The sequence below is a fragment of the Rhizobium sp. SVR5-9E genome (assembly GCF_056755095.1).
This window is the reverse complement of the sequence record NZ_JBNDHS010000030.1, coordinates 1-55,971: the sequence shown is the minus strand read 5'-3', so window position 1 is coordinate 55,971 and position 55,971 is coordinate 1. Positions and strand designations below refer to the sequence as shown.

55 protein-coding genes and 1 tRNA gene (1 of these 56 only partly in view) are annotated in these 55,971 nt (G+C 60.7%); 28 read left to right on the top strand and 28 right to left on the bottom strand.

Annotated elements, in window-relative coordinates; genetic code table 11:
* The 4 genes from ACPYOJ_RS15835 to ACPYOJ_RS15820 form a co-directional block, all read right to left on the bottom strand.
* Positions 1-1,305, bottom strand: the 5' portion of a protein-coding gene (locus ACPYOJ_RS15835) for a DEAD/DEAH box helicase (protein ID WP_481417109.1). 594 nt of this gene lie to the left of the window's left edge; the window shows 1,305 of its 1,899 coding nt (coding positions 1-1,305); it begins with the start codon at positions 1,303-1,305; its stop codon lies off the left edge, out of view.
* Between the two features lie 106 nt (positions 1,306-1,411).
* Complete coding sequence (locus ACPYOJ_RS15830) at positions 1,412-3,271, bottom strand: CHASE2 domain-containing protein (protein ID WP_481417108.1); 1,860 nt, start codon at positions 3,269-3,271, stop codon at positions 1,412-1,414.
* Between the two features lie 6 nt (positions 3,272-3,277).
* Positions 3,278-3,811: a FecR domain-containing protein gene (locus ACPYOJ_RS15825; protein ID WP_481417107.1), complete on the bottom strand. Its 534-nt coding sequence runs from the start codon at positions 3,809-3,811 to the stop codon at positions 3,278-3,280.
* A 119-nt stretch (positions 3,812-3,930) separates the two neighbouring features.
* Positions 3,931-5,076: a citrate synthase gene (locus ACPYOJ_RS15820; RefSeq protein ID WP_481417106.1), complete on the bottom strand. Its 1,146-nt coding sequence runs from the start codon at positions 5,074-5,076 to the stop codon at positions 3,931-3,933.
* A gap of 84 nt (positions 5,077-5,160) precedes the next feature.
* On the opposite strand from ACPYOJ_RS15820, the gene ACPYOJ_RS15815 reads away from it, so the two are divergent.
* On the top strand, positions 5,161-6,243 hold the full coding sequence (locus ACPYOJ_RS15815) for a citrate synthase/methylcitrate synthase (RefSeq protein WP_481417105.1): 1,083 nt from the start codon (positions 5,161-5,163) through the stop codon (positions 6,241-6,243).
* A gap of 51 nt (positions 6,244-6,294) precedes the next feature.
* Here the strand turns inward: ACPYOJ_RS15815 and ACPYOJ_RS15810 are convergent, their stop codons facing one another.
* The 4 genes from ACPYOJ_RS15810 to ACPYOJ_RS15795 all read right to left on the bottom strand — a co-directional run bounded on the left by ACPYOJ_RS15810 (position 6,295) and on the right by ACPYOJ_RS15795 (position 10,445).
* Positions 6,295-7,923 (bottom strand): CTP synthase, encoded by a 1,629-nt coding sequence (locus ACPYOJ_RS15810; RefSeq protein ID WP_481417104.1) that lies wholly within the window; start codon positions 7,921-7,923, stop codon positions 6,295-6,297.
* Positions 7,924-8,064: 141 nt separating this feature from the next.
* Positions 8,065-8,550, bottom strand: coding sequence for a preprotein translocase subunit SecG (secG, locus tag ACPYOJ_RS15805; protein ID WP_481417103.1), 486 nt, complete (start codon positions 8,548-8,550; stop codon positions 8,065-8,067).
* Positions 8,551-8,657: 107 nt separating this feature from the next.
* A complete protein-coding gene (gene tpiA / locus ACPYOJ_RS15800; RefSeq protein WP_481417102.1) occupies positions 8,658-9,428 on the bottom strand; it encodes a triose-phosphate isomerase in 771 nt (256 codons plus the stop codon).
* A gap of 132 nt (positions 9,429-9,560) precedes the next feature.
* The gene (locus ACPYOJ_RS15795) at positions 9,561-10,445 is read right to left on the bottom strand and encodes an alpha/beta hydrolase (RefSeq protein WP_481417101.1); all 885 of its coding nucleotides are present in this window, start codon (positions 10,443-10,445) and stop codon (positions 9,561-9,563) included.
* A gap of 214 nt (positions 10,446-10,659) precedes the next feature.
* Between ACPYOJ_RS15795 and parE the strand changes: the two genes are divergently transcribed.
* Together parE and ACPYOJ_RS15785 are read left to right on the top strand one after the other, a co-directional pair.
* Positions 10,660-12,720, top strand: coding sequence for a DNA topoisomerase IV subunit B (gene parE / locus ACPYOJ_RS15790; protein ID WP_481417100.1), 2,061 nt, complete (start codon positions 10,660-10,662; stop codon positions 12,718-12,720).
* 153 nt (positions 12,721-12,873) lie between these two features.
* On the top strand, positions 12,874-14,013 hold the full coding sequence (locus ACPYOJ_RS15785; protein WP_481417099.1) for an esterase-like activity of phytase family protein: 1,140 nt from the start codon (positions 12,874-12,876) through the stop codon (positions 14,011-14,013).
* A gap of 16 nt (positions 14,014-14,029) precedes the next feature.
* On the opposite strand, the gene ACPYOJ_RS15780 is transcribed toward ACPYOJ_RS15785, so the two are convergent.
* Positions 14,030-14,485: an OsmC family protein gene (locus ACPYOJ_RS15780; RefSeq protein WP_481417098.1), complete on the bottom strand. Its 456-nt coding sequence runs from the start codon at positions 14,483-14,485 to the stop codon at positions 14,030-14,032.
* Positions 14,486-14,719: 234 nt separating this feature from the next.
* Here ACPYOJ_RS15780 and ACPYOJ_RS15775 point away from each other — a divergent pair, with 234 nt between their 5' ends.
* Entirely contained in the window at positions 14,720-15,913 is a 1,194-nt protein-coding gene (locus tag ACPYOJ_RS15775) for an AI-2E family transporter (RefSeq protein WP_481417097.1), read from the top strand.
* Here ACPYOJ_RS15775 and ACPYOJ_RS15770 read toward each other — a convergent pair whose 3' ends face one another.
* The 4 genes from ACPYOJ_RS15770 to ACPYOJ_RS15755 form a co-directional block, all read right to left on the bottom strand.
* On the bottom strand, positions 15,914-16,372 hold the full coding sequence (locus ACPYOJ_RS15770; protein WP_481417096.1) for a GNAT family N-acetyltransferase: 459 nt from the start codon (positions 16,370-16,372) through the stop codon (positions 15,914-15,916).
* Between the two features lie 17 nt (positions 16,373-16,389).
* Complete coding sequence (locus tag ACPYOJ_RS15765; RefSeq protein ID WP_481417095.1) at positions 16,390-17,529, bottom strand: DUF2336 domain-containing protein; 1,140 nt, start codon at positions 17,527-17,529, stop codon at positions 16,390-16,392.
* A 92-nt stretch (positions 17,530-17,621) separates the two neighbouring features.
* On the bottom strand, positions 17,622-18,245 hold the full coding sequence (locus ACPYOJ_RS15760) for a flavin reductase family protein (protein ID WP_481417094.1): 624 nt from the start codon (positions 18,243-18,245) through the stop codon (positions 17,622-17,624).
* Complete coding sequence (locus tag ACPYOJ_RS15755; protein WP_481417093.1) at positions 18,245-18,829, bottom strand: nitroreductase family protein; 585 nt, start codon at positions 18,827-18,829, stop codon at positions 18,245-18,247. The genes ACPYOJ_RS15760 and ACPYOJ_RS15755 overlap by 1 nt, the downstream gene beginning before the upstream one ends.
* A gap of 113 nt (positions 18,830-18,942) precedes the next feature.
* Here ACPYOJ_RS15755 and ACPYOJ_RS15750 point away from each other — a divergent pair, with 113 nt between their 5' ends.
* Positions 18,943-20,028, top strand: a complete 1,086-nt coding sequence (locus ACPYOJ_RS15750) for a hypothetical protein (protein WP_481417092.1) — start codon at positions 18,943-18,945, stop codon at positions 20,026-20,028.
* Positions 20,029-20,031: 3 nt separating this feature from the next.
* Here the strand turns inward: ACPYOJ_RS15750 and ACPYOJ_RS15745 are convergent, their stop codons facing one another.
* The 5 genes from ACPYOJ_RS15745 to ACPYOJ_RS15725 form a co-directional block, all read right to left on the bottom strand.
* Complete coding sequence (locus ACPYOJ_RS15745) at positions 20,032-20,859, bottom strand: lysophospholipid acyltransferase family protein (protein ID WP_481417117.1); 828 nt, start codon at positions 20,857-20,859, stop codon at positions 20,032-20,034.
* Positions 20,860-20,926: 67 nt separating this feature from the next.
* Positions 20,927-22,930, bottom strand: coding sequence for a threonine--tRNA ligase (gene thrS, locus ACPYOJ_RS15740; RefSeq protein WP_481417091.1), 2,004 nt, complete (start codon positions 22,928-22,930; stop codon positions 20,927-20,929).
* A 123-nt stretch (positions 22,931-23,053) separates the two neighbouring features.
* Positions 23,054-23,581, bottom strand: a complete 528-nt coding sequence (locus tag ACPYOJ_RS15735) for a DUF1697 domain-containing protein (RefSeq protein WP_481417116.1) — start codon at positions 23,579-23,581, stop codon at positions 23,054-23,056.
* Between the two features lie 19 nt (positions 23,582-23,600).
* Positions 23,601-23,999 carry a membrane protein insertion efficiency factor YidD gene (yidD, locus tag ACPYOJ_RS15730; protein WP_481417090.1) on the bottom strand — a complete coding sequence of 133 codons (399 nt, stop codon included), beginning with the start codon at positions 23,997-23,999 and terminating at the stop codon, positions 23,601-23,603.
* Between the two features lie 12 nt (positions 24,000-24,011).
* Complete coding sequence (locus tag ACPYOJ_RS15725) at positions 24,012-24,458, bottom strand: iron-sulfur cluster assembly scaffold protein (RefSeq protein ID WP_481417089.1); 447 nt, start codon at positions 24,456-24,458, stop codon at positions 24,012-24,014.
* A 305-nt stretch (positions 24,459-24,763) separates the two neighbouring features.
* Between ACPYOJ_RS15725 and folE the strand changes: the two genes are divergently transcribed.
* The 3 genes from folE to ACPYOJ_RS15710 all read left to right on the top strand — a co-directional run bounded on the left by folE (position 24,764) and on the right by ACPYOJ_RS15710 (position 26,939).
* Positions 24,764-25,378, top strand: a complete 615-nt coding sequence (gene folE / locus ACPYOJ_RS15720; RefSeq protein ID WP_168831230.1) for a GTP cyclohydrolase I FolE — start codon at positions 24,764-24,766, stop codon at positions 25,376-25,378.
* A 27-nt stretch (positions 25,379-25,405) separates the two neighbouring features.
* Positions 25,406-25,855 (top strand): phosphoribosyl-AMP cyclohydrolase, encoded by a 450-nt coding sequence (gene hisI, locus ACPYOJ_RS15715; RefSeq protein ID WP_481417088.1) that lies wholly within the window; start codon positions 25,406-25,408, stop codon positions 25,853-25,855.
* A gap of 115 nt (positions 25,856-25,970) precedes the next feature.
* Positions 25,971-26,939 carry a patatin-like phospholipase family protein gene (locus ACPYOJ_RS15710; protein ID WP_481417087.1) on the top strand — a complete coding sequence of 323 codons (969 nt, stop codon included), beginning with the start codon at positions 25,971-25,973 and terminating at the stop codon, positions 26,937-26,939.
* Positions 26,940-26,963: 24 nt separating this feature from the next.
* Here ACPYOJ_RS15710 and ACPYOJ_RS15705 read toward each other — a convergent pair whose 3' ends face one another.
* Positions 26,964-27,398: a CBS domain-containing protein gene (locus tag ACPYOJ_RS15705; protein WP_481417086.1), complete on the bottom strand. Its 435-nt coding sequence runs from the start codon at positions 27,396-27,398 to the stop codon at positions 26,964-26,966.
* Between the two features lie 104 nt (positions 27,399-27,502).
* Positions 27,503-28,273: a rhomboid family intramembrane serine protease gene (locus tag ACPYOJ_RS15700; RefSeq protein ID WP_481417085.1), complete on the bottom strand. Its 771-nt coding sequence runs from the start codon at positions 28,271-28,273 to the stop codon at positions 27,503-27,505.
* 295 nt (positions 28,274-28,568) lie between these two features.
* Between ACPYOJ_RS15700 and ACPYOJ_RS15695 the strand changes: the two genes are divergently transcribed.
* The 6 genes from ACPYOJ_RS15695 to ACPYOJ_RS15670 all read left to right on the top strand — a co-directional run bounded on the left by ACPYOJ_RS15695 (position 28,569) and on the right by ACPYOJ_RS15670 (position 34,168).
* Entirely contained in the window at positions 28,569-29,183 is a 615-nt protein-coding gene (locus ACPYOJ_RS15695) for a PAS domain-containing protein (RefSeq protein WP_481417115.1), read from the top strand.
* A 122-nt stretch (positions 29,184-29,305) separates the two neighbouring features.
* Positions 29,306-29,917 carry a PilZ domain-containing protein gene (locus ACPYOJ_RS15690; protein WP_481417084.1) on the top strand — a complete coding sequence of 204 codons (612 nt, stop codon included), beginning with the start codon at positions 29,306-29,308 and terminating at the stop codon, positions 29,915-29,917.
* Positions 29,918-30,574: 657 nt separating this feature from the next.
* Complete coding sequence (locus ACPYOJ_RS15685) at positions 30,575-31,174, top strand: transglutaminase-like cysteine peptidase (RefSeq protein WP_481417083.1); 600 nt, start codon at positions 30,575-30,577, stop codon at positions 31,172-31,174.
* Between the two features lie 229 nt (positions 31,175-31,403).
* The gene (locus tag ACPYOJ_RS15680) at positions 31,404-32,156 is read left to right on the top strand and encodes a hypothetical protein (protein WP_481417082.1); all 753 of its coding nucleotides are present in this window, start codon (positions 31,404-31,406) and stop codon (positions 32,154-32,156) included.
* A gap of 135 nt (positions 32,157-32,291) precedes the next feature.
* Entirely contained in the window at positions 32,292-33,785 is a 1,494-nt protein-coding gene (locus ACPYOJ_RS15675) for an SPOR domain-containing protein (protein WP_481417114.1), read from the top strand.
* A 110-nt stretch (positions 33,786-33,895) separates the two neighbouring features.
* On the top strand, positions 33,896-34,168 hold the full coding sequence (locus ACPYOJ_RS15670) for a hypothetical protein (RefSeq protein ID WP_168831221.1): 273 nt from the start codon (positions 33,896-33,898) through the stop codon (positions 34,166-34,168).
* 2 nt (positions 34,169-34,170) lie between these two features.
* Here the strand turns inward: ACPYOJ_RS15670 and ACPYOJ_RS15665 are convergent, their stop codons facing one another.
* Both ACPYOJ_RS15665 and ACPYOJ_RS15660 read right to left on the bottom strand, forming a co-directional pair.
* On the bottom strand, positions 34,171-34,608 hold the full coding sequence (locus ACPYOJ_RS15665; protein ID WP_481417113.1) for a DUF1489 family protein: 438 nt from the start codon (positions 34,606-34,608) through the stop codon (positions 34,171-34,173).
* 62 nt (positions 34,609-34,670) lie between these two features.
* On the bottom strand, positions 34,671-36,077 hold the full coding sequence (locus ACPYOJ_RS15660) for an L-serine ammonia-lyase (RefSeq protein WP_481417081.1): 1,407 nt from the start codon (positions 36,075-36,077) through the stop codon (positions 34,671-34,673).
* 179 nt (positions 36,078-36,256) lie between these two features.
* Between ACPYOJ_RS15660 and ACPYOJ_RS15655 the strand changes: the two genes are divergently transcribed.
* Together ACPYOJ_RS15655 and ACPYOJ_RS15650 are read left to right on the top strand one after the other, a co-directional pair.
* Positions 36,257-37,024 carry a DUF599 domain-containing protein gene (locus tag ACPYOJ_RS15655; RefSeq protein WP_481417080.1) on the top strand — a complete coding sequence of 256 codons (768 nt, stop codon included), beginning with the start codon at positions 36,257-36,259 and terminating at the stop codon, positions 37,022-37,024.
* Positions 37,024-38,010 carry a heparan-alpha-glucosaminide N-acetyltransferase gene (locus tag ACPYOJ_RS15650; RefSeq protein ID WP_481417079.1) on the top strand — a complete coding sequence of 329 codons (987 nt, stop codon included), beginning with the start codon at positions 37,024-37,026 and terminating at the stop codon, positions 38,008-38,010. Before ACPYOJ_RS15655 ends, ACPYOJ_RS15650 begins: the two co-directional genes overlap by 1 nt.
* Position 38,011: 1 nt before the next feature.
* On the opposite strand, the gene ACPYOJ_RS15645 is transcribed toward ACPYOJ_RS15650, so the two are convergent.
* Together ACPYOJ_RS15645 and mgtE are read right to left on the bottom strand one after the other, a co-directional pair.
* Entirely contained in the window at positions 38,012-38,404 is a 393-nt protein-coding gene (locus tag ACPYOJ_RS15645; RefSeq protein WP_168831217.1) for a MerR family transcriptional regulator, read from the bottom strand.
* A gap of 64 nt (positions 38,405-38,468) precedes the next feature.
* Complete coding sequence (mgtE, locus tag ACPYOJ_RS15640) at positions 38,469-39,884, bottom strand: magnesium transporter (RefSeq protein WP_168831216.1); 1,416 nt, start codon at positions 39,882-39,884, stop codon at positions 38,469-38,471.
* 234 nt (positions 39,885-40,118) lie between these two features.
* Between mgtE and ACPYOJ_RS15635 the strand changes: the two genes are divergently transcribed.
* The gene (locus tag ACPYOJ_RS15635; protein ID WP_481417078.1) at positions 40,119-40,613 is read left to right on the top strand and encodes a peptide deformylase; all 495 of its coding nucleotides are present in this window, start codon (positions 40,119-40,121) and stop codon (positions 40,611-40,613) included.
* A gap of 86 nt (positions 40,614-40,699) precedes the next feature.
* Positions 40,700-41,197: a BON domain-containing protein gene (locus tag ACPYOJ_RS15630; RefSeq protein WP_481417077.1), complete on the top strand. Its 498-nt coding sequence runs from the start codon at positions 40,700-40,702 to the stop codon at positions 41,195-41,197.
* 122 nt (positions 41,198-41,319) lie between these two features.
* On the opposite strand, the gene ACPYOJ_RS15625 is transcribed toward ACPYOJ_RS15630, so the two are convergent.
* The gene (locus ACPYOJ_RS15625; RefSeq protein WP_168831213.1) at positions 41,320-41,646 is read right to left on the bottom strand and encodes a hypothetical protein; all 327 of its coding nucleotides are present in this window, start codon (positions 41,644-41,646) and stop codon (positions 41,320-41,322) included.
* Between the two features lie 329 nt (positions 41,647-41,975).
* Here ACPYOJ_RS15625 and ACPYOJ_RS15620 point away from each other — a divergent pair, with 329 nt between their 5' ends.
* Genes ACPYOJ_RS15620 through ACPYOJ_RS15610 form a run of 3 tightly spaced genes read left to right on the top strand, consistent with a single transcriptional unit; the run spans position 41,976 to position 45,236 of the window.
* Entirely contained in the window at positions 41,976-42,434 is a 459-nt protein-coding gene (locus ACPYOJ_RS15620; protein ID WP_481417076.1) for a (2Fe-2S)-binding protein, read from the top strand.
* A gap of 4 nt (positions 42,435-42,438) precedes the next feature.
* A complete protein-coding gene (locus ACPYOJ_RS15615; protein ID WP_481417075.1) occupies positions 42,439-44,592 on the top strand; it encodes a xanthine dehydrogenase family protein molybdopterin-binding subunit in 2,154 nt (717 codons plus the stop codon).
* 2 nt (positions 44,593-44,594) lie between these two features.
* Positions 44,595-45,236, top strand: a complete 642-nt coding sequence (locus ACPYOJ_RS15610; RefSeq protein WP_481417074.1) for an Isoquinoline 1-oxidoreductase subunit — start codon at positions 44,595-44,597, stop codon at positions 45,234-45,236.
* Between the two features lie 31 nt (positions 45,237-45,267).
* Here ACPYOJ_RS15610 and ACPYOJ_RS15605 read toward each other — a convergent pair whose 3' ends face one another.
* Complete coding sequence (locus tag ACPYOJ_RS15605) at positions 45,268-45,759, bottom strand: ester cyclase (protein ID WP_481417073.1); 492 nt, start codon at positions 45,757-45,759, stop codon at positions 45,268-45,270.
* Between the two features lie 119 nt (positions 45,760-45,878).
* The gene (locus ACPYOJ_RS15600; RefSeq protein ID WP_168831209.1) at positions 45,879-47,108 is read right to left on the bottom strand and encodes a YbfB/YjiJ family MFS transporter; all 1,230 of its coding nucleotides are present in this window, start codon (positions 47,106-47,108) and stop codon (positions 45,879-45,881) included.
* Positions 47,109-47,270: 162 nt separating this feature from the next.
* On the opposite strand from ACPYOJ_RS15600, the gene ACPYOJ_RS15595 reads away from it, so the two are divergent.
* Positions 47,271-47,858, top strand: a complete 588-nt coding sequence (locus ACPYOJ_RS15595; RefSeq protein ID WP_481417072.1) for a TetR/AcrR family transcriptional regulator — start codon at positions 47,271-47,273, stop codon at positions 47,856-47,858.
* 221 nt (positions 47,859-48,079) lie between these two features.
* On the opposite strand, the gene ACPYOJ_RS15590 is transcribed toward ACPYOJ_RS15595, so the two are convergent.
* Positions 48,080-48,164: transfer RNA gene (locus ACPYOJ_RS15590), tRNA-Leu, on the bottom strand.
* 175 nt (positions 48,165-48,339) lie between these two features.
* Between ACPYOJ_RS15590 and lipB the strand changes: the two genes are divergently transcribed.
* The 6 genes from lipB to ACPYOJ_RS15560 all read left to right on the top strand — a co-directional run bounded on the left by lipB (position 48,340) and on the right by ACPYOJ_RS15560 (position 55,584).
* A complete protein-coding gene (lipB, locus tag ACPYOJ_RS15585; protein WP_481417071.1) occupies positions 48,340-49,053 on the top strand; it encodes a lipoyl(octanoyl) transferase LipB in 714 nt (237 codons plus the stop codon).
* 58 nt (positions 49,054-49,111) lie between these two features.
* Positions 49,112-50,050, top strand: coding sequence for a DMT family transporter (locus tag ACPYOJ_RS15580; RefSeq protein WP_481417070.1), 939 nt, complete (start codon positions 49,112-49,114; stop codon positions 50,048-50,050).
* 86 nt (positions 50,051-50,136) lie between these two features.
* A complete protein-coding gene (locus ACPYOJ_RS15575; protein WP_481417069.1) occupies positions 50,137-50,829 on the top strand; it encodes a hypothetical protein in 693 nt (230 codons plus the stop codon).
* Between the two features lie 103 nt (positions 50,830-50,932).
* Entirely contained in the window at positions 50,933-52,942 is a 2,010-nt protein-coding gene (locus ACPYOJ_RS15570) for an acetyl-CoA carboxylase biotin carboxylase subunit (RefSeq protein WP_481417068.1), read from the top strand.
* A 113-nt stretch (positions 52,943-53,055) separates the two neighbouring features.
* Positions 53,056-54,321, top strand: a complete 1,266-nt coding sequence (locus ACPYOJ_RS15565) for a zinc metalloprotease (RefSeq protein ID WP_481417067.1) — start codon at positions 53,056-53,058, stop codon at positions 54,319-54,321.
* 135 nt (positions 54,322-54,456) lie between these two features.
* Positions 54,457-55,584, top strand: a complete 1,128-nt coding sequence (locus tag ACPYOJ_RS15560; RefSeq protein ID WP_481417066.1) for an S-(hydroxymethyl)glutathione dehydrogenase/class III alcohol dehydrogenase — start codon at positions 54,457-54,459, stop codon at positions 55,582-55,584.
* Positions 55,585-55,971 lie beyond the last annotated feature (387 nt).

The window sequence follows — 55,971 nt, the reverse complement described above, 5'->3', positions numbered from 1 at the left end:
GATCAGATCTTCCGGGGCGGACTGATTGGAGCGATAGAGGCGCACGAAGGCTGCCGCAAGTTTCTCCGCGCCATAGTTTTCGATGAGCTGGCTGACCAGCGCCTGATCTTCGTCCCTGCCGGCCTCGCTGAGAATAGGATCGGCGAGCAGGCGCTCATCGTCACGGCGCATCACCTCTTCGGCAGACGGCGGAAGAGCCCAGGCAGCGGAAATCCCGGCGGCATCGAGAATGCGCTCGGCCTTGCGGCGGGCATTGAGCGGCACGATCAGAGCGCTGACGCCCTTGCGCCCTGCCCGTCCGGTCCGTCCGCTTCGGTGAAGCAGCGTTTCGGGGTTGGTCGGCAGGTCGGCATGGATAACGAGATCGAGACCCGGCAGGTCGATACCACGTGCGGCGACATCGGTTGCGATGCAGACACGGGCCCGCCCGTCGCGCATGGCTTGCAGCGCGTGCGTACGTTCGTTCTGCGTGAGTTCGCCGGAGAGCGCCACGACCGAGAAATTCCGATTGTTGAATCGCGCCGTCAGATGATTGACCGCCGCGCGCGTCGAACAGAAGACGATGGCATTGGCCGCGTCATAGTAACGAAGAACGTTGATGATCGCGTTTTCGCGGTCGGCGGGCGCAACGGCAAGCGCACGGTATTCGATATCGACGTGCTGCTTTTCTTCGGTCTGCGTGGAAATGCGCACGGCATGGCGCTGATAGCTCTTGGCGAGCTTGGCGATCGCCGCAGGCACGGTCGCCGAAAACATCAGCGTGCGACGGTCGTCGGGAGCCGATTCGAGGATGAATTCGAGATCTTCACGGAAGCCGAGATCAAGCATCTCGTCGGCCTCATCGAGCACGACGGCTTTCAACGCCGACATATCGAGAGCCTTGCGACGGATGTGATCGCAGAGACGGCCAGGTGTACCGACGACAATGTGCGCGCCGCGCTCCAACGCGCGGCGTTCGCTGCGGATATCCATTCCGCCGACGCAGCTGACGATCAGCGCGCCTGTCATCTCATAGAGCCATTCGAGCTCCCGCTTCACCTGCAAGGCAAGTTCGCGGGTTGGAGCGATCACAAGCGCCAGCGGTTCGGCGGCAGGCGCAAAGCGTTCCGCGCCCTCGAGCAGCGTCGGCGCGAGCGCAAGGCCGAAGGCGACGGTCTTGCCCGAGCCGGTCTGCGCCGAAACCAGCGCGTCCGATGCGGCAAGCGCCGGATCGAGCATGGCCTGTTGAACCGGCGTCAGTTCGGCATAACCGCGCTTCGCCAACGCCTTGGCGATCGCCGGAACGACGCCGTTGAAATCTGTCATTTGTCTGTCTTTCGGAATATCGGGCGCGAAAGCGCCTGCCGGAACCTGCCGGCAGAACGGTTGGCGCGTTCCTACCCGCTCGGGCAGCAAATGTCAAAGCAGCATATCAGCCGGTGGGCCGCCACAGCCAGACCTGGATTGTCCCGGAACGGCCGCGAATACGTGTTTCCAAAGGTCCTTCGAGCGGCCCGGCGGGCGGGGGGCTGCCCTTGCTGGAGGCGGCGCCGACGAGTGTGGCGCTAAAGGCGATCTCCGCGCCACGGCTGGCGGCGACCTCCATCAGGCGGCTGGCGACATTGACGGTGTCACCGGTGGCCGTGATCTGCTGGTGATCGCCAGTACCGAGACGCGAGGCGACGACCGGGCCGCAGTGGGCCCCGATCTTGAAGCCGACCTTGCGTCCCGCTTGGATATCCGCGTGCGCAGCGAGCCACGAGCGCATGCGATCCGCGAGCGCAAGAGCGCAGGCGGCAGCGTGCGCTGCATCGTCTTCCGCCGGCTGCGGCAATCCGAACAAGATCATCGCGCCATCGCCCGTGAAACTCGTGATTGCCCCGCCATGCGCCCTCGCCTCTTGGTCCACGATCTCGAAGAAGCTACTCAGCACCTCGCGCACCGTGACTGCCCCGACCGCCTCGCTAAGGCCGGTATAGCCGGAGAGATCGATGAAGACGACCGCCGCCTCTTGCCGGACCGGTTCGGCGAGGAACGACGGATCGCGGGCAAGCCACTCGCCGAGCCCCGGCGCTTCCACGCGCTGCAGGAGCTCGCTTTGGGCGGCAAAATGCCTGGCCTGACGGCGGCCCAAAAGCAGTTGCGCCGCCCCGAAGACAAGAACGAGCGGCAGAGCGGCGGTTATCGGCAGTGCGGCGCTGAGCCAATAGCCTGCCTTGAACGCGGCGATATTGACCGCCGCCCAGGCAACAAAGACCAGAGCGATCAAAATGAAGCTGATGACACTTCGGCGCCATGCAATCAGGCTGACGAGCAAGAGCGAAAGAAGCAGCGCAACGGCCGCATCGAGCCGGCGGATGTTGTCATTGCGGATGATGCTGTCCCCCGCGATCAGATGCGTGATGGCGGTCGAAATGACCTCGACGCCAGGTAGCACCGGATCGAAGGGCGTCGGGAAAACGTCGCCGCCGCCGGTGACGGTTGCGCCGATCACGACAACGCGGTTTTCGATTGCATCCGCAGGCAATTTGCCGTCGAGCGCATCCTCAAGGCTGAATGTCGGGATCGTGCCGCGTGGGCCATAGAATGTGAGCGGCAGGCGCTGACCGGTATCCGTCGGTATGTGCCTATCGGCAAAGGAGATGGCGCCCGGCTGGAAGGCGGGATCGCGGTCAAGCGCCAGCGACGCCGCCCGCAGCGGGAATGACGGGTCGATACGCCCGCCGCTGCGTGAGATCAGCGGAATGAAGCGTGGAACGCCGGTCTCGTCCGTTGCAACATTGACGACGCCGGTAGCTGCAACGTCGGAGAAGCGCTTGAGCGGCAGGAGCAGGCTCTCGGCGACGGGAATGGCGGACAGCGGATCGTTCGCGTCGCTTGTCACCGTCTGGGTACTTTCCGGAAAAACGGCTGCAGCCGCAATGACGGATGGGACCAGCCGGAGCGCCGATGCAAGTGCTGCATCGCCCGCCTCGATGCCGGATTGAACAAAGAGCAGATCGAGCGCAATCGTCTTCGGCCTTAACGCCGCAACTGCAGCGACGGCTTGTGCGAGCGTTGCCCGCTGGAGAGGGTATGTGTGCAATGCGGCGGTGCGGTCGTCGATGGCGAGGATCGTGACTGCCGGTGGCGGGGCCTTGCTGCCGACCAGCATGCTTCGAAGATCCGTCAGCGAGGCTTCCATCCGATCAAGGAAGCCGGCCCGGCCTGTCATATGCAGCGAGCCCAGAAAGCCGGCCCAGAGCGCGGACAGAAGAAGGGCTGCGGTGATCAGAAATCTCTGGTTCGGCATGCGTGTCTATTGCCCGAGGCGGGCAAGAAGGGCGGCAACGCGGGCGGCAGGCCAGCGGCGCACGACAAGGGGGGCGGTGCCGCTGGTAACATCGACGCCCTCTCCGGGATTGAGCACGACAGGTTCACCCCCTGCGGGACGGCGCACGGTCACGGCACCGCGTACGACCAGCACGGAGGTCTGTCGGGCCGCGACGTCGACCGCCCATTGCGTGCCGCGCACTGCAGCGATCGCCTGCGGCGTAACGACCTGAAAACCGCCGGAATGCCGGGCGTCGTCGACATCGACCAGAATCGCCTTGCCGCGTAGCGAGACCACATCGGGATTGCCATCGCGATTGCGGTCGGTCAGCCTGTAAGCAGCATCCGCCTCAGCCGTGATCGTGACCCCGTTGGGGCAGCGCAGGATCTCACGGCCGTCGGACGCATTCGTGAGTCGGCAGCCGCCGGTCGGCGCCTGGGCCAAGGCTTCGGCAGACAGAAGCGCTGCTGCGAGTACGGCAGCGAAAGAGCAGCCAAGGAAAGCTGAGATTACCCTCATGACACGCCCCTTTGCGCAAACGCCATCAGGCGGCACGGTGGTCTCCATGCTACCTGACACTCGTCCCCAGCACGATCATCATAGAGCAAAAGCGGATTTTCGTAAGTGGCCGGTCGCTATTACCCACCAGAGGTTTCAATGGCGGGACCGGTGTAGCGCGCTCTGGGCCGGATAAGATGCCCGCCCTCGGCTTGTTCCACTGCATGGGCGAGCCAGCCGCAGCAGCGCGCCAGCGCGAAGATGATAAGGGGCGCATGTCGTGGAAGATCGAAGCGAACGGCCATCGCCGTGAGCGCAAAATCGATATTGATTCGCTCGCCGATTATCGCCTCGCCGACGGTCTGGATTTCCAGAAAGATCTCTGGTGGCGTGACATGTGCAAGCAATGCTTCGGCGCGGATGTCGCCGTCCGGATAGAGCGGATGACCGAAGGCTGGCAGCCGGTTGCCTTGCCCTAGCGCGCGGCGGATCGCCTCCGTGGCGCCAGTGCTTCTCGCCGCGTCAGCGAGCGTAGCCACAGCCTCCCAGGCTGCGCCGTGCAGAGGGCCGGTAAGCGTTGCAAGTCCGGAAAGCACCGATGCGGAAAGTGTTGCGCCAGCGGAAGCTGTGACTCGAGCCGAAAACGTCGACGCGTTGAGCTCGTGATCGGCAAGCAGCACCAAGGCACGGCGGATGGCGTCTCCGGCGTTGGGGCGGCTCCAGCTCTCGGCCAGACGCTGGTGAAGCGGGATATGCGATGGACCCGGCGCGAGCGCGGAGCCGACCGTCGTCATGACATCCTGCGCCTCCGAAACCAGAGCCGAAATCGAGCGCCCGAGGCTCGGCAGGTCCTGCGGCACCCGCGCGGCAAGAGCCAACAGGGCTATGGCGAGGGACGGTCCCGTGGCGCCTTCGCCACCGGCCGCAACGGCAATCGGCGTATGGATGCCCCAAAGCAATCCGGCCGCTTCTTCAAGCGTTGCATGTTCGGAAAGCTTGGCGGCATCTATCCCGCGATAGTACAGGCGTCCGTTGGCGACCGTCGAGATTGACGACGGCAGGACGGGATCGCCCCATTGGATAGCCTCTGCAGCGACCGCCTCGACTTTACGGCGGCCAGCGTTGCGCTTTGCAAGCCGTGCCACGTCCCCGGTGTGATAGAGGCTGCGGCGCGGATCGGATGGATCGGGCTTTGCGCGAATGCGCCCGCGGCTGACATTGGCATAAAGCGTCTGCGGCTTGGTGCCGAGTCGGTTCAACGCCTCCTTTGAAGTCAGCCAAGGCATCGGACGTCTCACATTGATCAATTGCATCAAGATTGACGTCAATTAGCCTAGGACTGATCTTCTTCTCCGTAAAGGAGAAATGCCATGAAGAACGGATTGGAAGATGTCATTGCAGCCGAGACCCTGCTCTCGGACGTCGACGGCGCAGCCGGACGGTTGATCATTCGCGGTGTATCGCTCGACGACCTGGTAGCCGGCGGTACCTATGAAAGCGTCGCCGCGCTGCTGCTTGACGGATTGATCGAACTCGACGCAGGAGAGTTGAGAACCCGGCTTGGAACGGCGCGTGGCGAGGTCTTCGAACACCTCGCAGCTGCGGATGCTAGCCTCCTCGCATTGCCACCGGTCGATGCGATGCGAGCCATGATGGCGCGCCTACCGGACGGCGACGATCTTCAAACCGCACTCAGACTGCTGGCAGCCCCTGCCGTGTTTCTGCCTGCCGTTCTGCGGATGCAGCGGAAGGAAGCGCCCGTTCGTCCGGATACGTCTCTCTCGCAAGCCGCCGACATCCTGCGGATGATGAACGGCACACTTCCGAGTGCCGAGCAGACGGCCGCTCTGGACGCCTATCTGGTGACGATTTCCGATCATGGGTTGAACGCCTCGACCTTCGCCTCGCGAGTCATCGCCTCGACTGGAGCCGGCCTCACGTCGTCCGTCCTTGCGGCGATCAGTGCGCTCAAGGGGCCGCTGCATGGCGGCGCGCCGGGCCCGGTTCTCGACATGCTGGATGCGATCGACACTGAAAGCCGGGCGAAGATGTGGCTGTCAGCTGCTCTTGACCGCGGCGAGAGGCTGATGGGATTTGGCCACCGCATCTATCGCGTGCGCGACCCGCGCGCTGACGCCCTGAAGAGCGCATTGAAGCCGCTGGTCGCGAGCGGCCAGGTCGACCGGAAGCGGATCGCGCTGGCTGAGGCCGTCGAACAGGCAGCTCTCGCCATCCTGAAGGAACGCAAACCGGATCGCCCGCTGGACGTCAACGTCGAATTCTATACAGCACTGCTTCTCGATTCCCTCGGCTTCCCGCGCGAAGCCTTCACTGGCGTCTTTGCCATCGGCAGGACCATAGGCTGGATCGCCCATGCGCGCGAACAGGCGCTCACGGGCCGGTTGATCAGGCCGAAGTCGGTTTACGTCGGGCCCTTGCCGCAGGCTGCATAACGAAGCAATCCTCTCACCCGCAATCTCTTGCTGGTGAGGGGATCGAAAACCTCAAACGAGGCGGCTCTGTTCGGTCGCGGCTTCGATGAAGCTTGCAAAGAGCGGATGCGGATCGAGCGGCCGGGACTTCAGTTCCGGGTGGTACTGCACGCCGATGAACCAGGGATGATCGGCGTACTCGATCGTCTCCGGCAATACGCCGTCCGGAGACATCCCCGAGAACGTCAGCCCGCAGTTCTCGAGCCGGTCCTTATAGTCGATGTTGACCTCGTAGCGGTGCCGATGGCGCTCCGAAATATCGGTCGAGCCGTAGATTTCGGAAATCTTCGTACCCTTCTTGAGCGATGCCTTGTAGGCACCGAGGCGCATGGTGCCGCCGAGGTCGCCCGCTGCCGTTCGCTTCTGCAGCTCGTTACCCTTGATCCATTCTGTCATCAATCCGACGACCGGTTCCTTGGTCGGGCCGAACTCGGTGGAAGACGCGTTCTCGACGTTGGCAAGATTGCGTGCCGCCTCGATGACCGCCATCTGCATGCCGAAGCAGATGCCGAAATACGGCACCTTGCGCTCACGCGCGAAGCGGGCTGCCAGGATCTTGCCTTCCGAACCGCGCTCGCCGAAGCCGCCGGGTACGAGAATGCCGTGCACCTTTTCGAGATACGGTGCAGGGTCTTCCTTTTCGAAGACTTCCGACTCGATCCATTCGAGGTTGACCTTGACGCGGTTGGCGATGCCGCCGTGATGCAGCGCTTCGATCAGCGACTTGTAGGCGTCCTTGAGACCCGTGTACTTGCCGACGATCGCGATGGTGACTTCACCCTCGGGCGTGCGGATGCGGTTGCACACCTCCTCCCACTGGTCGAGCCTCGGCTTGGGAGCCGGCTCGATGCCGAACGCGGCGAGCACTTCGCTGTCGAGGCCCTCTTTGTGGTAGGCCATCGGCACGTCATAGATGTTGGCGACGTCGAGCGCCTGGATGACGGCGGACGGGCGCACGTTGCAGAAGAGCGAGAGCTTGCGCCGCTCGGCTTCCGGAATTTCACGATCGGCGCGGACGAGAAGAATGTCCGGGTGAATACCGAGCGCCTGCAGTTCCTTGACCGAGTGCTGCGTCGGCTTGGTCTTCAGCTCGCCGGCGGCCGGAATGTAAGGCATCAGCGTCAGGTGGAGGTAGATCGCCGTCCCGCGAGGCAGATCGTTGCCGAGCTGACGGATCGCCTCGATGAAAGGCATGGCCTCGATGTCGCCGACCGTACCGCCGATTTCGCAGATGACGAAATCGTAGTCGTCATTGCCCTCGGTGACGAAATCCTTGATCTCGTTGGTGACGTGCGGAATGACCTGCACGGTTGCCCCGAGATAGTCGCCGCGGCGTTCCTTGTCGATGATGTTCTTGTAGATGCGGCCGGTGGTGATGTTGTCGGTCTTGGTCGCCGAACGCCCGGTGAAGCGCTCATAGTGTCCGAGATCAAGATCGGTTTCCGCGCCATCGTCGGTGACGAAGACTTCGCCGTGCTGGGTCGGGCTCATGGTGCCCGGGTCCACGTTCAGATAGGGGTCGAGTTTGCGAAGCCGGACCCGATAACCACGGGCCTGCAACAACGCTCCGAGAGCCGCAGCCGCAATTCCTTTTCCGAGGGAAGAAACCACGCCGCCAGTGATGAATACGTATCGCGCCATGGGAGTCACCGGATACCTTTTCAAAAACGATTCCACCAGCCCAAAAATTCTTTTCCAGAATTTTTGGTGCCAGTTTGGAATCTGAACAAAAGAAAACCGGCAGACCCGAGGGCCTGCCGGCGGTTTATTTCGTGGACCGGCTTACTGCCCGGTCGGAACGCCGCTCGGCTGAGCCGGAGCAGCGGGCGTTGCAGGCGCAGCGGGGGCCGTCTGCATCGCCGGAGCGTTGGCCGCAGGAGCCGTTGCTGCTGGCGCCGCCGGTGCCGGAGCAGCAGCGCCGCCGTTCGGAATGCCGGTGCTAGCGGGCTGATTTGCCGGCTGCTGCGTGCCGCCGCCGAGAGAATCGAGAATGCCGTTGCCCTGCCCGCTCGTTGCCGGAATGCGGTTCAGGATGTCGGTCGGGTTGCCCTGGTAGCGCGTCAGGATACCAAGGCCGAGCGACGTCAGGAAGAACAGCGCCGCCAGAATCGCGGTCGTGCGGGTCAGCGCATTGGCCGTACCGCGCGCCGACATGAATCCCGAACCGCCGCCGATACCGAGACCGCCGCCTTCCGAGCGCTGGATGAGCACGACGCCGACGAGCGCCAGCACGATCATGAGGTGGATGACAATCAATACTGTCTGCATGGGTCCAGTCCTGCCCGCTTCGGCGAGCATCGAATAAAAATCTGGCGCTCTTTACATGAGCTGATCGGCTATTCCAAGCCCTTCGGCCAGGAATATGCTAAGCTTATTTATGCGAGGAGCGTTTCATATGCGCCGTAGATGGCGAGGAAATCGGATGCTTTCAAGCTCGCTCCGCCAATCAACGCGCCGTCGACATTGGCGATGCCCATCAGTTCCCTGGCATTGCCGGGCTTCACCGAGCCGCCATAGAGAATGCGGATCTTCCGGCCCTCGGCGCCGAAGCGGCCTGTGAGCTCCGACCGCATGAAGGCATGCGCCTTTTCGACGTCATCTACCGTCGGCGTGACACCGGTGCCGATCGCCCAGACCGGCTCGTAGGCAATGACCGTGTTTTCGGCTGTGGCACTGTCCGGAACGGAGGCGGAGAGTTGGCGCTTGAGGATGTCGAGCGTCTGCCCTGCCTTGCGCTCGTCTGCTGTCTCACCGATGCAGATGATCGCGGTCAGATCGGCAGCAAAGGCGGCTTCCGCCTTGGCGCGGACGAGATGGTCGGTTTCTGCATGGTCGGTCCGGCGCTCGGAGTGGCCGACAATCACATAGGTTCCAAAGCAATCGGCAATCATTTCGGCGGATATATCGCCCGTATGTGCGCCTGCCGGGTTCTGGTGGCAATCCTGCGCCCCAATCGCAAGCGGGCTGTCCGTGCAGAGCGCGGTCGCGACATACAGCAGTGTCGCGGGCGGGCAAATCAGCGCCTCCACCCGCTTGGCAAGCGGCCTGTTAACGCCTTCCGCAATAGCCTTTATCTGATCGAGAGAGGCGCGTGTGCCGTTCATTTTCCAGTTTCCCGCCACAAGCGGGCGCACATCAGGTGTCATACCGGCCTTCCAAGCTTTTCCTCATGGGTGCGCCTTAGCAAAACTGCAGCCGAAAGGAAAGCGATCTCCGGTTCACGCTAGGTAAATCGGCCGAGTTGCCGCGCAAATGATTAAATTCGGCGCTTAAAAACCCTAGGAAGCGAGAATCCAGTTCAAGACCCGCCGCCAATCAATCATCCGGATTGGCGTACCGTGGTTCCCGTTCTGGAAAAGCGTAAAACGGGCCGGGTATTTCGACTTGTAGAGCTTTTCGAAGAGGGCTTGCTGGTCGGCCGCCGCATAAACCGGATCGCGGCTCCCGTGCGCGAACCAAAGCGGCAGCTTGGCTTTGTAGAAGGCGCTTTTCGTGAAAGCGGGGTCGGCGACGCCGCTCATGATCACCATTCCCCTCAGCCGCTTGACGCTCGCAGGATCGCGGCCGATCCCCCAGCAGACTTGGCTGCCCATGGACGCGCAGGCGAGGATCACCGGCTTTCCACCTGATTTCCCGCTAGCATAGCGGATGAGTTCGGCGATCTTGGCGACGCCGTCGCTGTCGAAGGCCCGTACCGTCGGCGAATAATAGACCCCGCCATTGCCGGCCGCGAGGTTCTTCAGCCGGTTGAAGTTGCCGCCGAAGGAATAGTCGTTGGCCCCGAGGCGGCGATCGCCGTCGCGGCCGTGGATGAAGATCACCGTGAAGGCCGCTCCGTCTGCCGGTCCCACCCTGGTGACATCCAGCCGGAGGCCGTCCAGAGACAGGGTTTCGTCCTGCTGTACCTTGCGTACGCCGAGCGACACATATTTCCGCTGCACGCGCCTTTGCGGGATCTGGTCGCGACCATTGATGTCGCGCATCTCATCGTAGTCGATCACTTCGAAGGCGCCGTCGTCGGCGCTCTGCAACACGTTTTGCCTGGAGAAAAGTTCGTCCTTATAGGGCGGCAAGCCATCCGCTGCCGCGCTGTGAATGTCACAGGACAGGAAAAAGGCCGCAATTACAGCAATAATCGTGCAATGACTTGTGGACATTCTCATGCGGGTGGTTTCCTTGCACCTCGGGCCGCTTGCCATTCCGCGTCTGGCAACGCAAACCAATTCCAAAGAATTCCGCCAGATCGAGCGGCATCGCTTAGCGAGGCGGTTTCTGGCAGAATCTGCATGATTCGCAAACGTGACATCAAATGCGGTGATTTTGGGTCTGGCCTCAAGCGGACACGCCGGCCGGCAGGATAAAGATCTGAACAATTCCATGGACGACAGCAACGACCTCTTTTCCGAAATGCCTCTCGCACCCAAGCAGGAGGAGGCACCAAAGCCGGCGCGAGCGCCCGCCGCGCCCCCGGCTGCGTCAGCGCGTCCGGCCCCGGCAGCCTCGAATGGTGACGACTACGGTGCCTCGTCGATCCGCGTTCTCGAAGGTCTGGAACCGGTGCGCATGCGCCCCGGCATGTATATCGGCGGCACCGACGAAAAGGCGCTGCATCACCTGTTTGCCGAAGTCATCGACAACTCGATGGACGAAGCGGTCGCCGGTCACGCAAACTTCATCGAGGTGCATCTCGATGTCCACGGCTATCTAACCGTCTCGGACAACGGCCGCGGCATTCCGGTGGAAAACCACCCGCAGGTCCCGGGCAAATCGACGCTCGAAGTGATCATGACGAAGCTGCATGCGGGCGGAAAGTTCGACGGAAAGGCTTATGAAACCTCGGGCGGTCTGCACGGCGTCGGCGTTTCAGTGGTCAACGCGCTCTCTGACTATCTCGAAGTCGAAGTCGCGCGTAACCGCAAGCTTTACCGACAGCGCTTCTCCCGCGGCTTGCCGCAGGGCGGTCTCGAAGAGCTTGGCGACGTGCACAACCGCCGCGGGACGCGCGTGCGGTTCCACCCCGATCCGCAGATCTTCGGCGAGCACGCGAAGTTCGAGGCGGCGCGTGTCTTCCGTATGGCGCGCTCCAAGGCCTATCTCTTCGGGGGCGTGGAGATCCGCTGGAGCTGCGATGAAGGCGTGCTTCCGCAGGGTTCCGAAATTCCGGACAAGGCCGTCTTCCACTTCCCCGGCGGGCTGAAGGACTACCTGCAGGCGACGATGGGCAAGGAATTTACCGTCACCCGCGAAATCTTCGCCGGCAAGAGCGAAAAGGCGAGCGGCCACGGTTCGCTCGAATGGGCGATCACCTGGTATGGTGGCGACCAGCAGATCCACTCCTATTGCAACACCATTCCGACGCCCGAGGGCGGCACGCATGAGGCGGGTCTGCGCATCGCTCTGACCAAGGGGCTGAAAGCATACGCCGATCTGACGCAGAACAAACGCGCAGCGCAGATCACCACCGACGACGTGATGATTTCGGCGGTCGGCATGTTGTCGGTGTTCATCCGCGAACCGGAATTCGTCGGCCAGACCAAGGACAGGCTGGCGACCGTCGAGGCACAGCGCATAGTCGAAAACGCGCTTCGCGATCCCTTCGACCATTATCTGGCGGACAATCCCAACGAGGCTGCAAAGCTGCTCGACTGGGTGATCGAACGCGCCGAGGAGCGTCTCCGCCGCCGCAAGGAAAAGGAAGTCACCCGCAAGACCGCCGTGCGCAAACTGCGCCTTCCGGGCAAACTGGCCGATTGCGCGCAGAACACGGCCCAGGGCGCCGAACTCTTCATCGTCGAAGGTGACTCGGCAGGTGGCTCCGCCAAGCAGGCGCGCAACCGCGCCAATCAGGCAATCCTGCCGTTGCGCGGCAAGATCCTGAACGTTGCGAGCGCCGGCCGCGAAAAGTTAGGCGCCAACCAGCAGCTTGCGGATCTCGTTCAGGCGCTCGGCTGCGGCACTCGCTCCAAGTATCGCGATGAGGACCTGCGCTACGAGCGCATCATCGTGATGACCGATGCCGACGTAGACGGGGCCCACATCGCGTCATTGCTGATCACTTTCTTCTATCAGGAGATGCCGGAACTGATCCGCGGCGGTCACCTCTTCCTCGCTGTACCGCCGCTCTACAAGATCACCCAAGGCGCCAAATCAGCCTACGCACGCGACGACGCCCATCGGCAGGAACTGATGGAAACGCAATTCAAGGGCAAGGGAAAGATCGAAATCAGCCGGTTCAAGGGCCTTGGTGAAATGCTACCCGCGCAGCTCAAGGAAACCACGATGGACCCGAGCAAGCGAACGCTGCTGCGGGTGCTGATCGACGAGGTCGATTTCGAGGGAACCCGTGCCGCCGTGGACGACCTTATGGGCACGAAGCCTGACGCGCGCTTCCGCTTCATTCAGGACCGTGCCGCCTTTGCCGAAAACCTCGATATCTGAGCTTCGCTATTTCACGAAATTGACGAAGAATCGTAACAACTCCGTCAAACAACCGGTGCATGACAAGCGACGCGACTGGCGGGGCCGATCCTTTAAAGGGGATCCCGTCGGCCTGTTCTGCTCATCAACCTCCTCGCCAGCCGGATGTTCGCCATGACCAAGCGTTTTCTCGCGACTATCGCTGTTGCTCTCCTGTCCAGCGCCGCCAGCCTCCACGCCACCACGATCGGCGCAACCTTCGAGACGCCTTGCCCGTTCGGCGATTGCGCGGCCGGGATCTCCTTTTCTTATCTCGGTGAATTCGTCATCCCGACCGGTCACATGGAAAACGGCGTCGAATTCGGCGGCATTTCCGGTCTCGACTTCGACCCGGCGACCGGCCATTACATCGCCATCAGCGACGACCGCTCCGAAAAAGGCCCAGCTCGCTTCTATGAGCTCGACGTCGATGTTGACGGCTCCGGCCTCAAGGGCGTTTCCGTCGTCAAGCAGGTGACGCTGCAGGACAAGAACGGTGAACCCTTCGCCGCCCGCACCGTTGACCCGGAATCGATCCGCCTCGGCCGGGACGGCGTCTATTGGGGTAGCGAAGGCGACGGCAAGGCGCTGATCGCCCCCTTCGTCCGCGTCGCCTCGCCGGACGGTGCTTTTGTGCGCGAATTCAAGCTGCCGGAAGGCTTCGCGCCGACGGCCGACAAATCGACCGGCATCCGCGACAATCTCGCCTTCGAGGATCTTGCGGTCGCACCCGACGGTGATGTGTTCGTCGGCGTCGAAGCTGCGCTCTACCAGGACGGTCCGGCGGCCTCGCTCGTCAACGGCAGCCTGTCGCGCATTATCCGCTATGACGGGGCGACTGGCGAACCGAAGGCGCAGTATGTCTATCCAATCTCGCCGATCCCGCAGGCTGCCACAAAGCCCATTGGCGGCAACGACAACGGCATGGCGGAGATCGTCGCACTCGACGACCACCGCCTGCTCGCCGTCGAGCGCAGCTACGCCCAAGGCTTCGGCAACAACGTTAAGATCTTCATGCTGGACCTCGACGGCGCCACCGACGTCTCGGCCATCGCTTCTCTCGCCAGGACCGATCAGCGCATCGTTCCCGTCCGCAAGAGCCAGGTGCTCGATCTGCGCGCCGCCGGCCTGGTGCCGGATAACATCGAGTCGATGGCGATAGGCAGGGCGAAGGACGGCAGCGACGTCCTGATCCTCGGTTCCGACAACAATTTCTCGACCGGGCAAAAGACGCAGTTCTACGCCTTCAAACTATTGCACCGTCCGCAATCGTAACGGAGAGATGGCGCCGCTAGCCGAGGCGAACGTCTATCTTCGTCTTGACGGAATTAGCGAGGAAGCAGAGTTCGTGGGCTTCGTGATGGAGCTTCTCCTCGGTTTCACGGCTCGGCGCCTCGCCTGAATAGACAACGCTCGGCTTCAGCTCGACGTGGCTGACAAGCATTTTTCCGTCGACCTTCTCCATGATGCCCGTCGCGTTATCGACATAGCTGTCGATAGCAATGCCCTTCTTCGATGCAAGCCAAAGGTAGAAGAGCATGTGGCAGCTGGAGAGCGCCGCTACATAGGCTTCCTCGGGATCGACATTCTCGGCGACCGAGTACGGAAGCGGCACGTTGTGCGGAGATGCCGAGGCAGGTACCGAAAGGCCTCCGTCGAAATTCCATGTATGGCCGCGGCTGTATTTGCCGTCCGTAAAGCTGCCCTCACCGCGCTGCCATGAAACTTCCGCTGAAAATAACGTCATAGTCCCCAACCATAGCTTTCGATGCCGTTGATCCAACCTGTACTATTTTCGCCGGTCATCAAGACTCTGAAAGAAAACTTCGTCACATTTCGTACAGAGGATTGAGATATGCGGCACCCTGAAGCTGCGGGCTGCGTCAGTGATCGCAAAAGCTCCGACTTAAATGATCGATATGCTTGCGTCCGGGCGCCGTAGAGCGCATATCCATGAGAACAAGAAGGAAATAAAAACGACGTGAGCCTTTCGAACAACAAGAGACTGCCAGGCGAAACGCGGTGGCTTGGCCCGTCTGCGCCCACGCGCACGCCGCTGATCCCGTCGATTTCGGCCGCTCGCTGGCTTTTGATCCTCATCGTTGCTGCGGGCGTCTATTTCTTCCATGGCTTTGTTATTCCAGTTCTGGCAGCACTCGTCATCGGCTTTGCGAGTTGGCCGCTTTATCGCAAGCTTCTCGGCCGCGTCGGCGGCAACACAACGATCGCCGCCACGATCGCGATCCTTCTGATCATCACCTTTCTGGTCATCCCGATCGGGCTTGCGGTTACCTACACCACAGGCGAAGTGCGTGAATGGTTTGCCTGGGTCGTTCAGACCAACCGGCAGGGCGCGTCTACGCCGCAATGGATCCTTGCGCTGCCGTTTGCAGGGCCTTACCTCGATGAACTCTGGACGAAATACGTTGGTAGCCCCGGGTCGCTCGGCGAACTCGTTCAGGTCATCAGCGGTGCCCATCTCGGCAATATCTATCGTGCGGTTCTCGCCGCCGGCGGTGCGTCGTTCCATCTGCTCCTGACGCTGCTTTTCATGCTGATCGCGCTCTTCTTTGTCTATCGCGACGGATCGTCCTTCTCGCGGCAGATCGACATGCTCGGCGAGCGCATCCTGCCCAATCGCTGGGAGCGCTTTTCGCGGGTCGTTCCGGCAACGATCAGCTCAACCGTCATGGGCATGACGGTGATTGCAATCGGGGAAGGCATCGTGCTCGGGGTCGCCTACTGGATCGCAGGCGTACCCTCGCCGGTCACGCTTGGCGTTATAACGGGCCTTATGGCTCTGATACCCGGCGGCGCGCCGCTCTCGTTCACGTTGGTTTCGGTGTACCTCCTGGCCAGCGGATCACATTTTGCCGGCATCGCGCTCTTCGTCTGGGGTACGGTCGAACTCTTCATCGTCGATAAGACTCTGCGTCCGAAACTTGTCGGCGGCCCGATCAAGCTTCCCTTCCTGCCGACCTTCTTCGGCCTCGTCGGCGGCGTAAAGACCATGGGCTTTCTCGGTCTCTTCATCGGCCCGGTGCTGATGGCTCTGCTCGTCGCGATCTGGCGCGAATGGATGCATGAAGTCACAGCAAGCGATCAGACGGGGCTTGGTCCGGAAGTCATGATCGACGAGCAGGCGCCGCCGGCGCAGCGCGCTGCCGAAGGCTGATCATTTCAACCGCTTCTCCATGAAAAGGCTCAGCGGATCCGGCAGGTACGAAGCGAAAGGCTCGATGTCGACGTAGCCGTACTTGCGGTAAAGCCCGATCGCCTCCGGCTGATAGATGCCGGTTTCCAGACGGATCGCGTCAAGGTCGCGTGACTTCGCGCATCTCTCAAGCTCATCCATCAGGCGGCTTGCGATCTTCAGCCCTCGCGCCGCCGGGTCGACGAACATGCGCTTGATCTCCGCCGTGCCATCGCCTGCCTCCACGAGTGCCGCGCAGCCGACGATCACCCCGGCATTCCGAGCAACGAAGAAGCTGGCGGACGGCGTTTCCAAGGTCGAGAGATCGACGAGATGGTTGCTCTCAGCCGGATAGAGGGAGGCCGCATAAGCATCGGAAAGCTCCAGCAAGCGGACGATTTCCGGCTGACGTGGCGATTCAACAGCAATGGTGACGGACATGGCTTTTCTCAGGCACTCTAGGCAGCTTCGAGTGCAGTCATGGACGCGTAGTCCCGCGCCGATTGACGCTGCTCGGCAATATGAAGCCTCTCGACCATATCAAGGAGTTCACCGACCGCACCATGGGCACCGCCGACATGGCGGAATCGTTCGAGCAGGCTGCCGCAGACATTGAAGAGCCTGGTTCCAGAGGTTTTTCTGGAGGCTTCGCGCCAGTGGAGAGTCGCCTCCACAAAGACCGTGCTGATTTCGCTGCTGAGGCCAGCCTTCTCGTACAGCGCACGCACCGCATGGCTGCGTCCCGTCGCGAGGATCGAACGCACGCGGTTTTCGGTGCAGCCGGTCAGATTGACGATGGCGTTCGCGAAGAAATCCACCTTGCCGGAACAAAGCGCATGCATGAGGAAGGACGGCGTTAGATTGCCGGCAAGGCGCAAATGCTCGACGAGATCGGCAATTTCGTGCGCCTGGATCTCGCCAGCAAGGGAGACCGTAGCGGACTGGGCCGCCTCGCGGCTGATGCGCTGCAGACGAGCGATCCCGACGGCGGCCTGTGCCAGAGGAAAAGCCACCAATGCGTTGCTGACATGCTGCGTCAGTAACTGCCGGGCATCAGCCGGGAGATCGGTGCGGTCGAGCAGCAGATTGCGTGTGTCGCAGCAGTCGCCGAGCCGCTCGGCGATCCGCTTCAGCGATTGCGGGGCGATCGCCGCGCCCTCGTTCTCAAGAAGGCACAGGACCTCTTCTTCGTCGCCGACTTCCGCAAGAGCGGCTGAAACAGCTCGGGAAATCGACGGCCGCGCCGCGATCAGGATGCGGACAACGCTGCTGCCGCGGGCGGCAAGATCGACAAGGTCCGTGTCCGAGAGCACTGGAGAGCAGGTCAGGGCGTGGCACGCGATTTCCGGCTGGTCTTCGGCAAGCGCCAGAATGATGGCGCGCGGCGCTTCTTGCGACCAAGCGATCGCCTCGGCCAGCGCAAGACGAACGCGCGGCGAAGGATCGTCAAGCAGGAAGGTCATCGCCATTTCCGCGGCTTTGCGCTCCTCCGGAAGCATTTCGGACTGCAGATAGGCACGCCCCAATGCGTTCGCGGCGCGAGCTCTGTCCCCTGCCTTGGCAGTTTCAACCCAGCGAAGGAAAGCCTCTACGATCAATTTACGCCCCAACCTGCGGCGCGATTCCTTCGCGCCCCTAACGTTCGGGTAACACTATCGGCAAATGGTTTAAGATTGGTTCACCATGTTTATCAGGCTTTGGCGGCCACCGTCTCGACCTTCGGACGGAACATCTCAAAGACCTCGCTCGCCTCGCTGTAGTCCATGTAGCCCATCCGGGCCGTCGGCCTTGCCAGCGACATGTCGAGCCGGCCATTGCTGACGATCGCTTCGTCGATGTGGATGCCGACGACCTCGCCGAAGACCATGACGTTTTCCGTCTGCTCACCGGATAGCGATTTCGGCACGATGATCTCCGTCACCTTGCATTCGAGCACGGCGAAGGCCTCGCCCACATAGGGCGCGTCGACAAGTTTGCCCGGAACGGCGGTCACCCCGGCGAGCGCGAATTCGTCGGTGCCATAGGGAACCGCGGCGGAAGAAAGGTTCATCTTCTCGACGAGGTTGCGGCTGACGAAATTGCAGGTGAAGACGCCCGTCTCGCCGGCATTCCTCTGGCTGTGCTTGCGGCCGCTCGATGAGAACATGACGATCTTCGGATGGTCGGAGACGGCATTGAAGAAGGAGTAGGGACCGAGATTGATCGATCCGTCCGCCCCCTTGCTGCCGATCCAGCCGATCGGGCGCGGCGCCACGATCGCCTTGAAGGGATCGTGGGAGAGACCGTGCTTGTTGCTATCCGTCGTATAGAACATCAGCCCTCTCCGCCGACCCAGGTGACGGTTTCGGAGAGTGACGGACGCGGCCGCTCGACCACCGGGAAATTTGTCGAACCGATATGGATGAAGCCGGCGACTTTTTCGCCCGGCTGAACGCCGAGAACCGGATAGGCGCGCTCGTCATAGGCAAACCATTCGGTCAACCAGTTGGCGACCCAGCCATGGGCATTCGCCGAAAAGATGATGTTGAGGCACACGGCGCCCGCCGACATGAGCTGCTCCCATTCCGGGATCTTGAAGTGCGGACCCGCCTTGCTGACCACGGCAACGACAACCGGCGCTCGGGTAAGGCGCGTGCGTTCGACCTGGATCATTTCCTCCGAGAGATCAGGCTTGGCCTCGAGCGCTAGCTTCAAGAGTTCTTCGCTGATTCGTTCACGCTCTTCTCCGCGATAGACGATGAAACGCCAGGGCGCGAGCTTCCCGTGATCGGGGACGCGCGATGCCAGACGAAGGATTTCCTCTATTTCCGCCTTTGCAGGCCCGGGCTCGCACATCTGGAAGGCAGGGATCGATCGGCGCACGGCGAGGTAATCAATCAGCTTGATATCGGATTTCATGCGGGAGAAACTTTCATTTTCACGGCAGCGGGATGGGTGGGTCTTGAATTTGCCACTGGGTTCGTTTTGAAGTGGCCTCTGTAGTTTTAGAAGTCAATCTGTTCAGGAAACACATGCCCGGCATTTTGCCTTTTGCGCGTATGGCGTTCGTGCTTGTTCTGACTGCGTTGTTGCCCTTTAGCGCAAGCGCCCAGAACGCGTTCAAGGGATTCAAGCAGCTCGACACGACCACGAAGATGCCGAAGCTCAACGCTTTCATTGCGCCGGGCAGCACGCAGCAGAATGCGACGCTGCGCGAGGTTGAGATCGAAGCCAAGCTGACGGAAAGCGGCGAGCCGGTGCGAGACGGACTCTCCTGGTATGTGTTCAGTCCTGTCGCGGGTGCCGACGGCAAGCTGCCGCTGGTGGCAAGCGCCCGTGGCGGGTCGGCTGCTTTCCAGCTGGCCCCGGGCGACTATCTGATCAATGTCTCCTTCGGCCGCGCCGGCGTGACCCGCAAGGTGAATATTCCCGAGGACGGCAAGCTCGACAAGCAGGTGATGGTGCTCGATGCGGGCGGTCTGGTGCTCAACGCCGTGTCCGGGTCCGATGTTCGCATCCGCCCCGACCAGCTGCGCTTCTCGATCTACTCTTCGGAAGTGCGCGAAGACGGCGAACGCGGACTGGTGATGGCAGATGTGGCGCCGAACACCATGGTACGGCTGAATGCCGGCACGTATCATATCGTTTCCGAATACGGAGCCGTCAACGCTGTCATTCGTGCCGATATCCAGGTCGAGGCCGGAAAGCTAACCGAAGCGACGATCCAGCACCGCGCGGCGCAGATCAACTTCAAGCTCGTTTCAGACGCCGGCGGCGAAGCGATCGCGGACACGGCCTGGTCGATCCTGACGGCTGCGGGCGACAGCGTCGGCGAAAGCGTCAGCGCCTTCCCGACCATGGTTCTGGCGGAAGGCGAGTATACAGCCGTCGCGCGCAACAAGGACAAGATCTATCAGCGCGACTTCAAGGTCGAGGCTGGCAGGAATACAGACGTCGAAGTGCTCATGAAGGACGAACAGCCGCAGGAACCCACCAGCGCCGCCACGACGCTGCAGCAGGAACCGCAGCCGGCAGCCGCCGGCGAACCGCAGAATTCCGCGCGTGCGCCGCTCCCCTCCTATGAGCAGCTGGTACCGGGCGGCGCGGATGCTGATTGATCCTCAGATGCTCTTTTGCCCCCTGACGGGCGCCAGAGAAAAGACCGCGCCGTAAAGCGCCGCGAGCAAACCCTTCCGATCACTCCTCCGCAGTTCTTCGTACGGCAGGATCTGCCCCACATGGGCGACAATCGTCTTGCCCGACAGCCGCCGAAACTCCCGGATCAGAAGCGAGAGGCGAAGCGTCAGCGAAAACCGGCTGGCAATGTGAAACAGCGGCCCATTCTGGCCCTCGAAATAGATGGGCAAGACGTCGGCGCCGGCCGCTTGGACGAGCTTGGCCGGGAACATCTTCCATGGAAGATCCTGTGCGCGGCCGAAACCGTTCTTGGCCGTCGCTACGCCACCGCCCGGAAAGATGACGACCGTTACACCTTCCTTCAGCAGGCGGACCGCCTCGCGACGCGTGTCCATATTGATGGCAAGCGCTGCCTTGGTCTCCTCGAAAGAGACCGGAAGCGAGTAGTCAGCCATCTCAGGCAGCTTCAGCAGCTCATTGTGAATGAGAACACGAAACGGCCGGCCGAGCTGCTCGGCGAGAGACAGGACGGCTATGCCGTCGCCGATGCCGAACGGATGATTGGCGACGATGACCAGGGGTCTGCCTGCAGGTGCGGCGGCAGGCCAGTTTCCGCGGATATCGAGATCGACGTCGATGAGGTCGAGGAGCTTGCCGAAGACGCGCTCGCGCGATGGCACGATGTCGGTGCGCCATATCTCATAGAAACGAACATAGCGGTTGCGGCCCGAAAGACCCTCGATCGAGCGGATCAGCCAGCGCTTGAAGCGGGGATCGTTATCGCTGGCGTAGGATAGCTGTTTGAAGCGCAAAACCGCCCGGCCTCTATTGAAGACCGGGCGGTTATGTATCAAAGCGATGACATCCGTCTGACAGAGCTCAGGCGGCCTTTGCCCGCTTCGCTTCTATCTTGCGGCGGATATCCGGCGGCGTCGCTTCCCAGGCAAGGCTCTCGATCGCCTCGTCGAGTGACATCGAGGTTTGCTCCTGGCTGCCGAGGCGGCGGATATTGACCGTGCGCTCCTCGGCTTCCTTCCTGCCGCAGACGATGATGACAGGAACTTTCGTAACGGAATGTTCGCGGATCTTGTAGTTGATCTTCTCGTTACGGAAGTCGGTTTCGACGTTGAGCCCGGCCTCGCGCAACGCTTCGGCAACTTCCTGGCCGTAGCCGTCCGCCTCCGAAGTAATCGTCGCGACCACGACCTGCAGCGGCGAGACCCAGAGCGGCAGGTGGCCGGCAAAGTTCTCGATCAGGATACCGAGGAAGCGCTCCATGGAGCCGCAGATCGCCCGGTGGATCATCACCGGCTGCGTCTTCTCCGAATTGCTGTCGATGTAGAAGGCACCGAAGCGTTCCGGAAGGTTGAAGTCGACCTGCGTCGTACCGCATTGCCATTCGCGGCCGATGGCATCCTTCAGCGTATATTCGAACTTCGGACCGTAGAACGCGCCCTCGCCCGGCAGAATGCCGGTCTTGATGTCGTTCGACTGCTGCTGGATCGTCGTGAGAACATCCGTCATGACGCTCTCGGCGCGATCCCAAAGATCGTCCGAACCGACGCGCTTGTCCGGGCGCGTGGAGAGCTTGATGGTGATCTCGTCGAAACCGAAGTCCTTGTAGACCGAAAGGATCAGGTCATTGATCTTAAGGCATTCGGCAGCCATCTGCTCGTCGGTGCAGAAGATATGCGCATCGTCCTGCGTGAAGCCACGCACACGCATCAGGCCATGCAGTGCACCGGACGGCTCGTAGCGATGGACCGTGCCGAATTCCGCAAGGCGGATCGGCAGTTCGCGATAGGATTTCAGGCCATGCTTGAAGATCTGGACGTGACCAGGGCAGTTCATCGGCTTCAGCGCGAAGACGCGGTTGTCCGCCTCCTTGTCGTCGGGATGGGTGATCGCATGGGCGGATTTTACCGCGAACATGTTTTCCTGGTACCAGCCCCAGTGCCCCGAAGTCTCCCAGAGCGAGGCGTCGAGAACCTGCGGCGCGTTGACCTCCTGATAGTCGGCCGCCAGCCGCCGGCGCATGTAGGCGACAAGCGTCTGGAAGATGCGCCAGCCCTTGCCGTGCCAGAACACGACGCCCGGTCCTTCCTCCTGGAAATGGAAGAGGTCCATTTCACGGCCGAGACGGCGATGATCGCGCTTCTCGGCCTCGGCAAGGATATGCAGGTAGTTGTCGAGTTCGGACTGCTCGGCAAAGGCCGTACCGTAGATGCGGGTCAACATCGGATTGTTGCTGTCGCCGCGCCAGTACGCACCGGCCACCTTCATCAGCTTGAAGGCATTGCCGATCTGGCCCGTGGAGGCCATATGCGGCCCGCGGCAAAGGTCGAACCAGTCGCCCTGATAGTAGATCTTGAGATCCTGGCCCTCCGGGATCGCATCGACAAGCTCGACCTTGTACTGCTCGCCCTTGGCCGCGAACACTTCCTTGGCTTTTTCGCGCGACCAGACCTGTTTGGTAAAGGGCGCGTTGCGGGCGATGATCTCCCTCATCTTCTTTTCGATCTTCGGCAGATCGTCAGGTGTGAAGGGCTCGTTCTTGGCGAAGTCGTAATAGAAGCCGTTCTCGATGACCGGGCCGATCGTGACCTGCGTGCCGGGCCAGAGCTCCTGCACGGCTTCGGCCATAACGTGTGCTGCGTCGTGGCGGATGAGTTCCAGCGCGCGCTCGTCGTTGCGGGTGATGATCTCGATTTTGCCCGTCGTCACGGGGTCGGAAAGGTCGCGCACCATGCCATCGATCGCAATGGCGACGGCCTTCTTGGCGAGCGACTTGGAAATGGATTCGGCAACGTCGCGGCCGGTCGTGCCCGGCTCGAAATTACGCTGGTTGCCGTCAGGAAAAGTAAGGGAAACGGATTGGGACATATCGATATTCTCCTTGTCCAGTCCCGCCAACGAATGCGGGTGGTTGCAATGAAGCGCTTCGTCCGTGCGAACGCGCCGCCGCCTGATACCGAGATTTGGCGAGCGAGTAAAGAAAAAGCAGGTTCAGCTGATCATTTCGGCAAGACCGCGCACCGTGTTCCAGTTGCGGAGCGTGCCGACGCCCATGCGCTTGGTGGTCAGCGCCGAGAGTAGCCTCCACTCGCTGGGTTTACCGGCAAAATCGATCCAGAGATCGCCGGCAGTGAACGCCAGACGCTGATTGGGGTCGGTGTACTTCTCGAGCGCGTCTAGTACGGAGCGATCGAGAGGCTTTCGCATGACGCGGACGATGACCTGACTGCCTTCACCGTCCGGAAAGGGATTGGCCTCCGCGAGCTTCAGCCAATCCCCGCCCCTGCGGACGATGATATCGACAGCCTTGCCGAACCGTGCCTTGAAGGCTGTCTCAAGTTTTGCCTCGATGTCACCGAGTGGTGCGTCGGCTGCTTCGAAAACGATATTGCCCGTGGAAACGAGCGTCCGCGGATTGCGGTAGCCGAGTGCTTCCGTCATGTCGCGAAGATCTGACATCGCCACACGGCGACCTGGCCCGAGCACGATACTGTGAAGGAGGGCGACGTAGGTGGTCATACCCGGCATGGACATGCGGTCAGCCTGCTTTTCGTCCGAGCGCAAGATAGCGCCACGGCGTCCACCAATAAAAACGACGCTCGAGCGCCTCCGGAACCGGATCGAGCCCGCTGGTGCCGCCCGGGCCGCAGCGCCCGACGCGGAAGAGCGTCATCCAGCCGCCGGCCCAAAGCCCATGGCGGGCAATGGCCTCATAGCCATATTCGGAACAGGTGGGGATGTGCCGACACGAGTTACCGACGAAGCCGGACAAGGTCAGCTGATAAAGCCGGATGAAGCCCATTCCGAGCAGGCGATCCGGGGTCTTGCGGAAGGGACCGGTGTAGTTTCGGGAAAACCGCAGCGGCTCTTTCCGAGGGCCGGCTGCGCCGCCTTCGTCCTCCTGCTCATTGTGACTGATGGAACAGAATTCGCACATCGCTCGCGCCGCTCAAGCCTCAACCGTTTCGGCGCGTTTTGCTTCGATCTGCCCGATTGCGTCGACGACGGCGTCGAAAGTCAGCATGGTGGAGGCGTGCCGCGCCTTGTAGTCCCTGACCGGGCGAAGGTAACGCATATCCTCGAAGCGGCCTTCCGGACCCTGCCCGTCCGCCTTCAGCATCGCAAGCATGTCTTCACGGGCTTTACGCACTTCGCCGGCGGTCGCGCCGACGACGTGGCGCGCCATGATCGAGGAGGAAGCCTGACCGAGCGCGCAAGCTTTCACGTCATGGGCGAAATCCGTCACCGTGTCGCCCTTCATCTTTAGCCAGATCGTCACCTTGGAACCGCAGAGTTTCGAATGGGCCTTGGCGCTGGCGTCGGCATCCGGCATGCTGCCGGTCATCGGAATATTGCCTGCAAATTCGAGGATTTTGGTGTTATAGATGTCTTCCATGATGAATTCCGCTCCAGATTGCCGCGGACCGGCTCATTCGGCGGTCATTGTAACACAAACAAAAAACACACCGTGTCGTGTTAGCATACTTACATGACGACGCCGTCTTCCTATATGTATGTCGTTCGAAGGCCATAAAAATGCAATGGCCTCGGGTAAGTTTGATTAGGAAACCGTGCCGGACGGGCGATAAGTTGCCCCGAAAGCCCCGGAGCCTGCCAAAGGTGCAAAATTCCTGACAAGGGATGCCAGTGGCGAGTCCGAAAGACGATCCGCACATTCGCGGATCAGGAGACTTGAGCAGTATGGACGCCATCGTAAAGAATTTTCCGCAGACCAACCGTGACTCGGAACGCCCCAGCCAGAAGGAAGCGGAAGACGCAGTTCGCGTCCTGCTCCGCTGGGCTGGTGACGATCCCTCGCGTGAAGGGCTGATTGATACCCCTACCCGCGTCGCCAAAGCCTATCGCGAACTCTTCGCCGGCTACGACATGGACCCGGAAGAGGTGCTTGGCCGCACTTTCGAGGAGGTCGCCGGTTACGACGACATGGTGCTCGTGCGGGACATTCCCTTCTTCTCGCATTGTGAACATCACATGGTTCCGATCATCGGCAAGGCGCACGTCGCCTATATTCCCGATGGCAGGGTGCTTGGCCTTTCGAAGATCGCCCGCGTCGTCGAGATCTATGCGCGCCGCCTGCAGACTCAGGAAACCATGACGGCGCAGATCGCAAGTGCGATCGACGAAACGCTGCGTCCGCGCGGCGTTGCGGTCATGATTGAAGCTGAGCATATGTGCATGGCCATGCGCGGCGTTCAGAAGCAAGGCTCCACCACATTGACGACAACCTTTACTGGAAGTTTCAAGGCCGAGCCTGCTGAGCAAGCCCGCTTCATGACGATGGTACGGAGCCGTTGATATCGGCTCCAATGAGGGAGCCGACTGATGTCATTTGCATTTAATGCGCCGTCCGAAGACAAATCCGAACTAGAAGACGCCGGTGATTTCACGCCGCGCTTCGATGATCGTGGCCTGATCGCCGCGATCGTCACCGATGCGCATGACGGCGAACTGCTGATGGTCGCGCATATGAACGCACAAGCGCTTGCGCTTACGATCCAGACACGGAAGGCACATTACTTCAGCCGCTCGCGGGGCAAACTCTGGATGAAGGGCGAAACTTCCGGCAACGTCCAGATGGTCAAGGAAATACGCACCGACTGCGATCAGGATGCAATCTGGCTTAAAGTAGAGGTCGCGGGGCACGATGCTACGTGCCATACTGGACGGCGTTCCTGCTTCTACCGGACGGTTAATCTTCAGGACGGAAAGCCGATGCTCGACATCGTCGATGATGAGCTGCATTTCGACCCGAAAGACGTCTACGGCAAGTAGCGCGTGGCGGCGTCTGCTTGCTTTTGGGCCAAGGAACGGCGGTTATATACGATTTGGAAAGACTACGGGACGAGTATTACAGACGACTATGTTTCTGCCGCGAGGGAGGCGCAACATGCTGAATTGGAATTTGAACCGCCAAGGCTCTCAGGCAAATAATTCCGCTTCCGGCAGTCCGACAGTCCCAGCCACTACGCCCCCCGCAGACTCCTCCCTTCTCCCTAACAAGGCGAAGATTGCGCTGGCGCTCGGCGGTGGCGCAGCGCGCGGCTGGGCGCATATCGGCGTGCTGCGCGCGCTGGACGAGGCAGCAATAGAAGTCGGCATGATCGCTGGTACCTCCATCGGTGCGCTTGTCGGCGGCTGCTATCTTGCCGGCAAACTGGATGAGCTAGAGGCCTTCGCCCGGTCGCTGACGATGCGGCGTATTGCAAGCCTGCTTGACCTCACGATCGGCGGTAGCGGGCTTTTCGGCGGCATGCGTCTGACGAAGCGGATGCAAGAGCATCTCGAGGGCTTGAACATCGAAGACCTCAGCCGCCCCTTTGTGGCGGTTGCCGCGGAAGTGAACACCGGTCACGAGGTCTGGATTGCGAATGGTTCCCTGATTACCGCGCTGCGCGCATCCTATGCTCTACCCGGCATCTTCGAGCCGGTCCGCAGCAACAACCGGACCCTGGTCGACGGCGCGTTGGTCAATCCGGTGCCGGTTTCGGTTTGCCGCAGCTACGAAGAGCCGCTCGTCGTCGCTGTCAATCTGAACTACGATCTGTTCGGCCGTTCCGCAGTCGTCAAGCACAATGCAAGCCTTACGCTTCAGGAAATGCAGAAGCAGGAGGAGGCACCTTATGCACGCCTGGGAATGACCGGCGTGATGGTACAGGCCTTCAACATCATTCAGGATAGAATTTCGCGCGCCCGGCTTGCCGGCGATCCGCCGGATATCTCGCTGCATCCGCGTCTCAGCGACATGGGCCTTTCGGAATTCCACCGGGCCGGGGAAGCGATCGAACGCGGCTACGAGGAAGCCAAGGCGCGGCTTCCTGAAATTCGTAGAATGCAGGAAGCGTTTGCGAATACCTAGTCACGTATGACGACCAGAAGTGTATCAGCCTGCGATATAGGCTTTGATCTCTTCTGCCTCGCGTTCAACTTCTGCAATACGCGTCTTAACGACGTCACCGATCGAAATGATGCCGGTGAGCTTGCCATGTGCTTCGACCGGCACGTGCCGGAAACGCCGGCTGGTCATCAGCTCCATCAACTCGTTGACGGTCGTTTCCTCGTGACAGCGGAAAACCTTGGATGTCATCAATGAGACAACCGGTTGATCGAGGCATTCCTTGCCAAACTTCGCTACAGCATTGACGAGATCGCGCTCGGTGAAGATCCCCGAAATGCGATCATCCGCACCGAGGATGACCACCGCGCCGATCTTGCGGCTGTTCAGCACTTTTGCCGCTTCGGCGGCGGTCGTGTTCGGCCCGACCGTGACGACGTCGCGGCCCTTTTGGTCTAGGATGGCCTTTACGGTGTTGGACATTTGAACCCTCCTCCCATGTCGAAAGCGAAACGCTTAACTGATCAGTGGCTTCCACGCGGCTGCGAGTTCCAATGCCGATCAATCGGAATGGTGCACTCCCACGCTCAAGATTGCAACATATCGTGTGCTTCTGAACTATCAGGACCCGCCGGTATGTTCCGGTCGAACAGCGGGAAAAGGAAGAATCCGAAAATAAAGCCGCCGATATGGGCGTCCCAGGCGATCGGCTGGTTCGGATCGCCGATCAGCGGAATGCCAACCGCGATCAGCACATTGCCGAGCAGCCAGAAGACTGTGAAGACTATGACCGTCCGGCTCCGCAGGGACTCCATGACGGACAGGCGCGGATTGAGATGGGCCGGACGCAGCCCCCTGCGTTCCGCCGGAAAGGCAAAGCGGCAGGCCGCTCCCATGAGGGCAGAAACGACGCCGGAAGCCCCTATGAGCAAGGTCGGATTACCCCAGTTCAACCCGGCATGAAGCGCAGCCGAGGCGACCGACGAGAAAATCCAGAATATGACATAGCGCGACGCGCCGATGCGGCGCGCGATCGGCGCCCCGAAGGCCATCAGCCAGAGTCCGTTGAAGAGAATGTGCTCCACGCTGCCGTGCAGCAGCGAATAGGTTACCGGCGACCAGAGCCATTGCGGCCCCTGCTCCGAGAACGGAATCACGTAGCGTGCCGGAATGAACCCGAAGTTGAAGAACAGCCAATCGACGGCGTCTGCGGGAAGAAGGACCGATTGGACGGCATAGATCGCCCCGAGCAGACAGAGCGTCGCGAGCAGGATGCCGGGCAGATTGAAGATCGGCGTCCGTGTCTTTGCGGCCGGGGTTTCGTCTGCCGACTCCGGCTCTGTCCTGTGGTCTTCCATATCCGTCCTCGCCGGTTCAGGCCAAAGCCTTACAGGAGCGAAGGTCAAAAAAAAAGCCGTCCGGAAGAACCAGACGGCTTGCCGGACATCCCCCGAGTATCCCTCGTGCCCGATCAGTGCGTGTGCTGAACTTCGTTTCCGAAGCGATGGGCAACCGTCGCACGACAAGACTCCGCAGCGCAATCGAAACCGCTTCTTAACCTTAACTCGCCGCAGTTGGCATGAAATCCGCTAGGTAGAGAGCAAAAGAGCCCTTCAGGCTCGAACTCGAACCAAAATGAAACAGGTTGGCACCGTGCGCCATCAGACGATCATCGATATTTATGACTATTGGAACCGGTTACGGGGATCCGGCGACGCCCCGCTGAAATCGCAGATCGAGCCGTCGAGCCTGGGCCATATTCTCCCGAGCCTGTTCATTCTTGAGAAGAACGACGGTCTGGGCGCCGTCACCTTCCGGCTTGCGGGCACGCGGATCTGTGATCTCTTTGGGCGCGATCTGCGCGGTGAAAGCTTTGCGGAACTGTTCGGCGATGGGCATACGCTCGACATCGAGGCAACGCTTCGTGGCGCCATGGAGCACGCGATCCCCACGCTGCTCAATGCCACCGGCTACAGCACTGCTGGGCACCAGGCGAGCTTTGAGATCATCGTCATGCCATTGCGCTCCGAAGGGGGACGCCCCGAGCGGCTGCTCGGCGCAATCGCGCCGTCCGTCGCGGCAAGCTGGCTGGAGATCGTTCCGCTTGATTTTCTGGCGCTGGACCGCAGCCGTCTTCTCCGCGACAGACCGGCCCAGGACCGGAAGGAAAGCTGGCCATATGCAGCTGTCAGCGAACGCCCGCACGGTGTCGGTGCCTTCATCGGCCGCGTGATGTCTTCATTGTTCTCAGGCCCGGCGTCGCACTGACCGTCTCATTGCGGCACAGTTCGCTTTATGCTCCGAGGTGTATCGACCTTCTTCAGGACAACCTTCTGTTAAGGGGTTGCCGGTTATGATCCGTGTATATCATTTCATGAAGAAGTTCTTTCATGCACTCGTTCCAGCAAGCCCAGCCGCCCCGGATTGCGCCGCGTCCCGAACAGGGTGTTTTCCAGCGCGTGCCCATCCATATGCAGGGCCGCCTGATGCTTGCGAACTACGAAGAATATGAATGCACTGTGATCGATATGTCGCCGGGCGACATGTACGTCACCTGCAACGGCCGTCCGCGCGCCAATGAGCGGGTCGTCGCCTACATCGATCATCTCGGACGCGTCGAAGGCCACGTCCAGACCGTGGACGTGCGCGGCTTCACGATGTCGATCAACGCCACCGAGCGCAAGCGGGAAAAGCTGGCGGCACAGTTGACGTGGCTCGCCAACAAACACGAGCTCGGCCTGCCGGAAGACCGCCGCCACGATCGTCTGACGCCGCGCGAAACCCAGACCGAATTGACGCTCGAAGACGGCACGCGCTACACCTGCCGCATCATGGACCTTTCGCTTTCGGGCGCCGCAGTCGACGTGGACGTGCGCCCTGCCCTCGGCACGGCGATCCGCCTCGGCAACATGCGTGGCCGCGTCGTCCGTCATTTCAGCGACGGCGTCGCGCTCGAATTCCTCTCGGTCCAGTCGCGCGAGACCTTGCGCGAGTTCCTCTAGGCGATTGTCATCTTAGTGTCATCGATATGAGAGATGAACGCCGCCCCAACAGGTGGCTTTCTCAGTCCTTGCTTTATCCCGAAATCGAGCCCTACGAAGAGGGATTCCTGGAGACCGGTGACGGCAACCGGATCTAGGGCGCTGACAACCGCTTGGGAACTGGTCGGAGCATGGCCTGGCAGCCGCCTTGTCGTGACTGAAAACGCGGCGCACGCGACATCGACACCGCTGTCTCCTCCGCGATCGTCACGGCAACCAACGAATTTCGCGAAACTCTTCGAAAATAATTTTTGCGGGCTGCAGCTGAGATCAGCCGCGCTGACCCGCCAAATTCAGCCCTTCCGCCTGATTTCCACACCCGTCCGTGATGCTCGGATGTCGATTGGCAGCCAGCCAACCTCCCGAAATCCGGCCTCGCCATTAACTTTTGCATGGAGAGCCGCCGCTTGCGTGGCCTCCGGGCGTTGTTCTGACGCTTAGAATTTTATTCAAATTTACGTCGAAACCGCATCCAATTTTACGCGTATTCGACTTTGTTTTTAATCAGGTTTTATGCGTCTTTGAATCAACTAAGCCTTTAATTCTATTGCGTAATTTTGCAGCGGATAAAAACGTCTGTGCCATTGTCGTCCTCATAGAACAGGGACGACAAAAACGATGTTCAATGCAATCAAAGGCGGCTTTTTCGGCGGTATACTGCTGATGGCGATGGCGGGCGCGGGACAAGCGGCGCCTGGCAGCATGACACTTGCAGGCAATGCCAGCCCACCGATTGGCCACTACGAATTTTGCAGGGCAAATCCGAGCGAATGCGCCTATGCCGGCGGCGACGCCGGTCCGGCGATCCTGACGGAGGAGCGCTGGAAGACGATCCTCAAGATCAACTACGAGGTCAACTCGCAGATCAAGCCGATGACCGACATGGAAATCTACGGCGTCGAAGAGCGCTGGGCCTACCCGCGCACCGTCGGCGACTGCGAGGACTTCGCGCTGCTGAAGCGCAAGATGCTGATCGACGACGGCTTCTCGCCGTCCGACCTGCTCATGACGGTCGTCATGCAGCCGAATGGCGAAGGCCATGCGGTGCTGACGGTCCGCACAGACCACGGCGACTTCATCCTCGACAACATGCGCAACAAGGTGATGCTCTGGGGCGATACCGAGTACACCTTCCTGAAGCGTCAGTCCGCCGATGATCCGGCACGCTGGACGAAGTTGCAGGACGGCCGTGCCGTCGCAGTTGGTAGCGTACGCTAAGATCAATTGCACCCGCCGGGGATACCGGCGGGTTCCACTCGGCCCGGTCCGTCCCCGCATCCCGTCCCGACCGGTGCCCTGAGCCGCTCCCGCTGTCCCGGGAGCGGCTTACTTTTTCAAGCGCACCCGAATTAACTCTTCCTTTACCGAACTGCTGGATCTTTTCGCGAGATTTAGCACCGGCGGCTCCAGTTTCGTTTACGGCGGTCAGACAACTGAAGAGCCCGCCATGAGCCACTTCGCCCGCAGTGCCGACACACCCGATGAGGCGCCCCTCTTTTCCAACGGCGTGATCGTGCGATTGATCGCACTCGTCACCGTTCTTGCCACGCTGACGCTTGCAATCAGTATTGGTGGCCGCTGGATCGGGCGGCACATTACGCTGGCGGGCAATACCGACAGCACGGAGGCAGTCACGATCGCCATTGGCCGCGACGCACTCAGTCTGCCTGAAAATGCGTTGCGCTTCCCAAGCCAGAGGCACAACGGAATGGCGGAGCGCGCCGACATTTACCTCACATGGCCAGAGATGCAGGGCTATTCAAAGGAGCACCGCGAGCGCTTTGACGACATATCGCTGTCCGCCAATCTCATCTTCGTGCAGATCACCCAAAGCACGATGTCGCAGGACATGTCCGGCCGACTCGAGCCAATCTACTCGCATCTGACGGAGGGCGCCGCCGTTCCTTACGGCCACGGCCTGACGCTCCGCAAGTTGAAGGCCGAAGCGGGCTATGGCGGCGAGGTTCTGCTGACCGGAGCGCGTGCAAACCAGACCGAATATGCGGTGCGCTGCATCCTGCCCTCGTCCCCCGCCGATGCGACAAGCGGGGATTGCCAACGCGACATTAAAGTCGGGAAGGATCTCAGCGTCCTTTATCGCTTCTCAAGCCGTCATTTGCAGGACTGGGACCATATTGATGCCGCTATTCGAACCTTTGTGGAAGCGCGGCTTGTGACCCGTACCGCAACACCCCGCTAAAAAGCAGCCGGACGGCGAAGCAAACGATTAATCATAAACGGATTGGTAACCCCACCAGGCTAACGTCAAAAGACAATGGTCGCGCCGATACGGATGTGCGCGCCGACCAATCGTGAAATGCAAGCGAAGAGTTAAATAGTGTCAAGGTCTGTATCCTTCGTACCATCGCCGAGGTCCGGCAATTTCCTATTCAAGATTCTGGCTGTGGTTGCCATCGCGACGACCGCCTTTCTCGCTGAATCGGTCACAGCAGAAGCAGAAGCCGCCAATCCGAAATATGCGGGCATTGTCGTCGATGCGAAAACGGGGAACGTGCTCTACAGCGAGAATTCCGACCGTCTGCAATACCCGGCGTCGCTGACGAAGATGATGACGCTCTACATGGTCTTCGAGGCGCTTGAGCAAGGGCGCATTCGTCTGGACACACGCGTTCCCTTTTCCGCTCATGCATCTGCGCAGGCTCCGACCAAGCTCGGTGTGAAAGCCGGCAATTCGATCACCGTCGAGCAGGGCATCCTTGGTCTTGTCACGCTCTCCGCCAATGACGCGGCAACCGCGCTTGGCGAATTGCTTGGCGGCAGCGAAGACCGTTTCGGGCAGATGATGACGGCAAAGGCACATGCGCTCGGCATGACCCGCACCACCTATCGCAATGCCAACGGCCTGCCGAATACGGCTCAGATGACCACGGCGCGCGACCAGGCCCGTCTCGGCATCGCTCTTCGTCAGCATTTTCCGCAGTATTACGCCTATTTCTCCACGCGCAGCTTCAAGTTCGGCAACCGCGTCATCCGCAGCCACAACCGCCTTGTCGGTTCTGTGCGCGGCGTCGACGGCATCAAGACCGGCTATACCCGCGCTGCCGGCTTCAATCTCGTGAGCTCGGTGCAGGTGGACGGCAGATCAATCGTCGGCGTCGTCATGGGCGGAACGTCGACACCTGCCCGCGATTCCCAGATGCGCAAGCTCATTGCGACTTACCTTCCAAAAGCGTCGACGCGTGGTGGCTCTAACCTCATCGCCGAGAAGGCTCCAACGCCTGCGGCCGACGCTCCGGTCTCGACCGCTGGCGTCGATCTGCCGCACAAGGGTCCGACGCCGGATGCCCGCTACGAGGTGGCGTCGGCAGCGGTTGCCTATGCCGACTCGCCGGCTCAGAGCTCCGAAAACCCGCTTGTCGCACAACAGAAGCCCGAGATACCTGCTCCCACGAAAGTGAAGACGACGAGCTTCAAGCAGGCCTCCGTCGCCGTTCCGTCTCCCGCCCCGGCCTACATGCCGCCGGAGCAGCCTGCCAGCGATCCGGTTGATGCGGTGACCACCGCCTCCGTAGCCCCGCAGCCAGCTGCTGCAAAGCGCGTCTCGAGCGCGGAGCAGGAGCCGAGCGGCTGGGTTGTGCAGATCGGCGTATCTTCCAGCCGCGACATGGCAATGGACTTGCTGGAGAAGGCGAAGAGCAAGGGTGGCAAGGCACTGCGTTCCGCGAAGCCTTTCGCTGTCGCTTATTCAAATGGTGGCGATCAGATTTATCGCGCTCGCTTTGGCGGCTTCGACGACCAGCGCGAAGCTGTGAATGCCTGCAACGCCCTCAAGCGTACAGGCGTGAAGTGCTGGGCCTCGGCCCAATGAGATTTACGGCGCCGCTGGCTTTTCCGGCGGCGCCGTTCAAGGCCGGATTCGGTGTTCGCGACGCCGGCTTGAGTTCCTAACCTCGATTTGTAATGCGTACGGGGACGAATATGGCAACGAATGGCAATATTACGGGCTTTCCGCCGCGCGGGTCAGGCAGGCCGGGACGATTCGGCTTTCATCCGCTGCACGAGGCAGCTCTCCGGCTCGCCGAAATCGGCTTGCATCGGCCGAGAGCGAAATCAGCAAAGACCAAGGACCTCATCAACTTGCTGCTCTGCCATGGCGCGCGCGCGTGGCGCTATTCGCAGCCCGAGGCCCGCATTCACCTGCACGTTACCTGCGCGGATGGCAGGTCGCCGGTCATGTTGCGGCTGCGCTGAACCTAGAGTAGCCCCAGTTCAGAGAGCTCGCGGCGTAAATCCGCGGGCATTTCGGCAACGCCATCGCCGAGTGTCGTGATATCCCGCGGCACATCTTCTTCCGGATAATAGCGCCAGCCCTGGAACGCGCGTTTCGGCTGCACGGCGGTTTCGATCACCTCCGGCCCAAGTACGAGGTGGCATCGGCCGATCCCCTCGCCGTCCGTGAAGGTTTCGATGTCCAGCAGCTTCTGGCGCGCCTGCACCTGTCCCTTGATCACCCAATAGAGAGAGCCGCCGTCGAGCAGTTCCGTCACGCGTTTCGGGACCATGCGCGTCGTGTGCACGGAATGTGGCTCGAGGCCCGCCGCAATCGCTCGAAGCGAACGCTCGGCCACCCACTCGCGCAGGTCCTCGATCGAGTCTGCACCCACGCACAATTTGATGAGATGTAATGCCATGCTGCCGTTGAAATCCTTTTGACCGGCAGCGTCAAGCATCTACCGGCTGCAAGTCCACAACGTCAGCACTCGACGACGTTGACGGCCAGACCGCCGGTTGAGGTTTCCTTGTATTTCTCGCTCATATCGTGGCCGGTCTGACGCATGGTTTCGATGCAGGCGTCGAGCGGCACGAAATGCTGGCCATCGCCCTTGACGGCAAGCGAGGCGGCCGTCACCGCCTTTACCGCACCCAGCGCATTCCGCTCGATGCACGGCACCTGGACGAGACCCGCAACCGGATCGCAAGTCATGCCGAGGTGATGCTCGAGCGCGATCTCGGCGGCATTTTCGATCTGTGCCGGCATCCCGCCCATCACGGCCGCGAGCCCGGCTGCCGCCATGGCCGCCGCCGAACCCACTTCGCCCTGACAGCCGACTTCGGCGCCGGAGATGGAGGCATTGTGCTTGATGATGCCGCCGATGGCCGCCGCAGTCAGCAGATAGTCCCGGATCCCATCCTGATCCCAGTCCTCGTGGAAATGCTCGTAGTAGCGGATCGTCGCGGGAATGACGCCGGCGGCGCCATTGGTCGGCGCGGTCACCACGCGGCCGCCTGCGGCATTCTCCTCGTTGACCGCCATGGCATAGACGCTCAGCCAGTCGTTGGCGAGCAGCGGATTGATGCGGTTGCTGCGCCACTCCTCCTGCAGCTTGTCATGTATTTTCCGCGCGCGGCGCCGGACGTTCAGGCCGCCGGGCATGATGCCGTCGACCTTGAGTCCTCGCTCGATGCAGGAGCGCATCGCCTCCCAGATGCGGTCGAGACCCTCATCCAGCTCCTCGCGGCTCCGCTGGCTCTCCTCGTTGGCGCGCTTCATCTGCGCGATGCTGAGGCCGGACCGTTCCGCCATCTCCAGCATCTGCTTGGCTGTGGCAAACGGATATGGAACCTTGACCGCACCTGCGGCCGCCTTCTTCTTGGCCCGCATCTGTTCGAGCTCGGTATCGGTGACGACGAAACCGCCGCCGACGGAGTAATAGATGCGCTTCAGCAGCAGCCGTTCGTCCTTGTCGTAGGCGGAGAAGATCATCCCGTTCGCATGACCCGGCAGCGGCTGTTTCTTGTCGAAGATCAGATCGTTCTTCGGCATGAAGAAATACGCCGGATGGCCGGGCGGCGTGATGCGGCCGGAGCGTTCCACCTGGTCGATAATGCCGTCCATCTTGTCAGGATCGACACTGTCCGGCTTCTCTCCCATCAGGCCGAGAATGACCGCCCTGCCCGTTCCGTGGCCGATGCCGGTATGCGCGAGCGAGCCGTGCAGGCTGACCTTGATGGCGGCAACCTGCGCGCCCGACGATGGGCGTGGCCATTCGTTCGAAAGGATCAGGTCGAGGAAGCGATTGGCAGCCGACATCGGCCCCATCGTATGCGAGCTCGATGGCCCGATACCGATCTTGAAAACGTCGAATACCGAAAGGAACATGCCTGCTTCCTGTGAAAATCTTCCGCCAGACTATCCGATGACCTATTTCGGCACTCGCGGCAGACCGACATCCCGTTTAATTGGCGCGACACTAAAACGAACGGGCGCGTCTTGCCAGTCATTGCAGCATGCAATTGCATCTGTAGAGTGGCGGCGTCGAATCTGGGATTGAATACTCGATGCTTTCGGTGGCCGATTATATCGCACTGGCTTTCTTCACCATACTATGGCTCGGCTATTCATGGCTGCTGCGCGGCAGGACATTCTTCGGCCGCACAAGCCTGACCCACGCGATGAGCGAGCGGCGGCGAGAATGGATCTACAACTCGCTGCGTCGCGACCTCAAGATGATCGACACGCAGATCATGGCCGGATTGCAGAACGGCACGGCCTTCTTTGCATCGACCTCGATCTTCGCGATCGGCAGTTGCTTCGCGCTGCTGGGAGCGACCGAGAAGGTCAACGCGGTCTTCGCCGATCTACCCTATGTCTTCAACGGCGGCACTGCGAGTTTCGAACTCAAGGTCGGAGGACTGGCCGCTCTATTTGCCTATGCGTTCTTTAAATTCGGCTGGTCCTACCGGCTCTTCAACTACTGCAGCATCCTCTTTGGGACCATCCCGATGGTGCGAGAGGCCGAGGGCGATATGGTTGCAGCCGAGCGCGCCGCCGAACGCGTCATCCGCATGAACATCCTTGCGGGTGGACACTTCAACGAAGGTCTTCGCGCAATTTTCCTGTCGATCGGTTATCTCGGCTGGTTCATAAACGCTTACGTTTTCATGGCGACGACGGCGATCATCGTCGTCGTGCTCACGCGAAGGCAATTCTTCTCCGAGGCGCGTCTGGCGATCATGGATGTCAAACCGCCATCAAATCTCCACGTTTCTGCTATTCGCCGCGACATGTCGGCGAATGGCGGCAATGATTTGTCCAAGGAGCTCTGATGGCTATTTCAGCAAGCGAAAACGAGGCGTCCGTTCGGGTGCCCCGCATCGGGCTGCTCGATACGGCGCGTGGCGTAGCGCTGATCGCCATGGCCACCTACCATTTCAGCTGGGACATGGAATTCATGGGCTATCTGGCGGCGGGCACGGTGGAGACCGGCTGGCTGAAGATCTATGCCCGGGCCATTGCCAGCACCTTCCTTTTTATCGCCGGCATCAGCATGGCTCTTTCGAGCAAGCCGGAGATCCGCTGGCCGTCATTCTGGAAACGCTTCGCGATGATTGCCGGTGCCGCGCTGCTGATTTCGGTGGTCACCCGCATCGCCACGCCCGGAGAATGGATTTTCTTCGGCATCCTGCACAGCATTGCTGTCCTGAGCCTGATCGGCGTTATCTTTGTACGTCTGCCGCTCGTCGTGACGATCGTGCTCACGCTGGCGATCACCGCCGCCTGGATCGTCGACACCTGGATCGCGCCGAGCCTGCTGCGCTCACCACTCTTCAATCCAAGCTATCTCGCCTGGATGGGATTCGCGGAAATGGCGCCGCGATCGAACGATTACGTGCCCCTCTTCCCCTGGGCAGTCCCGTTTCTACTTGGATTGACGTCCGCCTTCATTGCCCTGAAAGGCAGGCTGCTCGACAGGCTTGCCAAACTCGGCACCGGCTCAACTCTTCTCGCCAAAGCCGGCCGCCATAGCCTCGCCTTCTATCTGATCCACCAGCCGGTGCTGATCTCGATCGCCTATGCGCTGACGATGGTCGTGCCGCCGGCAAAGCCCGATCCGGTCGAAACCTATCTCAAGCAATGCACTGCCTCCTGTGTCCAACAGGCGGGCGAAACACTGTGCCGCAGCTTCTGCCAGTGCACCCTGGAGAAGCTGCAGACACAAAATCTCTTTACGGAGTTTCAGTCAGGCGCCATCAAGCCGGATGACGGCCGGATAGTCGCGCTGGCGGACGAATGCAGTGCCAACGCACAGTAAATCAGGTGCCGACGCCGATTTCGGCGAGGCGGCCGAGGCAGGCTTCTTCGATGTTGTCGAGTTCCGTCAGCGTGTCGTCGATGTCCTTGCGCTTCTGGCGCAAATCCTCGCGCTTTTCATCAATGCGCTTCATCAACAGCTTCAGCTGCCCAAGTTCGCCCGGCGGCTCCTTGTAGACCTGGATGATTTCGCGGATCTCGGCGATCGTGAAGCCGATACGCCGCCCACGCAGGATTTCCTGAATCAAGCGCCGATCGGCCTGGCGGAACAGGCGCGTGCGTCCGCGCCGCTCCGGATGAATCAGACCTTCATCCTCGTAAAAGCGCAGCGTGCGCGTCGACACGCCAAATTCGCGCGTTAGCTCCGTTATGCTATAGTATTTGTTCACAGGCATTGGCTTCCCACTCTCGCGCCGCATCATATTGACTTTTACGTAATAGTCAATTTTGGTATCCGGCTCAGATACCGAACCACCACGTGGCGATCCCAAGGAAGGCGAAGAAACCGGTACAGTCCGTGACCGTCGTCACGAAGACGGACGACGCTATAGCGGGATCTGCGCCAACCTTGTCGAGAAGAAGCGGCAGGAGAATCCCGGCAAGCGCTGCGGCCATCAGGTTGATGATCATCGCGGCGCCAATGACGACGCCAAGCTGATAGTCATGGAACCAGGTGCCGGCGATGGCGCCCAGGAGGGTTGCAAAGAGGACGCCATTCATAATGCCGACGCCCGCCTCTCTGCGGATGATGCGGCCAGCATTGTATATGTCGATATCGCGGGTCGCGAGCGCGCGCACTGTCACCGTCATCGTCTGCGTGCCGGCATTACCGCCCATCGAGGCGACGATCGGCATCAGTACGGCAAGTGCAATCATCTTTTCGATCGATGCGTCGAACAGGCCGATGACGCTTGCCGAGAGCATGGCTGTGCCGAGATTGATGAACAGCCACAGGAAGCGCGACCGCACGGTCGATATGACATTGTCCGACAGCTCTTCGTCACCGACGCCACCGAGGCGCTTGATGTCCTCGTCGGCCTCCTCATGGATCACGTCGACGACGTCGTCGATCGTTAGCACGCCGACAAGGCGGCCGTTCTCGTCCACGACGGCGGCGGAGAGCAGATCGTACTGCTCGAAGAGCTGTGCCGCCTCTTCCTGGTCCATTTCGGCCGGGATCGGATGGCTCGTTTCGCGCATGATCGCTTCGATCTTCGTCTGCCGCTTGGTGCGAAGGATTTGGTCGAGATCGACCGCGCCGAGCAATTTGAAGGTGGGATCGATGACGAAGATCTGCGTGAAGGAATAAGGAAGGTCCTCCTCCTCGCGCATGTAGTCGATCGTCTGTCCGACCGTCCAAAATGGCGGCACGGCGACGAACTCGGTCTGCATGCGACGGCCGGCGGAGCTTTCCGGATAGTCCAGAGCCCGGCGAAGGCGCACCCGCTCCGTGAACGGCAGCTGTGCCAGGATCTCTTCCTGGTCTTCCGTGTCGAGGTCTTCGAGGATGTAGACCGCGTCGTCCGAATCGAGCTCACCGATCGCCGCCGCGATCTGCTCGTTCGGCATCTGATCGACGATTTCGCGCCGAATCGCCTCGTCGACCTCGGTCAGCGCCGTCATGTCGAAATCGTCGCCGAGCAGGTGCACAAGCGCCAGGCGCTGATCCGGTTGCAGCGATTCCAGCAGGTCGCCTATTTCCGATTCGTGGAGACGCGCCACGTGCTGCCGGAGAAAGATCGTGTCCCGATCGGCAATGGCGGCGCCGACAAGCGCCAGAAAGTCGCTCCGGACATTGCCGTCTTCGTCGTAGATATCGGCTCCTTCGTCGTCGGAACGCCTGCGGATGCGGTCTTCTTCTCCAGTGTCCGTCATCTGCCGCCTCGCATTTTTCAAGATTAACGCCTGTCGCCAGTTCGGAGAATGGCGGCTGAAAAAGCATTGTCAACAAGTGGATAAGCGAATTGCGACCAGTTTCTCCGACGGCTTCAATTCCCTTCCCCGCTAACCGAAACGTGCCGTCCCGTCCAGAGCCGAACGGCGTCCCCAGATGACAATGCGACGCCGTGCCGGTAGTTTCCGCCACAACTGAACAAGGACCGACAATCGATGGCCATCCTCCCCATACTTCGCTATCCGCATCCCGGCCTGAAGACGGTCTGCGAACCGGTAAAGGTCTTCGATTCGGCACTGTCTCAGCTTGCCGACGATCTGCTGGAAACGATGCGCGCCGCACCGGGCGTCGGCATCACCGCCGCCCATGTCGGCATCTTTCAGCGGGTGGTTGTGATCGAGCACGGCAAGGCAGATCGGGTTCGGATCTATATCAACCCTGAGATCGCTTCGGTTTCCGATCAAGTGACGCGCAACACCGAAGGCAGCGTGTCCATGCCGGGGGCCACCGAAGAAGTAACGAGACCCGGCGCAATCCATTTCCGCTACCAGGATATCCAGGGCGTCCAACATGAAGAGCATGCGGACGGCTTCCTGGCTATCTGTATCCAGCATGAAGTCGATCAGCTTGATGGCGTCTTCTGGCTCCAGCGCCTGTCGAAGCTGAAGCGCGACCGTCTGATCCGGAAGTGGGACAAGCCCCCCCGCTAAAAGACCGCCTGCCAATTTGACGAAGCTCTGCCGAACTATTCCCGGTCGTGAACGTTCTTCGGACAAGCAGTCTGAGGAGAACACGAATGGCGAAGACGAACGACAAGAAGCCCATATCGCGCGAAGACGAGTACCGCGACTACGAAGAGCGCAACCGTAACGAGGGCTGGCCCTATGCCGACGAGCCGGGCGCCGCATCGACGGACCCGGCGAATCGGCCTTACGGGGCAACCCCCGCCAACTTCGACCGCGACCCCAACCCCGGCTTTCGCGTCGATGGCACAGACGAAAACGGCGACGAAAATCGACTCAAGGATTCACTTGAGCCTCATACGATAGACCGCGACGATAGCGATGAGCTCGAAGCGCGCGTCACCGAGAACCTCGAACAGGTTCGGGACCTGGACCTCAACAGCATCGACGTTCACGCCGACGGCCATACTGTAACGCTGGAGGGTTCGGTGGAGACGATCGGCATGGCTCGCAAAGCTGAGCTTGCCGCTCTATCCGTCGATGGCGTCCGCCATGTCCTCAACCGGCTGGAAACGATCGGAGTCGATTCACATATTCCGGACGAGGATTGATGAGCCCGCTTGCGCGTGAGCGCGCAAGCGAAAATCGCTGCAAGCCGCGCGTTTTTGACTTTTACATAGATCGAAAAGGCCGGTGCGTGTTTCGCTCGGCCTTTTTCATCACCTTGAGGCGGCTATCGGCAGACGCGAATGCTTTCCGTGTGCCAACCACCGTCATAAGCGTTCGGGACTCGACGGTCCTCAAACCAGCAACGCGGCGGAGGTGGCGGCGGTGGATCAATGTATCGCGGACCGCTGCTGTTGACGATCGCGCCGCCGATGAGACCGCCGATCACACCGGCAGCCAAACCGCCGGCAATTGCATTGCCATTGCCATTATGATGGTGGTGATTGTTGTAATGCCGCCGGCGCCAGTCGTCTGCTGACGCAGAGCCGGCCACGGTAAGGACGCTGCTGGCCGTTATAACGGCGATGAGCGTGGACAAGACTAGTCTTTTCATTTTGTCTCCGTTGGGATTAGAGCCTGCCCCACCCGCAGAATCTCAAATTGCACGTTTACGCTTAACGGCTCGTGAACGAACTTTTTGGCGGAATAAAGAACACCAGCGGCGCTCTCGATGGGTCCGTCTACCCGGCACGGGCAGACCGCATTAACGGAGCGCCGAGGACCGGTACGGAGCCTTCTGGTCCGCCAGCTCGGAAAGCAGAACAATCCCATGCTTATCGCGCGGGCCGGCCTCGCAAAATGTAACTGGCGACCTCCGCGGTTTACTGGTAGTTTCGCAGGCGCTGGGGTGTTCGTCGGGGACGGCTTTCAGCCGATATTCACATGTCTTATGATCTTGTGGTCAATGGCAAGCAATATGCCATCGATGTGGATGGCGACATTCCGCTGCTATGGGTCTTACGCGACACCATAGGGCTTACCGGAACGAAATTTGGCTGCGGCATCGCAATGTGCGGCGCCTGTACGGTGCATGTCGATGGCGTGCCCGTGAGGTCGTGTGTCATGCCGGTCGCCGATGCGGTGGACAAGCCGATCACCACGATCGAGGCGATTGGCGAGACTGCCGAGGGCGCCCGTGTGCAGAAGGCCTGGCTCGACATAGATGTCGTCCAGTGCGGCTACTGTCAATCCGGACAGATCATGTCCGCGGCCGCGCTGCTCGCTGCCAATCCGTCGCCGACCGACGACGATATCGATGCCGTCATGGCCGGAAATATCTGCCGATGCGGTACGTATCCGCGCATTCGAGCCGCCATCAAGGCGGCCGCACAGGCGAGGTGATGCGATGTCCATTCATGACAAGATCAATCTCGCCGTCTCGCGACGCAACTTTCTGATCGGCGCATCGCTGACAGGAGCGGGCCTCGTCATTGGCCTGCAGCCTTCGCCTTCGTCCGCTGCCGAAGAGGCGTTTGAACCAAATGCCTTCATTCGCATCCCTGCCGAAGGCAAGATTGTCTTCGTCATGCCGTCCGTGGAAATGGGACAAGGCATTTATACTTCGGTCGCTATGCTGCTGGCCGAAGAGTTGGAGGTCACCCTGGATCAGGTGGCGCTGGAGCATGCACCGGCCGATCCCAAGCGTTATGCAAACCCTTTGCTGGGCGACCAGATCACCGGCGGCTCTATCGCCATCCGCGGTGTTTACGGGCCGATGCGCAAGGCGGGCGCCGCCGCTCGCATCATGCTGGTGAACGCTGCGGCGCGTGGCTGGGGCGTCGCGCCGGAAACGTGCAACGCCGAGGCCGGGCATGTCGTCCACGCCGCAAGCGGCCGCCGCGCTGCCTATGGCAGCCTGATACAGGCTGCGGCATCCGAAGCTGTTCCGCAGGAAATGCCCCTGAAGCCTGCGTCCAGCTTCAAGCTGATCGGCCAGTCCATCCGGCGTCTTGACAGTCCGGAAAAGGTCAACGGCACCGCGAAATACGGTATCGACGCCCGCCCGGAAGGCGTGTCTTACGCGGCGATCGCGATCTGTCCCCACTTCGGCGGCAAACTGCGCGCGGTCGAAGACGGACCGGCAATGGCGGTAAAGGGCGTCAAACAGGTCGTCCGGATCGAGGATGCTGTTGCCGTGGTGGCCGACAACACCGGTGCCGCAAGAAAGGGGCTCGCTGCTCTCTCCATCGAATGGGAGCCCGGCCCGAATGGCGCTCTTTCGCTGGTTGATTTGGAGAAGCGCGCGGAAGATGCGATTGGCGGCAACGCCCTGCCACACATCAATGTGGGCGATGTTGCGAAAGCGGAAGCCGAACACGGACCTGCGCTTGAGTTCGTCTACCGCCTCCCGATCCTCACCCATTCGGCCATGGAGCCGATGAACTGCACGCTCCATGTCCGCACTGATGGCTGCGATGTATGGGTCGGCACGCAGATCATGGGACGAACAAGGCAGGTCGTCGCTGATGTTACAGGCCTCCCCTTGGAAAAGATCGTCGTGCACAACCACTTTCTCGGCGGCGGTTTCGGCCGGCGACTGGATGTCGACGGCGTCATTCTGGCGGCGAAGATCGCAAAGCAGGTGGCTGGCCCCGTCAAGGTCACCTGGAGCCGTGAGGAGGATATCCGCCACGACTGTTACCGCTATCTCAACTACAGCAAGGTCACCGCGACACTGGGGCCGGACGGCTTACCCGTTTCCTGGCGTCATCGCGTCATCGGCCCCTCGGTCATGGCACGCTGGCTGCCGGCCTTCACCCGCAATGGCATAGACCTTGATATCATGGGTGGTGCAGAGACGCCCTATGCGATCCCGAACAAATATACGGACTTCGTGCGCCACGAGGCGCCGGACGGCATGTTGACAGGCAATTGGCGCGGCGTTGGCGCGACCCGCAATGTGCCCGTAGTTGAAGGCGGTATCGACGAGTTGGCCCATGCTGCCGGCGTCGATCCGCTGGAGTACCGGCGGCGCCTGCTTCAGCATAAACCGCGTCTCCTCGCCGCGCTCGATCTGGCGGCGGAGAAGGCCGGATGGACAACCGCCCTCCCGGCCGGCAAGGGAAGAGGCATTGCTGTCGCGGAGGATTTCGGCAGTTTTGCCGCGATGATCTCGGAAGTGAGCATCGGAGAAGACGGAAAGCTCAAGACGGACCGCATCATCTGCGCCGTCGATTGCGGCCAAGTCGTCAACCCAGACACGATCGAAGCCCAGATACAAAGTGGCATCATCTACGGTCTCAGTGCCGCTCTCTACGGACGCATCACCGTCCGTAACGGTGCCGTGGTGGAGAGCAACTTCGACGATTCTCCCGTTCTGCGGATCTACGAGACACCCAAGATCGAAGTCCACATCGTGCCGAGTTCCGAGGCCCCAGGCGGAATAGGAGAGGTCGGCACACCTGGTGTCGCACCCTCGCTCCTCAACGCGATCTTTGCGGCGACCGGCAAGCGATTGCGGTCGTTGCCGATCGATCAGAATGAATTGCGGAGGGTGTGATCATGACCAAGCGGATTTTCGCTATCCCGCTCGCCGCCGTTCTCGCTGCGAGCGGGATCGTTGCCGGCATGGGGTCAATGCAGAGTCATGCTGAAACGTCCGACGGTGGAGCTCTCAAGGCCGTCTCTGACTTTGATGCGATTGCGGACACCAACGCGCGGTCGAAGGCCATCTTCAAGGAGGCAAGCCGCGTCCTGACGCATCCGCGCTGCATCAACTGCCATCCGGCAACGCGCAGCCCGACGCAGGGTGAGGACATGCACCCGCATGTGCCGTTGATGAATGCCAGCCAAAGCTCGGTAGGTCCGGCGGGACTTGCATGCAGCACCTGCCACGGTGCCGAGAACCGTCCGATCGTCGGCAGCCGCATGAAATCCATTCCGGGGAACGCGCACTGGTCATTGGCGCCAGCCAGCATGGCGTGGCAAGGGCTGACGGTGGGCGAGATCTGCCAACAGGTGAAAGATACGAGCCGGAACGGCAATCGTTCCCGTGCCGATCTCATACGCCATACCGGCGAAGACCATCTGGTCGGCTGGGCCTGGCATCCGGGCGCAGGACGAAGCGCCCCTCCCGGCTCGCAGGAGACCTTTGCCGCCCTGATCGCCGCCTGGGTGAATACCGGTGCCGCATGTCCGGATTGATCACGTCGGCGTTTCCGGCGCTCTCAGCTCTCTAAGCAAGGCTTGCCGTGTGCTGCATGGAGGTGACGGCGATCTGCCGAGTGCATCCGCGCTGGTTCCTAGACCTTGGACACCTTTCCGTTGAGATGGCCATGGACCTCGTAGGCGTTTCGGTCGACCCAGTTGTGGCGGAGTAGTCCATCCTCCCGATCGCGACGATTGAGTTGCCCACCATAGTGATCGGTGTCCCGTCCGGTTCCGTCCCGAGAAATCCGTTGTTGGTTCCGACAACCCGCCAACGCGTGGCAACGGGAGTGCCATCGTCGCTTTGAAAGATATCGAGAACCTCGAATTTCAGGTCGTTGATCTGACGCTGGAAACCGATGACCCACTGCTTAAACGCGTCACGCGAGCGGATATCCTGCGCGCCCGACGTTATCACGAAATCCTCGTGAACCAAGGCATCAATGGCCTGCGGATTTTGAGGGGACTGCCAGACCTCGGTCCAAAAGCGCTGAACACTATCGGTGGCTGACGTCGTCACTTTAGGTTCCTTTCCCGTTGCCGGCTGCGCCGGGTCATTTGCCAAGTCTGCTGCAAGCTTCGTCGAGCCGGACGGCAGTCGTATAAGAGAGACCGCCGCCCGACTGGGAAGGATTTTGGTTACGCGCGCTTGCTTGCCGCGCGAGAATTGCCTGATGTGGCGACACCAGCGAGCATGGAGACAATCAACATCGCGGCCGCCGTCAGGAACAGCAGACGGTGGCTGCCGCCCGTAGCATTGAACAGAGCGGAAAAGGCATACGCGGCCACCGCCAAGGCGGCGGCGGAAATGATGCTGGCACGAGTCCAGGCAACGTTCTGGCGGGTCGAATTGTGGGTTACGACCTCGTGTACTCGCGCAAGGAATAAGGGGACGATACCTGGAGCGAATGTACCGACGACAAGGGTGATACTCCCGAGGACGATCAGGTTATCGGTGACGTAGAAGGCAGCAAGACCGACCGCCGCGACAAGGGACACGATCCTGACCGTTGGTTTGGCGCCGAGACGATCGGCCAGGTATCCATACAACGGAGGACCGGCAATGGCGCCCAAACCATAGATCGCCCAGAAGACCGCCCCGAGATAGGTGCCCTCGCCTAGGCCGCGGGCGACGAAATCGACGAGAAAAACCATCGGTGGCACGGCGGCGGCGGCCATCAGAGCATATTGCAAATAGAGCAGTTTGATATCCCTGCCGAAGTGCATGGCGTGACTGGTTGGGGCGTCACGGCTATCGACACGCGGGTGGAGGTAGCTCGATGGCCAAGCAAACCAGCTTGCTGCCGTCAGGATCACGGAAATGATGCCGAGGCCGATCCACGTCTGCGCCAAGCCCAGTTCCAGCAATAGAGGGATGATGGTTCCCGAACCGGCAATGCCCAAACCGAGTCCGAGGAAGATCGCACCCCCTGCCGCGCCTTTCCGCGCTGCGGGGACATGCGGCAGGATGGTTGCCGCGACCAGCACCATGACAACGCCCCCGGCGATGCCTGAGACGAAACGCCAGGCGAAATACCATGAAAAGGACTGGGGGGTGGCACACGCGAAGAAAGCGGCGGAAATCAAGACCATCATAAGCCGCAAAATGTGTTCGTTGGCGAAGCGCGTGGCGAGCGGCCGGCCGATGAGCGCACCGCACACATAGCCGGCCAGATTGGCGGCAGCCAGATAGGCCACGCTGGAAGCCGAGAACCAGTGGGCTTGAATGAGTTCCGGAACAAGAGGTGTGAAAGCGAAGCGGGCGAGGCCGATACTATCGAGGCTCGCGCATAAACCTGCGAAGATATAACGCCGGACGAGCAACTGATCGATCTTCGCCGATGTGAAAGAAGCGGGTTGTGAAGACATTCGCGCACCAAAAATAGAAGGTTGAACACTGTCGCCTTCCCCATCGGGACGGCCACGAGTCATCTTTGACATAATTGTCAAGTTTGACGACCTAGTCAAATTTGACATCAGTGTCAAGGATGCTTATGATTCCCTCGGGTTTCAATTCCACGGAGCAAGAGAATGGTGGGAGTTCGCCAGTTCGATGAAAGCGAGATGCTCGACAAAGCATTGACCCTCTTCTGGCAGAAGGGGTTCTCGCAAACATCTATGCAGGATCTGGCTGAGGCGACCGGTGTGCAGCGCGGCTCGCTCTACAATGCCTATGGAGACAAGGAGACCTTGTTCCTGCGTGTCTTTGGTGTCTACCGCGACGCCTATGTCCAAAGGATGCGCGAGGCGATGGACAAGCCGAAGCTGCGCGAAGCGCTTCAGAGCTTTTTCGAATTTGTCACTAAGTCGATGAGAACCGGCGCGCCCACAAGGGGTTGCCTGAGCACGAAAACGGCGCTCGGCATTGAGGCGCTGGATGAGGCCGTACGCTCAGCGATCAGAGACCTCCTAGACGAGATCGAAAAGACCTTGGATGAAAGACTGTCGCGACCCGACGACGCAGAACAGTTGGCGCTCTCGCCATCAGATGCGGCGCGCTTGATCGTCACGCATACGCGCGGGCTCGTTGTGATTGAGCGGGTATACGGCGACGAGGCACGTATGCGCTCAATGGCCGACCTGCTCATTCAGCTTTTGCTGAAACCGAAAGTGTCTTGAAAGCAGGAACGGGCAGCAATGCCGCCCCATCCTGAAGGCAGGATGTTTCCGTTCTAGACAGCGATTTCAATATTTGACCACAACGCAAAAAAGGCCAAGCCACCCGCCCGCGTGGAGTAGTGCGAGCGAGTAAATGTCTCCCAGGCTTGGTTCTGGCATCGGACACATCAAAATGTAAATCATTGATTTAAAAACAAAAAACCCGGCCAAAGCCGGGTTCTTGGTGCGGTCGAGAAGACTCGAACTTCCACGGGTTGCCCCACAGCGACCTCAACGCTGCGCGTCTACCAATTCCGCCACGACCGCATCGTGGTAGGTGCCGATTTGCGTCGGCGGGGCAGCATGTAGCAAAAGCATCTTGGGTGCACAAGGGCGATGTGACAGATTTTTGCAAAAGAAATCACAGCATTTGAATTGCCCTGAAAACGGGGCCATATAGGCGGTCTGCCGCCTGCGATCATCATGCGGCGAGGGAAAATTCATGCTTCGCACCGATCTCCAATTCTCCATGTTTCCTATCGAAGGCTCCAAGCCGGTGCGATGGCGCATCGCCGATGGTCTCATGCCATATCCGGAAGCCGTAGAGACGATGGAGCGTGAAGTCGCGGCAATCGCCGAAGGCGGCGACGAACTGGTCTGGCTTGTCGAGCATCCGCCGCTCTACACGGCAGGCACCAGCGCCGATGCGAAAGATCTTGTGCAGCCGGACCGATTCCCGGTGTTTGCGACCGGTCGCGGCGGCGAGTACACCTACCATGGTCCGGGCCAGCGCGTGGCCTACGTGATGCTGGACCTCAAGCGCCGCCGTCAGGATGTGCGCGCCTTTGTGGCGGCACTAGAAGAAGTGGTGATCCGCACGCTCGAATCGATGAACGTACGCGGTGAGCGGCGCGAGGATCGCGTCGGCGTCTGGGTAAGGCGGCCGGAGAAGCCGCTTCTGCCGGACGGCAGCATGAGCGAAGACAAGATTGCGGCCCTCGGCATCCGGTTGCGCAAATGGGTGACGTTCCACGGCTTGTCACTCAATGTCGAGCCGGACCTCGACCATTTCTCGGGCATCGTCCCCTGCGGGATTTCCGCGTATGGGGTGACGAGCCTTGTCGATCTTGGCCTACCAGTGATGATGACGGATGTGGACATCCGTCTGCGGGAAGCCTTCGAATCGGTGTTCGGCGAAACGGTGCACGACCGCTAAGCCATATTGATCGGCAGGCATTCCTGTGGTTGATGGCTTCGTTCCCGGAAGCCGCAGCATGTCCCAAGCACCATCTCCTCAAAATCCGCTTCAAGGCATGGCCATCATGGCCGGCGCCATGGTCATCCTGCCTGCCATGGATGCGATCGCCAAGTATATGGCGACGTTCGAATCGATGTCGCCGGGACAGGTGACGTTCTACCGCTTCTTCTTCCAGCTGGTCTGCACCCTCCCCGTGCTTTTCGCGATCTTCCGTTGGAAGGCCCTTTCGGCAAAGCGGCCGTGGATGAATCTGCTGCGCGGCGCCCTGCACGGGGCAGCCAGCCTGCTTTTCTTCGTCGCAGTCAAATACATGCCGCTTGCGGATGTCTTCGCGATCTATTTCGTCGAACCCTTCATGCTGACGGCGCTTTCGGCGCTCTTCCTTGGCGACAAGGTCGGCTGGCGGCGATGGACGGCAATCGTCGTCGGCTTCGGGGGCGCGATGATCGTCATTCAGCCGAGCTATGAAATCTTCGGCCTGAAGGCGCTTCTCCCGGTATTTTGCGCCTTCCTCTTTTCACTCTATCTCTTCCTTAACCGGGCAATTGGCGAGGCCGATTCCCCGCTGACGATGCAAACCATGGCCGGGATCGGCGGGACGCTCTTCATGGGAGCCGCGCTCCTCGGCGGAAATGCGCTCGCCATACCCGACTTCGAAATGTCGCTCCCCTCGTCCGCCCTTGGTCTCGTGCTGTTGCTCGCGCTCGGCACGATTTCCGGCTATGCGCACATGCTGGTCGTCAGGGCATTCCGCTTGGCGCCGCTGTCGCTGCTTGCCCCCTTCCAGTATTTCGAGATCATCTCGGCCACGATTCTCGGTTACGTGTTGTTCAATGATTTTCCGAACCCTTCCAAATGGATCGGCATCTTTATCATCGTGGCGTCAGGGCTTTTCATCATCTGGCGCGAGCGCGTTCAATCGAAATCGTTAAAATCGTCGGAAGTGCCTGCGTAGTCGGTTAACCCTTGTTATTGAGGGCTTCTTCAATCTTGGCGCGTTAGAACCACCTCTGGCTTCATGATGAGGCCTGGAGATACAAGATGAGCGAATTCCGACTCGCTTTCCCGGCATGCGTGATCGCGGGGAAGCATCGGCTGAGTGCCGAGGATATCGGCCTGTTGCGCAAACACAGCTTCCCGGAGGGCGTCAGGACGCCCGACGACGTCGGCGTCATGCTGGCGCTGCATAACTTTTGCCCCGAAAAATGCCCGGAATGGAACTCCTTCTTTGTGGAAAGCCTCGCCAGCTTCATCGTCAACTACAGCTATCCGCAGGGATCGCTGGACGAGATCAATGTCGCATGGATCACGCGCATGTTCGCGACTGACGGTATCGTCAACTCGGAACTCGAGCTGGAGCTCGTGCTCCACATCATGGAAATATCCTCCCATGTTCCCGATGAGCTGCGTGCATTTGCTCTCGATCAGCTGCGCCTTGCGGTCACCGATAACATCGGCGCCTACAAGCTCGTGCGCGCGGTCGACCGCAGGGGCGTAACCCGCCAGGACGTCGATTTCATCATGCGTGTGCTGAGGAGCATTTGCGAGGCCGGCGTCATCCCGGTTGGGCAGCTCACTTACGATGTGCTGCACCGGATCGGCGCGGAGACGCGGCCTTCCGCCAATCATCCTCGTTGGGCCGATATCCTGCGCGCGCTCGAGCTGCGCGAGTACACCTCGCCCCGCACCAGCCGATGGCTACGTCTTGTGGACGACGAGCAAGCCGTCGCGTGACTTCTCGGGTAAGACAATCGTTCCGATAGCCGGGTTCCGCCCGATTGTGCGTCCCCCAGTTTCTGCGTAGAACTTCTCGACGCATTTTTCGGGTGGAGTCTGCATGTTCAAGAAAATCCTGATCGCGAATCGTGGCGAGATCGCTTGCCGCGTGATCAAGACTGCGCGCCGCATGGGTATCTCAACCGTCGCGGTCTACTCGGATGCCGATCGGGATGCGCTCCACGTCGAAATGGCCGACGAGGCCGTGCATATCGGCCCAGCCGCGGCGACCGAGAGCTATCTCGTTGCTGACAAGATCATCGCCGCGTGCAAGGAGACCGGTGCCGAAGCCGTGCACCCCGGCTACGGCTTCCTCTCCGAACGTGCCTCCTTCTGCGAGGCTCTGGAAAAGCAGGGCATCGTCTTCATCGGTCCCAAGCCGAAGGCCATCAAGGCCATGGGCGACAAGATCGAATCGAAGAAGTTCGCCAATGCTGCCAAGGTCTCAACGGTGCCGGGTTATCTTGGTGTCATCGAGGATGCCGGGCACGCCGAAAAGATCGCCGCCGAGATCGGCTATCCCGTCATGATCAAGGCTTCAGCCGGCGGCGGCGGCAAGGGCATGCGCATCGCCTGGAACCAGGCGGAAGTACGAGACGGCTTCGATCGCGCCCGCTCGGAGGCAAAGAGCTCCTTCGGCGACGACCGCGTCTTCATCGAAAAATATATCGTCGATCCGCGTCATATCGAAATTCAGGTCCTCGCCGATGCACACGGCAATGCGGTCTATCTCGGCGAACGCGAATGCTCGATCCAGCGCCGCAATCAGAAGGTCGCCGAGGAGGCGCCCTCGCCTTTTCTCGACGAAAAAACCCGCAAGGCGATGGGTGAGCAGTCGATCGCCCTTGCCAAGGCGGTCGACTACCAGAGCGCAGGAACTGTCGAATTCATCGTCGATCGCGACCGTAACTTCTATTTCCTCGAGATGAACACGCGGCTGCAGGTCGAGCATCCGGTAACGGAACTGGTCACCGGCATCGACCTTGTCGAGCAGATGATCCGGATCGCGGCGGGTGAAACGCTTCCTTTCAGCCAGAGCGACATAAAGCTGAATGGCTGGGCGATTGAAAGCCGGCTTTACGCGGAAGACCCCTATCGCAATTTCCTGCCCTCGATCGGACGCCTGACGCGTTACCGTCCGCCGGCCGAAGGCAAGCACGGCGATGCCATCATCCGCAATGACACCGGTGTCTTCGAGGGTGCGGAAATTTCGATGTACTACGATCCGATGATCGCCAAGCTTTGCACTTGGGCATCGGACCGTCCCGCCGCGATCGAGGCCATGGGCCAGGCGCTCGACGGCTTCGTGGTCGACGGTATCGCCCACAACCTCCCATTCCTCTCGGCGTTGATGAAGCATCCGCGCTGGCGCGAAGGCCGGCTTTCCACGGGCTTCATTGCCGAGGAATATCCGGACGGTTTTGCACCGATGGTCCCCGACCAGCAGGAAGAGGCGCTGCTTGCGGCCGTCGCTCTGTCCGCGACGTTGATCGAGGCAAACCGCCGCGAGCACCACACGGATCGCCTGCGCGCATCAGCCGACAATCTCCGCGAGGAATGGGTCGTCAAGGTCGGCCAAAACTATGTGCCTGTCACGCTCATGGACGGACTGGTGACCATCCCGTTCGAGATGGACATGCAAGCCGCCGGCGAAAAGCTCAACATTGCCACCGACTGGAGACCGGGCGATGCGGTCTGGAGCGGCGCGGTCGGCGGGCGCCCGGTAACGGCCCAGATCCGGCCTCTCGTCAGCGGCATGCGTATCGACTGGCAGGGCCTCTCCGTCCTGACCAGGGTTTTCACGCCGCGTCACGCCGAACTCGATCGCTTGATGCCCGTCAAGCTTCCGCCGGATACGTCGAAGCTGCTGCTCTGCCCGATGCCCGGGCTGGTGGTTTCGATCGCGGTCGCCGAAGGCCAGGCTGTCAAAGCCGGAGAGACGCTTGCCGTCGTCGAAGCCATGAAAATGGAAAATGTGCTGCGCGCCGAACGCGACCTGGTGGTCGGCAAGATCAATGCAAAGCCTGGCGAGAGCCTTGCTGTCGATGCGGTGATCCTGGAATTCGCCTGATCCAGATTGGGACAGCCCCAGCTGCGCCCTAGGCTTAAGCACTTCGCCTTTGTTAAGGTCTGGCAGCTTACGATACGTCGTTTTCGTCCTGTGGCTGGGGTCCGGAGGCACCAATGACGGCGCTGCAATCTGCCGCCCTGCTGCTTTTCATCAATCTGGGGCTCCTCTGGCTGCTCATGCGCATGCCGCTCGGCCTGCGCACCATTTGTCTCAGGCGGACGTTCCGACGCCCGCCGGAGGAACTGTGGAGCGCCATCAATCCTTCAGGGACCAACGCCAACTGGCACCATTCCGTCGTGAGCAGCGAGCCGCTCGATAATCGCGCGGATATGGTCGAACAGATTTACAGCCATCTCGACCGCAACGGCAAACCGCAGCGGCGGCTCCTGGCCTTGGAACCCTTGGCGGCCGCCGGAGGACGCGGCTTCCACACGCGCATTGCCGACGACAGCACGCTGGATGCGGCCTTTTGGCGGGATTTCAGAGAAAGCAGGATCGTCCGCCGCCTGCCGGACGGAGCCGAAATCGAGATTACTCAAATGGATCGCTATCGCGGCCTCGCATCCCTTCTCTTCCGCTACTTCGTGCTGCGGCGCGAACTGCGCGCGCTGGAAGGATGGCTGGAAACCGGCAGATCGGTTCCCCAGGGGTACGTAGAGCACCCCGCCGTTCAATTCGGTCTGGCCCTCATCTCGACGCTGCTCCTCTGGCCGTTCTTTGGACTGACGGTCTCCGGCCTGATGATCTCGGCATTCCTCACGCTTGTCATCGCCCTGCATGAACTTGGACATCTCGCTGCCTACCGAACCTTCGGGCACGAATCCGTGCGCATGATCTTCGTGCCGCTCCTCGGTGGCATTGCGATCGGCGGAAGGCCCTACAAGAGCCAGTTCGAAGTAGCGGTCTGTGCACTGATGGGCTCCGGTATGTCGGCCTTTGCCGTGCCCATTCTGGTTGCCGGATACAACGGCACTGCCCGCGACTTGCTGCTGCCGGAGCAACTGGGCAGCCCGCTGCTGATCTTCCTGCTCATCCTCGGCAGTTTCAATCTGCTCAATCTTCTGCCGATGCAAAGATTCGACGGCGGCCAGGTCCTGCGCCAGGTCTTCACCACTCGGCGTTCTCTGATCTGGGCCAGCTTTGCCACCACGATCTTCATTCTGTGGATCGGTTGGGAACTCGGAATTTCCGCGAAAATGCTCATGGCCGGTCTCGCCGTATTCATTCTGCTGAGCATGATCGGTGCCAGCTCAGTAAAGCCCCGCCACAAGCTTGACCAGATGAAGGACGGCGAGCGAATACTGGTTGCCTTCGGGCTTTTCGCCGCGATCGCCATTCATGGCTATGCCGTTCTATTCTCGGCCGAAAAGCTCTTTTGACGCTTTGGGGAAAGTAAGCGCCGCAGGCCAGCCGATTTCGCAATTATGTCGGCGCCGTATTCCCTTTTCGCTTGAGCGTGCCTCTCTGGCCGTGCCAAGGTCCGGCAAACAAATCCTCTATAGGGAGACCATAAGATGGACGTTCGCGCCGCCGTTGCCGTTCAGGCAGGAAAACCGCTGGAAGTCATGACAGTGCAGCTCGAAGGCCCCAAGGCCGGCGAAGTACTGATCGAGGTCAAGGCGACCGGCATCTGCCATACCGATGATTTCACGCTTTCGGGCGCCGATCCGGAAGGTCTCTTCCCCGCCATCCTTGGCCACGAGGGCGCGGGCGTCGTTGTCGATGTGGGCCCGGGCGTCACCTCGGTCAAGAAGGGCGATCATGTCATTCCGCTCTATACGCCCGAATGCCGCGAATGCCCGTCATGCCTCAGCCGCAAGACCAACCTCTGCACCGCGATCCGCTCAACGCAGGGCCAGGGGCTGATGCCGGACGGCACGTCACGCTTTTCGATCGGTAAGGACAAGATCCACCACTACATGGGCTGCTCGACCTTCGCCAACTACACGGTTCTTCCGGAGATAGCCGTCGCCAAGGTCAATCCCGATGCGCCTTTCGACAAGATCTGCTACATCGGCTGCGGCGTAACAACGGGTATCGGTGCTGTCATCAATACGGCCAAGGTCGAAATGGGCGCGACAGCCATCGTCTTCGGACTTGGCGGTATCGGCCTCAACGTCATCCAGGGCCTGCGGCTTGCCGGCGCCGACATGATCATCGGCGTCGATCTCAACAACGACAAGAAGGAATGGGGCGAACGCTTCGGCATGACGCATTTCGTCAATCCGAAGGAGGTTGGCGAAGACATCGTGTCCTATCTCGTCAACATGACGAAACGCGGCGCCGATCAGATCGGCGGTGCCGACTACACCTTCGACTGCACCGGCAACACCAAGGTCATGCGCCAGGCGCTGGAAGCCTCGCATCGCGGCTGGGGCAAGTCGGTGATCATCGGGGTTGCCGGCGCCGGCCAGGAAATCTCCACCCGCCCCTTCCAGCTGGTCACCGGCCGCACCTGGATGGGCACCGCCTTCGGCGGCGCGCGCGGCCGCACCGACGTGCCGAAGATCGTCGACTGGTACATGGAAGGCAAGATCCAGATCGACCCGATGATCACCCACACGATGCCGCTCGAAGACATCAACAAGGGCTTCGACCTCATGCATTCCGGCAAGAGCATCAGAAGCGTGGTGCTCTACTAATATCGGATAGCGGCAAGGCGACTTCGAATGAAGTATAGTGCCGAGGGGCCGAGACGCCTTTCGGCAAAACGATGCGACACAGAAGCGGCATCGGACACCGTGCGAAAAGCAGGTTAGGTGCCCTTTGCCTGCGGCTTCAATGTCGCTCCATTCGACCGGCGGCCCGCGGGAAGGCGCAGTACCGTGCGTCATGGATGACGCACAAAACGGGACTGCAGCACTTTGAATCTGCACATGATCCTTTCCCTAAATCGATCCCGATTTAGGGGGTCTGCGCCAGGAGGAGGAGTTGAACATGCCAGGTCAAGTATCGATACACCCCGCCCTCGACGGCGGCGTGAAGGCGGGACAGGCGAATTTCAGCGGCGGGACACTCGTCTGTGCCTG

Bases quoted from the DNA above. Each gene is read 5' to 3' on its own strand.
- ACPYOJ_RS15620 (WP_481417076.1), top strand. From the start codon at position 41,976: ATGTCTTATGATCTTGTGGTCAATGGCAAGCAATATGCCATCGATGTG.
- thrS (WP_481417091.1), bottom strand. From the start codon at position 22,930: ATGTCCCAATCCGTTTCCCTTACTTTTCCTGACGGCAACCAGCGTAAT.
- ACPYOJ_RS15670 (WP_168831221.1), top strand. From the start codon at position 33,896: ATGGCAACGAATGGCAATATTACGGGCTTTCCGCCGCGCGGGTCAGGC.
- ACPYOJ_RS15690 (WP_481417084.1), top strand. From the start codon at position 29,306: ATGCACTCGTTCCAGCAAGCCCAGCCGCCCCGGATTGCGCCGCGTCCC.
- ACPYOJ_RS15820 (WP_481417106.1), bottom strand. From the start codon at position 5,076: ATGCCTTGGCTGACTTCAAAGGAGGCGTTGAACCGACTCGGCACCAAG.
- ACPYOJ_RS15815 (WP_481417105.1), top strand. From the start codon at position 5,161: ATGAAGAACGGATTGGAAGATGTCATTGCAGCCGAGACCCTGCTCTCG.
- ACPYOJ_RS15760 (WP_481417094.1), bottom strand. From the start codon at position 18,245: ATGTTCTATACGACGGATAGCAACAAGCACGGTCTCTCCCACGATCCC.
- ACPYOJ_RS15650 (WP_481417079.1), top strand. From the start codon at position 37,024: ATGGCTATTTCAGCAAGCGAAAACGAGGCGTCCGTTCGGGTGCCCCGC.
- ACPYOJ_RS15660 (WP_481417081.1), bottom strand. From the start codon at position 36,077: ATGTTCCTTTCGGTATTCGACGTTTTCAAGATCGGTATCGGGCCATCG.
- ACPYOJ_RS15770 (WP_481417096.1), bottom strand. From the start codon at position 16,372: ATGTCCGTCACCATTGCTGTTGAATCGCCACGTCAGCCGGAAATCGTC.
- ACPYOJ_RS15780 (WP_481417098.1), bottom strand. From the start codon at position 14,485: ATGACGTTATTTTCAGCGGAAGTTTCATGGCAGCGCGGTGAGGGCAGC.
- parE (WP_481417100.1), top strand. From the start codon at position 10,660: ATGGACGACAGCAACGACCTCTTTTCCGAAATGCCTCTCGCACCCAAG.
- ACPYOJ_RS15600 (WP_168831209.1), bottom strand. From the start codon at position 47,108: ATGTCTTCACAACCCGCTTCTTTCACATCGGCGAAGATCGATCAGTTG.
- ACPYOJ_RS15700 (WP_481417085.1), bottom strand. From the start codon at position 28,273: ATGGAAGACCACAGGACAGAGCCGGAGTCGGCAGACGAAACCCCGGCC.
- ACPYOJ_RS15655 (WP_481417080.1), top strand. From the start codon at position 36,257: ATGCTTTCGGTGGCCGATTATATCGCACTGGCTTTCTTCACCATACTA.
- ACPYOJ_RS15635 (WP_481417078.1), top strand. From the start codon at position 40,119: ATGGCCATCCTCCCCATACTTCGCTATCCGCATCCCGGCCTGAAGACG.
- ACPYOJ_RS15610 (WP_481417074.1), top strand. From the start codon at position 44,595: ATGACCAAGCGGATTTTCGCTATCCCGCTCGCCGCCGTTCTCGCTGCG.
- ACPYOJ_RS15615 (WP_481417075.1), top strand. From the start codon at position 42,439: ATGTCCATTCATGACAAGATCAATCTCGCCGTCTCGCGACGCAACTTT.
- ACPYOJ_RS15580 (WP_481417070.1), top strand. From the start codon at position 49,112: ATGTCCCAAGCACCATCTCCTCAAAATCCGCTTCAAGGCATGGCCATC.
- ACPYOJ_RS15565 (WP_481417067.1), top strand. From the start codon at position 53,056: ATGACGGCGCTGCAATCTGCCGCCCTGCTGCTTTTCATCAATCTGGGG.
- ACPYOJ_RS15560 (WP_481417066.1), top strand. From the start codon at position 54,457: ATGGACGTTCGCGCCGCCGTTGCCGTTCAGGCAGGAAAACCGCTGGAA.
- ACPYOJ_RS15570 (WP_481417068.1), top strand. From the start codon at position 50,933: ATGTTCAAGAAAATCCTGATCGCGAATCGTGGCGAGATCGCTTGCCGC.
- ACPYOJ_RS15595 (WP_481417072.1), top strand. From the start codon at position 47,271: ATGGTGGGAGTTCGCCAGTTCGATGAAAGCGAGATGCTCGACAAAGCA.
- ACPYOJ_RS15680 (WP_481417082.1), top strand. From the start codon at position 31,404: ATGAGCCACTTCGCCCGCAGTGCCGACACACCCGATGAGGCGCCCCTC.
- ACPYOJ_RS15685 (WP_481417083.1), top strand. From the start codon at position 30,575: ATGTTCAATGCAATCAAAGGCGGCTTTTTCGGCGGTATACTGCTGATG.
- ACPYOJ_RS15725 (WP_481417089.1), bottom strand. From the start codon at position 24,458: ATGGAAGACATCTATAACACCAAAATCCTCGAATTTGCAGGCAATATT.
- ACPYOJ_RS15665 (WP_481417113.1), bottom strand. From the start codon at position 34,608: ATGGCATTACATCTCATCAAATTGTGCGTGGGTGCAGACTCGATCGAG.
- ACPYOJ_RS15825 (WP_481417107.1), bottom strand. From the start codon at position 3,811: ATGAGGGTAATCTCAGCTTTCCTTGGCTGCTCTTTCGCTGCCGTACTC.
- ACPYOJ_RS15630 (WP_481417077.1), top strand. From the start codon at position 40,700: ATGGCGAAGACGAACGACAAGAAGCCCATATCGCGCGAAGACGAGTAC.
- secG (WP_481417103.1), bottom strand. From the start codon at position 8,550: ATGCAGACAGTATTGATTGTCATCCACCTCATGATCGTGCTGGCGCTC.
- ACPYOJ_RS15795 (WP_481417101.1), bottom strand. From the start codon at position 10,445: ATGAGAATGTCCACAAGTCATTGCACGATTATTGCTGTAATTGCGGCC.
- folE (WP_168831230.1), top strand. From the start codon at position 24,764: ATGGACGCCATCGTAAAGAATTTTCCGCAGACCAACCGTGACTCGGAA.
- ACPYOJ_RS15575 (WP_481417069.1), top strand. From the start codon at position 50,137: ATGAGCGAATTCCGACTCGCTTTCCCGGCATGCGTGATCGCGGGGAAG.
- ACPYOJ_RS15755 (WP_481417093.1), bottom strand. From the start codon at position 18,829: ATGAAATCCGATATCAAGCTGATTGATTACCTCGCCGTGCGCCGATCG.
- ACPYOJ_RS15785 (WP_481417099.1), top strand. From the start codon at position 12,874: ATGACCAAGCGTTTTCTCGCGACTATCGCTGTTGCTCTCCTGTCCAGC.
- ACPYOJ_RS15750 (WP_481417092.1), top strand. From the start codon at position 18,943: ATGCCCGGCATTTTGCCTTTTGCGCGTATGGCGTTCGTGCTTGTTCTG.
- ACPYOJ_RS15705 (WP_481417086.1), bottom strand. From the start codon at position 27,398: ATGTCCAACACCGTAAAGGCCATCCTAGACCAAAAGGGCCGCGACGTC.
- ACPYOJ_RS15625 (WP_168831213.1), bottom strand. From the start codon at position 41,646: ATGAAAAGACTAGTCTTGTCCACGCTCATCGCCGTTATAACGGCCAGC.
- tpiA (WP_481417102.1), bottom strand. From the start codon at position 9,428: ATGACACCTGATGTGCGCCCGCTTGTGGCGGGAAACTGGAAAATGAAC.
- ACPYOJ_RS15830 (WP_481417108.1), bottom strand. From the start codon at position 3,271: ATGCCGAACCAGAGATTTCTGATCACCGCAGCCCTTCTTCTGTCCGCG.
- ACPYOJ_RS15645 (WP_168831217.1), bottom strand. From the start codon at position 38,404: ATGCCTGTGAACAAATACTATAGCATAACGGAGCTAACGCGCGAATTT.
- ACPYOJ_RS15710 (WP_481417087.1), top strand. From the start codon at position 25,971: ATGCTGAATTGGAATTTGAACCGCCAAGGCTCTCAGGCAAATAATTCC.
- ACPYOJ_RS15735 (WP_481417116.1), bottom strand. From the start codon at position 23,581: ATGACCACCTACGTCGCCCTCCTTCACAGTATCGTGCTCGGGCCAGGT.
- lipB (WP_481417071.1), top strand. From the start codon at position 48,340: ATGCTTCGCACCGATCTCCAATTCTCCATGTTTCCTATCGAAGGCTCC.
- hisI (WP_481417088.1), top strand. From the start codon at position 25,406: ATGTCATTTGCATTTAATGCGCCGTCCGAAGACAAATCCGAACTAGAA.
- ACPYOJ_RS15810 (WP_481417104.1), bottom strand. From the start codon at position 7,923: ATGGCGCGATACGTATTCATCACTGGCGGCGTGGTTTCTTCCCTCGGA.
- yidD (WP_481417090.1), bottom strand. From the start codon at position 23,999: ATGTGCGAATTCTGTTCCATCAGTCACAATGAGCAGGAGGACGAAGGC.
- mgtE (WP_168831216.1), bottom strand. From the start codon at position 39,884: ATGACGGACACTGGAGAAGAAGACCGCATCCGCAGGCGTTCCGACGAC.